46 protein-coding genes (2 of these 46 running past the window's edge) are annotated in these 57,671 nt (G+C 66.3%); 33 read left to right on the top strand and 13 right to left on the bottom strand.

Translation table 11 applies throughout. From position 1 onward, the window contains the following. The 9 genes from IE243_RS04985 to IE243_RS04945 all read left to right on the top strand — a co-directional run. Positions 1-1,421, top strand: partial view of an SPOR domain-containing protein gene (locus IE243_RS04985; protein WP_191318238.1) — the 3' portion only. The gene continues 97 nt to the left of window position 1, outside the view; the window shows 1,421 of its 1,518 coding nt (coding positions 98-1,518); its start codon lies beyond the left edge, outside the window; the stop codon is at positions 1,419-1,421. A gap of 154 nt (positions 1,422-1,575) precedes the next feature. Continuing rightward, positions 1,576-2,589, top strand: coding sequence for a beta-N-acetylhexosaminidase (gene nagZ / locus IE243_RS04980; protein ID WP_191318237.1), 1,014 nt, complete (start codon positions 1,576-1,578; stop codon positions 2,587-2,589). 211 nt (positions 2,590-2,800) lie between these two features. After that, a complete protein-coding gene (locus IE243_RS04975; protein WP_191318236.1) occupies positions 2,801-3,043 on the top strand; it encodes a twin-arginine translocase TatA/TatE family subunit in 243 nt (80 codons plus the stop codon). 371 nt (positions 3,044-3,414) lie between these two features. After that, entirely contained in the window at positions 3,415-4,305 is an 891-nt protein-coding gene (tatB, locus tag IE243_RS04970) for a Sec-independent protein translocase protein TatB (RefSeq protein ID WP_191318235.1), read from the top strand. After that, positions 4,302-5,129, top strand: coding sequence for a twin-arginine translocase subunit TatC (gene tatC, locus IE243_RS04965; RefSeq protein WP_191318234.1), 828 nt, complete (start codon positions 4,302-4,304; stop codon positions 5,127-5,129). The genes tatB and tatC overlap by 4 nt, the downstream gene beginning before the upstream one ends. 258 nt (positions 5,130-5,387) lie before the next feature. After that, positions 5,388-6,794 (top strand): serine--tRNA ligase, encoded by a 1,407-nt coding sequence (gene serS / locus IE243_RS04960; protein ID WP_191318233.1) that lies wholly within the window; start codon positions 5,388-5,390, stop codon positions 6,792-6,794. 161 nt (positions 6,795-6,955) lie between these two features. Then, entirely contained in the window at positions 6,956-7,717 is a 762-nt protein-coding gene (surE, locus tag IE243_RS04955; protein ID WP_191318232.1) for a 5'/3'-nucleotidase SurE, read from the top strand. Positions 7,718-8,091: 374 nt separating this feature from the next. Next, the gene (locus IE243_RS04950; RefSeq protein ID WP_191318231.1) at positions 8,092-8,766 is read left to right on the top strand and encodes a protein-L-isoaspartate O-methyltransferase family protein; all 675 of its coding nucleotides are present in this window, start codon (positions 8,092-8,094) and stop codon (positions 8,764-8,766) included. A 167-nt stretch (positions 8,767-8,933) separates the two neighbouring features. Next, positions 8,934-10,418, top strand: coding sequence for a LysM peptidoglycan-binding domain-containing M23 family metallopeptidase (locus IE243_RS04945; RefSeq protein WP_191318230.1), 1,485 nt, complete (start codon positions 8,934-8,936; stop codon positions 10,416-10,418). A gap of 247 nt (positions 10,419-10,665) precedes the next feature. On the opposite strand, the gene IE243_RS04940 is transcribed toward IE243_RS04945, so the two are convergent. From IE243_RS04940 to IE243_RS04930, 3 genes are all read right to left on the bottom strand, one after another. Next, positions 10,666-11,682: a zinc-dependent alcohol dehydrogenase family protein gene (locus IE243_RS04940; protein ID WP_191318322.1), complete on the bottom strand. Its 1,017-nt coding sequence runs from the start codon at positions 11,680-11,682 to the stop codon at positions 10,666-10,668. A 94-nt stretch (positions 11,683-11,776) separates the two neighbouring features. After that, the gene (locus IE243_RS04935; protein ID WP_191318229.1) at positions 11,777-12,409 is read right to left on the bottom strand and encodes a DJ-1/PfpI family protein; all 633 of its coding nucleotides are present in this window, start codon (positions 12,407-12,409) and stop codon (positions 11,777-11,779) included. Between the two features lie 24 nt (positions 12,410-12,433). Beyond that, entirely contained in the window at positions 12,434-13,375 is a 942-nt protein-coding gene (locus IE243_RS04930) for an ATP-binding protein (RefSeq protein ID WP_191318228.1), read from the bottom strand. 527 nt (positions 13,376-13,902) lie between these two features. On the opposite strand from IE243_RS04930, the gene IE243_RS04925 reads away from it, so the two are divergent. The 14 genes from IE243_RS04925 to lpxB all read left to right on the top strand — a co-directional run bounded on the left by IE243_RS04925 (position 13,903) and on the right by lpxB (position 29,519). Then, the gene (locus IE243_RS04925; protein WP_191318227.1) at positions 13,903-14,919 is read left to right on the top strand and encodes a 30S ribosomal protein S2; all 1,017 of its coding nucleotides are present in this window, start codon (positions 13,903-13,905) and stop codon (positions 14,917-14,919) included. 260 nt (positions 14,920-15,179) lie between these two features. Then, complete coding sequence (gene tsf / locus IE243_RS04920) at positions 15,180-16,103, top strand: translation elongation factor Ts (RefSeq protein ID WP_191318226.1); 924 nt, start codon at positions 15,180-15,182, stop codon at positions 16,101-16,103. Between the two features lie 314 nt (positions 16,104-16,417). Then, a complete protein-coding gene (gene pyrH / locus IE243_RS04915; RefSeq protein WP_191318225.1) occupies positions 16,418-17,128 on the top strand; it encodes a UMP kinase in 711 nt (236 codons plus the stop codon). Positions 17,129-17,307: 179 nt separating this feature from the next. Beyond that, complete coding sequence (gene frr / locus IE243_RS04910) at positions 17,308-17,871, top strand: ribosome recycling factor (protein ID WP_191318224.1); 564 nt, start codon at positions 17,308-17,310, stop codon at positions 17,869-17,871. 197 nt (positions 17,872-18,068) lie between these two features. After that, positions 18,069-18,845: an isoprenyl transferase gene (locus IE243_RS04905; RefSeq protein ID WP_244642755.1), complete on the top strand. Its 777-nt coding sequence runs from the start codon at positions 18,069-18,071 to the stop codon at positions 18,843-18,845. Beyond that, entirely contained in the window at positions 18,842-19,675 is an 834-nt protein-coding gene (locus IE243_RS04900) for a phosphatidate cytidylyltransferase (RefSeq protein ID WP_191318222.1), read from the top strand. The genes IE243_RS04905 and IE243_RS04900 overlap by 4 nt, the downstream gene beginning before the upstream one ends. Positions 19,676-19,691: 16 nt before the next feature. Further along, a complete protein-coding gene (gene dxr / locus IE243_RS04895) occupies positions 19,692-20,909 on the top strand; it encodes a 1-deoxy-D-xylulose-5-phosphate reductoisomerase (RefSeq protein ID WP_191318221.1) in 1,218 nt (405 codons plus the stop codon). A 218-nt stretch (positions 20,910-21,127) separates the two neighbouring features. After that, positions 21,128-22,285: an RIP metalloprotease RseP gene (gene rseP / locus IE243_RS04890; RefSeq protein ID WP_191318220.1), complete on the top strand. Its 1,158-nt coding sequence runs from the start codon at positions 21,128-21,130 to the stop codon at positions 22,283-22,285. 184 nt (positions 22,286-22,469) lie between these two features. Further along, positions 22,470-24,830 carry an outer membrane protein assembly factor BamA gene (gene bamA, locus IE243_RS04885; protein ID WP_373301562.1) on the top strand — a complete coding sequence of 787 codons (2,361 nt, stop codon included), beginning with the start codon at positions 22,470-22,472 and terminating at the stop codon, positions 24,828-24,830. 100 nt (positions 24,831-24,930) lie between these two features. Continuing rightward, complete coding sequence (gene lpxD / locus IE243_RS04880; protein ID WP_191318218.1) at positions 24,931-25,971, top strand: UDP-3-O-(3-hydroxymyristoyl)glucosamine N-acyltransferase; 1,041 nt, start codon at positions 24,931-24,933, stop codon at positions 25,969-25,971. Between the two features lie 59 nt (positions 25,972-26,030). Next, a complete protein-coding gene (gene fabZ, locus IE243_RS04875; RefSeq protein WP_191318217.1) occupies positions 26,031-26,495 on the top strand; it encodes a 3-hydroxyacyl-ACP dehydratase FabZ in 465 nt (154 codons plus the stop codon). A gap of 2 nt (positions 26,496-26,497) precedes the next feature. Then, positions 26,498-27,298 carry an acyl-ACP--UDP-N-acetylglucosamine O-acyltransferase gene (gene lpxA / locus IE243_RS04870; RefSeq protein ID WP_191318216.1) on the top strand — a complete coding sequence of 267 codons (801 nt, stop codon included), beginning with the start codon at positions 26,498-26,500 and terminating at the stop codon, positions 27,296-27,298. A 3-nt stretch (positions 27,299-27,301) separates the two neighbouring features. Then, positions 27,302-28,132, top strand: a complete 831-nt coding sequence (locus IE243_RS04865; protein WP_191318215.1) for an LpxI family protein — start codon at positions 27,302-27,304, stop codon at positions 28,130-28,132. Between the two features lie 214 nt (positions 28,133-28,346). Further along, the gene (gene lpxB, locus IE243_RS04860; RefSeq protein ID WP_280514575.1) at positions 28,347-29,519 is read left to right on the top strand and encodes a lipid-A-disaccharide synthase; all 1,173 of its coding nucleotides are present in this window, start codon (positions 28,347-28,349) and stop codon (positions 29,517-29,519) included. A gap of 215 nt (positions 29,520-29,734) precedes the next feature. Here the strand turns inward: lpxB and gltA are convergent, their stop codons facing one another. Both gltA and gltX read right to left on the bottom strand, forming a co-directional pair. Further along, a complete protein-coding gene (gltA, locus tag IE243_RS04855) occupies positions 29,735-31,024 on the bottom strand; it encodes a citrate synthase (RefSeq protein WP_191318214.1) in 1,290 nt (429 codons plus the stop codon). A 527-nt stretch (positions 31,025-31,551) separates the two neighbouring features. Next, entirely contained in the window at positions 31,552-32,973 is a 1,422-nt protein-coding gene (gltX, locus tag IE243_RS04850; RefSeq protein WP_191318213.1) for a glutamate--tRNA ligase, read from the bottom strand. Between the two features lie 404 nt (positions 32,974-33,377). On the opposite strand from gltX, the gene IE243_RS04845 reads away from it, so the two are divergent. After that, on the top strand, positions 33,378-36,128 hold the full coding sequence (locus IE243_RS04845) for a ComEC/Rec2 family competence protein (protein ID WP_191318212.1): 2,751 nt from the start codon (positions 33,378-33,380) through the stop codon (positions 36,126-36,128). Between the two features lie 128 nt (positions 36,129-36,256). On the opposite strand, the gene lexA is transcribed toward IE243_RS04845, so the two are convergent. Then, entirely contained in the window at positions 36,257-36,994 is a 738-nt protein-coding gene (lexA, locus tag IE243_RS04840) for a transcriptional repressor LexA (protein ID WP_191318211.1), read from the bottom strand. Between the two features lie 334 nt (positions 36,995-37,328). Here lexA and IE243_RS04835 point away from each other — a divergent pair, with 334 nt between their 5' ends. Further along, on the top strand, positions 37,329-39,155 hold the full coding sequence (locus tag IE243_RS04835) for a flavin-containing monooxygenase (protein ID WP_191318210.1): 1,827 nt from the start codon (positions 37,329-37,331) through the stop codon (positions 39,153-39,155). 509 nt (positions 39,156-39,664) lie between these two features. Then, a complete protein-coding gene (locus IE243_RS04830) occupies positions 39,665-40,072 on the top strand; it encodes a VirK family protein (protein WP_191318209.1) in 408 nt (135 codons plus the stop codon). A gap of 111 nt (positions 40,073-40,183) precedes the next feature. Here IE243_RS04830 and trpC read toward each other — a convergent pair whose 3' ends face one another. The 5 genes from trpC to IE243_RS04805 form a co-directional block, all read right to left on the bottom strand. Continuing rightward, a complete protein-coding gene (gene trpC, locus IE243_RS04825) occupies positions 40,184-40,978 on the bottom strand; it encodes an indole-3-glycerol phosphate synthase TrpC (protein WP_191318208.1) in 795 nt (264 codons plus the stop codon). Then, on the bottom strand, positions 40,975-42,000 hold the full coding sequence (trpD, locus tag IE243_RS04820) for an anthranilate phosphoribosyltransferase (RefSeq protein ID WP_191318207.1): 1,026 nt from the start codon (positions 41,998-42,000) through the stop codon (positions 40,975-40,977). Before trpD ends, trpC begins: the two co-directional genes overlap by 4 nt. An 8-nt stretch (positions 42,001-42,008) precedes the next feature. After that, the gene (locus IE243_RS04815; RefSeq protein ID WP_191318206.1) at positions 42,009-42,614 is read right to left on the bottom strand and encodes an anthranilate synthase component II; all 606 of its coding nucleotides are present in this window, start codon (positions 42,612-42,614) and stop codon (positions 42,009-42,011) included. A 233-nt stretch (positions 42,615-42,847) separates the two neighbouring features. Then, complete coding sequence (gene trpE, locus IE243_RS04810) at positions 42,848-44,365, bottom strand: anthranilate synthase component I (RefSeq protein ID WP_191318205.1); 1,518 nt, start codon at positions 44,363-44,365, stop codon at positions 42,848-42,850. An 8-nt stretch (positions 44,366-44,373) separates the two neighbouring features. Further along, entirely contained in the window at positions 44,374-46,284 is a 1,911-nt protein-coding gene (locus IE243_RS04805; protein ID WP_191318204.1) for a peptidylprolyl isomerase, read from the bottom strand. A 394-nt stretch (positions 46,285-46,678) separates the two neighbouring features. Between IE243_RS04805 and tpiA the strand changes: the two genes are divergently transcribed. From tpiA to IE243_RS04780, 5 genes are all read left to right on the top strand, one after another. Further along, positions 46,679-47,458, top strand: a complete 780-nt coding sequence (gene tpiA, locus IE243_RS04800; protein WP_244642752.1) for a triose-phosphate isomerase — start codon at positions 46,679-46,681, stop codon at positions 47,456-47,458. 329 nt (positions 47,459-47,787) lie between these two features. Further along, the gene (gene secG / locus IE243_RS04795; RefSeq protein WP_191318203.1) at positions 47,788-48,192 is read left to right on the top strand and encodes a preprotein translocase subunit SecG; all 405 of its coding nucleotides are present in this window, start codon (positions 47,788-47,790) and stop codon (positions 48,190-48,192) included. Between the two features lie 272 nt (positions 48,193-48,464). Continuing rightward, a complete protein-coding gene (pyrG, locus tag IE243_RS04790; protein WP_191318202.1) occupies positions 48,465-50,093 on the top strand; it encodes a CTP synthase in 1,629 nt (542 codons plus the stop codon). A gap of 300 nt (positions 50,094-50,393) precedes the next feature. After that, positions 50,394-51,266 carry a 3-deoxy-8-phosphooctulonate synthase gene (gene kdsA, locus IE243_RS04785; RefSeq protein WP_191318201.1) on the top strand — a complete coding sequence of 291 codons (873 nt, stop codon included), beginning with the start codon at positions 50,394-50,396 and terminating at the stop codon, positions 51,264-51,266. A gap of 616 nt (positions 51,267-51,882) precedes the next feature. Further along, positions 51,883-53,061, top strand: coding sequence for an MFS transporter (locus IE243_RS04780; protein WP_191318200.1), 1,179 nt, complete (start codon positions 51,883-51,885; stop codon positions 53,059-53,061). Positions 53,062-53,342: 281 nt separating this feature from the next. Here the strand turns inward: IE243_RS04780 and IE243_RS04775 are convergent, their stop codons facing one another. Both IE243_RS04775 and queF read right to left on the bottom strand, forming a co-directional pair. Continuing rightward, positions 53,343-54,539 carry an ABC transporter substrate-binding protein gene (locus IE243_RS04775; protein WP_191318199.1) on the bottom strand — a complete coding sequence of 399 codons (1,197 nt, stop codon included), beginning with the start codon at positions 54,537-54,539 and terminating at the stop codon, positions 53,343-53,345. A gap of 272 nt (positions 54,540-54,811) precedes the next feature. After that, a complete protein-coding gene (gene queF / locus IE243_RS04770; RefSeq protein ID WP_191318198.1) occupies positions 54,812-55,279 on the bottom strand; it encodes a preQ(1) synthase in 468 nt (155 codons plus the stop codon). A gap of 216 nt (positions 55,280-55,495) precedes the next feature. On the opposite strand from queF, the gene eno reads away from it, so the two are divergent. Continuing rightward, entirely contained in the window at positions 55,496-56,782 is a 1,287-nt protein-coding gene (eno, locus tag IE243_RS04765) for a phosphopyruvate hydratase (protein WP_191318197.1), read from the top strand. Between the two features lie 474 nt (positions 56,783-57,256). Further along, positions 57,257-57,671, top strand: partial view of an alpha/beta fold hydrolase gene (locus tag IE243_RS04760; RefSeq protein WP_210319795.1) — the start only. The gene runs 893 nt beyond the window's last position; 415 of the gene's 1,308 nt are visible here — the first part of the coding sequence; the start codon lies at positions 57,257-57,259; its stop codon lies off the right edge, out of view.

Genomic DNA, 57,671 nt, shown 5'->3' with positions numbered 1-57,671 from the left:
CTGAAGACGCCCGCCTTGCCGAACTGGCCCGCATTGTCGGGCAAAATGACCGTTTTCGCGACCTGCTCCGCGCCCCGGGAGGCGGCGAGCGCGTCGCCCAGTCGCAGGCCGCCTGGCAGGAGCCGGCGCCGATGCAGGCGGAAGATCCGGCCCACCTACGGGCATGGATGAATTCCCCTGCGTCCGGGGATGCAACTGGTCATGATGCCGGCGCGGCTGACCAGCAATGGGACGCCTATGACCAGCGTCAGCAGCCTGGCCGCCATCAACAGGGCGCCGCCTGGCAAGAAGGCGCTGCCTGGGATGATGCTGGCCAGGTTCAGCATGGCCACGCTTCCGCGCATGCCGGGCAGAATTGGGATGGCGGCGCTGACGCCGCGGCATGGCCCGCCCAGCCGGAGCACGATCGCTACGGCGCGGGTCGCCACGAGTTTGCGCCGGCGCTGGATCCGCTTGAAGCGATCGAGGGCTCCCGCCTGCGCCGCCGCAGGCCATCGCGCTCGCCGCTGTACGCCGCTGTGGGCGTTGTCGCGTTGTGCGTGGCCGCGTCGGCTGGCTACTTCGGGTTGCGCGGCGGCGGCTCCGGCGGTGGCGGAGAGGCTCCGCTCATTCACGCTGACGCTTCGGCGGTGAAGGTGAAGCCTCCGGCGGATAATGTTGCGCCGGCGCCGACCAAGGAAATCTACGAGCAGATCGCCAGGGCTCCGGGCGAGACGAAGGTTGTCGCCAGCAACGAGCAGCCGGTGGATGTGGAGCAGACCCTGCGCCAGCAGCGCGCCGCTGCTGTCGCCGCCGGCAAGCTGCCTTCCGAGGTCGCCGACAATGCGGGCACGTTTGGCGCGCCGGGCGTTGCGCCGCTGCCCACCCATGCCGCCAACCGCGATCCGCGTTCTGGTCTGGGTGAGCCGCGTCGGGTGCGTACGGTCTCGATCGGCCCTGACGGCAAGGTGCGGGACGCCGGCCAGCAGCCGGCCGCGGCTCCCCAGTCGGTTCGCGAGACGGCCCAGGCCCCGACGCCCGCCGCTCGGCCCACGCCGCCAGCCAGGCCAACGCAGCAGGCCGCTGTCAAGCAGGAACACCGCGTGCAGCCGACCATGGTCGACAACACGCCGACCGGTTCGGTTGGCGCTGCCGCATCCGCGCCGAAGCCGGTGGCCGCCGCCGCCGCTCCGGCAGGCAAGGGCGGTTTTGCGGTGCAGCTTGGCGCGCCGGGATCCGAGCAGGAGGCGAAGGCTATGGCCGCCAGTCTCAAGCGCAAGTATGGCGTTCTGGCCAGTCACGGCACCGCCGTCGTCAAGGCGCAATCCAATGGTCGCACGGTTTATCGCCTGCGGGTGCCGGGCCTGAGCCGCGAGAGCGCCACCAGCCTGTGCCAGCAGCTCAAGTCGGTTGGCGGCAGCTGCTTTGTCGCGCAGGGATAATCTGGCGGAAATTCCCGCCAGCGGCTGATGCTCACGGGGCTCCCATTCGGGGGCCCTGCGTGCGTCCGGGCCAGGATTTCGCCGGTTGAGCCGGCTTTCATTCTTCGTAGATTCGCACTTTCTCATCTTGGGGAAAGCGCCTGGGGAGCAGCACATGACCGCACGGGCCCTGATCGTTGGCCTTTCCGGCCCCGAACTGACGGATGACGAGCGCCGGTTTTTTCGCGAGATCGATCCGTGGGGCTTCATCCTGTTTCGGCGCAATGTCGTTGACCGCGCCCAGGTCGCCCGTCTGACGTCGGAGTTGCGCGCCGCCATCGGCCGCTGCGCTCCGGTGTTGATCGACCAGGAGGGGGGGCGGGTGCAGCGTCTGGCCCCGCCGGTGTGGCCGGCCTATCCGCCGGGCCGCGCCTATGGCCGGCTTGAATCGCCTTTCGCCCGGCGTGAAGCCGCCTGGCTGGGCGCGCGGTTGATCGCCCACGACCTGCGCGAGGTCGGCGTCGACGTCGACTGCCTGCCGGTGCTGGACGTGCCGTCGCCTGGCGCGCACGACGTCATCGGCGACCGCGCCTATGGCGATGAGCCGGCGACGGTGGCCAGCCTTGGCCGCGCCGCCGCGGAAGGGTTGCTCTCCGGCGGCGTGTTGCCCGTGGTCAAGCATATCCCCGGGCATGGCCGCGCGGGCGCCGACAGCCACCATGATCTGCCCGTGGTGGATGCGCCGCTCGCGGAACTGGACGCCCGTGATTTCGCGCCGTTCCGCGTGCTGGCTGACATGCCGCTGGCCATGACCGCCCATGTGGTGTTCACGGCGCTGGACGCGACGCGCCCGGCCACCACCTCGCCGGAGGTTATCAGCCGGATCATTCGCGGGGCGATCGGCTTCGATGGCCTGCTGATGAGCGACGACCTGTCGATGAAGGCGCTTCAGGGCGATTTCGCCGCCAGGGCCCGGGATTCGATCGCCGCCGGCTGCGACGTGGTTTTGCACTGCAATGGCGACCGGGCGGAGATGGAACAGATCGCCGCAGCCACGCCCCTGCTCAATGGCGAGGCGGCCCGGCGCGCCGACATGGCTCTTGGCCGCATCCTGAAAACCGTTGAGCCGCTTGATGTTGAGGCGGCGCGCGCCCGTCTTGCCGAACTGCTGGCGCCGGCTCTCGCCTGACGAAAAACCCGGCTGACCGGAAAACAGGCGTGCGGACCAGCTGACGCTGGCCCGCATTTCCTTGTTTTGGCCGCGAGGGCCGCGTAGGTTTGGGCCATATCAGGTCAGCCATGCGGGCGTTGTTGACCGGCGAAGGGCCGGATTCCGGCGTTGGCTGATGGCTTACATGCCGGGCGATCCATGTCGCCGACAGGCCGTTGGGAGAATTTCGATGGGTGGCGCAAGCATCTGGCACTGGGTTGTTGTCGGAGTGATCGTGCTTCTGCTTTTTGGGCGCGGCAAGATTTCCGATCTGATGGGCGACGTGGCCAAGGGCATCAAATCCTTCAAGAAGGGCATGCAGGACGACGAGGACGCTCCGCGCGCTCCGGCTGAGCCGCCGCGCCCGCTGGAGAACCAGAAGACGGCTGAACCGCAGGCCGGCGTCCGCAGCGAGGCCGGTCAGAAGCTCTGACGGCGCGGCGCTTTCCGTCGCGGCGTAGCCATGCGCCTGGCTGCCCGTGACCGGAACCGCGCCGACAGACCGTGGACGACCGCGCGGAGCCGGGGGCAACATCGCGTCGACACGGGGATGCTCATGCCCAGGGCCTTTGGCGCCGGTCTGGATCACCGGAATGATCCCGACCGGCCTGGAGCCCTTTCCGGTGAAGCGGCTATCGCTTCGCCGGAAAAGGCCCCGTTCAGGGAGATGGAGCAAAAGTCCGGTTCATCATGAACGGGTTTTCGCTCCGGAGGCCGTCTCTCACGACAATATCGGAGCATGTTGCGTTTGCACGAAGCCGGTTTCGTGCAAACGCAACATGCTCCAGGGCCAGAGAGCACGTCATGTTCGATATCGGTTGGAGTGAATTGCTGCTGATCGGCGGCGTTGCGCTCGTGGTGATCGGGCCGAAAGATCTGCCCCGCGCCCTGCGGACCCTTGGGCAGACCACCACCAAAGTGAAGCGCATGGCGGCGGACTTCCAGCGCCAGTTCAACGACGCCATGCGCGAGGCCGACATGGAGGAGTTCCGCAAGGGCGTCTCCGACGTGGTCGACACCGCGCGCGACCTGAAAAACAACTTCAACCCCATCGACCGGCTGCGTAATGAGATCAAGGGCGCCATCGACGACACCGGCGCGCAGAAGCCGTTGTCGACGACCGATGCGCCGAGCGCCGGCGATTACCTGACCAGCCTGCCTGAGCCTCCGGCCACCGAGCCGGCAGGTATAGCCATCGCCGCCGAAGCAGCGTCGGCGAAGGCCGTGGCGCAGCAGGGGACAAAGCCGGTCGACGCCGCGCAGGCGTCTGACGCGCCGCCCGCGCGCAAGAAGCGCGTCGCCAGGGCGAAAGCCCCGGAAATCCTGGAAGGCGTTGCGGAAGAGGGCGCGGCGGAAGCCGGCTCTGCCGCAAAGCCAGCCCGCGCCCGCCGCCAGCCTGGATCCCGCGTCGCGAAAACCCAGGCGTTGCCAGCGGATACGCACCCTGTTCCGGCTGCTCCGGAGGCTGCGGCCGCCGCCCCGAAGCGGACGCGCGCCCGCAAGGCTGCGACGACCGATGCGGCGCTGCCGGCCCCCGCGCCGCAAAAACGTGCGTCACGCAAGAAAGCGGTTCCAGACGCCGACAGCGCCGGCGTTGTTGCGCCGGCGTCCGGCGCCGATGTCTCCCCGGCGGCCGCGCCAGTTGCTGAAGCCATTACGCCCGCCATCAAGCCCGCCAGTGACGGAACATCATGAGCGACGACGATATTGAGGCCTCCCGCGCCCCTCTGATCGACCACCTGATCGAACTGAGGGCGCGCCTCATCCGTTCGCTGATCGCGTTCGTGGTGATGTTCTTCCTGTGCTTCGCCCTGGCGCGTTACATCTATAACGTGCTGGTGTGGCCCTATGTCTTCGCGGCCGGGCCGGGGGCGGACGTGCGCCTGATCTACACGGCGCCGCTGGAATATCTGTTCACCCAGATCCGCATCGCCGTGTTCGGAGCCGCATTCCTGTCGTTTCCGGTGGTAGCGGGGCAGATTTACAAATTTGTCGCCCCGGGGCTGTACAAGAACGAGCGCCAGGCTTTCCTGCCATATCTGGTCGCCACGCCGCTGTTTTTTCTGCTCGGCGCGGCGGTGGTCTACTTCATCGCCATGCCCGTGGTGATGAAATTCTCCATTGGCCAGCAGCAGCTTGGCGGCGCTGGCGAAGCGACGATCCAGCTGCTTCCCAAGGTCAGCGAATATCTGTCGCTGATCATGACGCTGATTTTCGCCTTTGGCATCTGCTTCCAGCTTCCCGTCATCCTGACCCTGCTGGCGCGCGCGGGCCTTGTGACCGCGGATTTCCTCAAGGAAAAACGGCGTTACGCCATTGTGCTGGTGTTCGTCGTGGCGGCGGTGCTGACCCCGCCGGACGTCATCAGCCAGCTCTCCCTCGCGATCCCGACGCTGCTGCTTTATGAGGCGTCGATTTTCGCCGTGAAGATTGTCGAGCGCAAACGCGCCGAGGCCGAAGCCAAACGGGCGGAGGAGGAGGCGGAGGAAGATTTGCCGACAGCCGGAGACGGCATCTGACAGACGCCTGAAACAATCCGCCGCCCTGGCCTGAAATGGTCAGGGCGGTTTCATTTTGGGGGGCAGCCGGGGTTGACCCGACGCGCCAGGGGCCGCAAACACCCCCTGCGAATGCCCGGCGCGGCGCCGTTCCAGTGGCGCGCCGCTTTCATTTCCGCGTTCGTTGCGCCGCGCGCGCAGCCCCGTTTGAACCAATGCGTTTCTCGCGCGAGGCGATCGCCGCCTTGCCAGGGAGCGCTGCAACCAGCGTGTGATCCCATGCACGACATCCGCCTCATTCGCGACGATCCGCAAGCCTTCGACCGGGCGCTCTCCCGCCGTGGACTGGCGCCGCTGTCGTCCCGGCTGCTGGAGCTGGATGACGCGCGTCGCGCCGCCATTCAGGAAGCCCAGACCGCCCAGGAGCGCCGCAACGCCCTGTCGAAGGAGGTGGGCGAGGCCATGCGCGCGAAGGACGTCGACCGGGCCAACGCCCTGAAGGCCGAGGTGGCGCGGCTGAAGGAAACAGCGCCGGAGCTGGAGCAACGCGAAAAGTCCGCCCAGGCCGCGCTCGACCAGGAGCTGGCGGCGATTCCCAACGCGCCGCTCGCCGAAGTTCCCGATGGCGCCGATGAGGCTGACAATGTCGTCAAGAGCGTCTTTGGCGAGCGCCCCGAGGCCCGCGCCGACCGCTTGCAGGGCGTCACGGCGCCGAAACAGCACTTCGAGCTTGGCGAAGCGCTCGGCCTGATGGATTTCGAAACGGCGGCGAAGCTCTCTGGCTCGCGGTTCGTTGTGCTGAAGGGGCAGCTTGCCCGGCTGGAGCGGGCGCTTGGCCAGTTCATGCTTGATGTGCATGTCGGCGAGCACGGCTATGAGGAAGTCAATCCGCCAGTGCTGGTGCGCGACGACGCCATGTTTGGCACGGCGCAGTTGCCGAAGTTCCGCGAGGACCAGTTCCGCGTGGTCGCCGGCGGTCTGACCCGGGCGGAATTCGAGGCCAGCGCCCGTCGCCATGCGGAGGCGGGCGTCGCCGATCCGGCGGGCCAGGCTTTCGCCGACTGGCAGGACAATGGCCATTGGCTGATCCCCACCGCCGAGGTGCCGCTCACCAATCTGGTGCGCGAGAGCATCGTGGCGGAGGAGGAGCTGCCGAAGCGTTTCACCGCGCTCACCCACTGTTTCCGCGCCGAAGCGGGCGCCGCCGGTCGCGATACGCGCGGCATGCTGCGCCAGCACCAGTTCAGCAAGGTCGAGATGGTGTCCGTCACCACGCCGGAGGCGTCGCTGGCCGAGCATGAGCGCATGCTGGCCTGCGCCGAGGCGGTGCTGCAGAAGCTCGATTTGCACTATCGCGTCGTCACCCTGTGCACCGGCGACATGGGCTTCGCCTCGGCCCGCACCTTCGATCTGGAAGTGTGGTTGCCGGGACAGCAGGCCTATCGCGAGGTGTCGTCGGTGTCGGTGTGCAACGATTTTCAGGCGCGGCGCATGAACGCCCGCTGCCGGGCGAAAGACAGCCGGCAAACCAGATTCGTTCACACCCTCAACGGCTCCGGCACCGCCGTCGGCCGCGCCATGATCGCCGTGATGGAGACCTACCAGAACGCCGATGGCTCCATCACCGTGCCGGCGGCGCTGGTTCCCTACATGGGCGGCGTCACGCGGATTGGGGCCAAAGCCTGATATGGACCCGATATCCGGTTCGGCCGGACCGGATATCGGCGCCTTTTTTGAGTTGATGCGTTTTTCGCATGCGACCGACGTCCATGCCGCCGAAAAACGCAGTACGGACAGTCCCGCGCCACGCGGGGCCCATCCTGTCTCGCAGTCCGGGGAGATTGCTCGTGCGCATCCTGATCACCAACGATGATGGCGTGAACGCCGAGGGCCTTGGCGTGCTGGAGAAGATCGCCCGGGCGATCTCGGACGATGTCTGGGTGATCGCGCCCGAATCCGACCAGAGCGGCGTTGGCCACTCCCTGTCGCTCAGCGATCCCCTGCGCCTGCGCCAGATTGACGGGAAGCGCTATGCAGTGCGCGGCACGCCGACCGATTGCGTGCTGATGGGCGTGCGGCAGGTCATGAAGGACTGCCGGCCGGACCTGGTGCTCTCCGGCGTCAACAAGGGCCATAACGTCGCCGAGGACGTGATCTATTCCGGCACCATCGCCGCCGCCATGGAAGGCGCCATGCTGGGCATCCAGTCGATCGCCCTGTCCCAGTCGTTCCCGCCTGGCCTGCGCGAAGCCGCGCCGTGGGATTGCGCCGCGACCCATGGCGAGGCTGTTGTTCGCAAGGTGCTGGAACTTGGCATGGATCCGGACACCCTGGTCAACCTCAACTTCCCGCCCTGTCCGGCGGGCGAGGTGGAGGGCATCGCCGTCACCGCCCAGGGCCGGCGCGATCCTGGCATGCTGGACATCGAGGAGCGCGCCGACGGCCGTCTCATCCCGTATTACTGGCTCACCTTTCGCCGCACGCCGTCGACGCCGCGCAACGGCACCGATCTGAAAGCCCTGTTCGAGCGGAAGATTTCGGTCACCCCGCTGCGCATCAATATGACCGATGAGCCGCTGATGACCCGTTACGCGCGGGGCTTCGCCTGAGGCGAGAATCATGCGTTTGCCTGCCGGGTTCGGGGCAGCTGGCCGGGGCACGGCGTGTCCTGCAACAACATGCGTCGCCCCGACTGATCATTGCTGGTCGCGGATGCCCTGGCGCCCTGGCAAGGGATGTGAAACAGCCGGCGTTCGGGCGAAGTGCGGAAGCGTAGCTTGCGCTTCGTCCGGAATGGCGCGCGCAGCGCCATAAAAAATCCGCCACATCAGGCGAAATGCCACCAGATGCCGATCAGTGGCGCCGGATCCCAGGCGCGGACAACCCGTCGCCAGACGGGGATAATTTCTTAATTAAATCCGCGCTGTAATGCCATGCAGGAGCGGCCGGGGCGTTGTGTCCCGGATGGCGGCGGAGGTGCAGGGTGGCGGCGCTGGCGCAGTTGCAGACACGTGAGAATCCGGTGCGCGAGGAGACGGCGGCCTTCCTGCTGAACCTGCGTTCGCGGGGGATTCGCGACATCGCCATCCTGCGCGCCATGGAGCTGGCGCCGCGCGACATGTTCGCGCCGCGCCGCTTCGCCGATCTGGCCCGCTCGGACGTGGCGCTGCCGCTGCCGTGCGGCCAGACCATGACCTCGCCCATGCAACTGGCGCTGATGCTGCGGGAGCTGGCGGTCAGTCGCGAGCACCGCGTGCTCGAAATTGGCTCTGGCTCCGGCTATCTCACCGCGGTTCTCGCGCATCTGGCCGGGGAGGTGGTGAGCCTGGAGCGGATGCGCACCCTCGCCATCGCCGCCGCCAGCCGCATCAGCCGGCTGGAGCTTGATCATGTGACGGTGGAGGTGGGCGATGGCCTGGTTGCCGACGCAGCCGCCTGGGGCCGGTTTGACCGCATCATCCTGAATGGTTCGCTCGCCCACGCGCCGCCAGGTCTGATTGATGCGCTCAACGATGGCGGGCGGCTTGTGGGCGCCATGATCACGCCGCAGGGGCCGCGTCTGGTCCGGGTCGAGCGCCACGGCGACGCATTGCCGGAAACCCTTTGCGGTCCTCTGCGCCTGCCGCCATTGCAGGCGGGCGTCGCGCAGGCGCTTTAACAAATTTCCGGCGTAGCGCGCGCCGCGCCGGACGCGACGATCCGCAACTGTTCCTGTGTGAATTTCCCGCTATCTGCGCCAAAAAGGTTCCACAGGCGACCAATGGAAACCGTTGCTTAACCTGAATCCGCTTTAACTGCGTGTGTTGCGTAGCCGGTGGATTTCAAATGCCTCATTCGATTCCGACGAACCGTTCTGGAGCGCTGGCCCGGATAGCTGGCGTCAGCCTCCTGTCACTGCTGGCCGCGGCTTGCGCCGCCGATACCCAGCGTTTCGCCGGCCTTGGCGGAACGGACAACATGTCCACCGGCAGCCTGCCGCCTTCCGATGTGCCTGGTGGTTCATCGCCGTCCTACGGCGGTGGATCCTACGGTTCGGCTGGCGGCGGCTCCATGGGCGGGTCATCCGCAGTGCAGACGTCGTCGCTGCCGCCGCCCTCGGGCGCTTCCAGCCAGTCTTCCGGTCATTCCTCCGGGTTTGCCGGCGTTCGTCCTGACGCCATGTCCGGCAGCGCCAATGGCTGGACGGCCTCCGGCGGCGCCACGGTTTCCGTGGGGCAGGGCGATACCGTCCAGACCATCGCCGATCGCTATGGCGTGCCGCCGGCAGCCATTCGCGCCGCCAACAACATTGGCGGCGGCGGTCTGACGCCGGGCTCCAGCGTTGTCATCCCGGTTTACAATCCCGGCGCCAGCTCCGTTGCGTCAGCCTCTTCCGCCGCCCGTGGCGCCGCCCAGCCGGTGGTCCGGCCCGTGGAGCACGCCGCTACGTCCGCGACCCGCGCCGCCAGTCATGTGGCGGCCGCGCCAGGCAAGGCAATGCAGACGGCGCAGGGCGCGCAGCGCAATGTGCAGACGCACGCGACAGCGGCCAACGATCGCACCGCCCAGGTGATCGCAGCTTCCCGCGCCGCCGTGCAGCAGCCCGTCAAGCCCGGCCAGCCGCCGCGGAGCCTGCAACAGCAGGCGCAGACCGTCGCAGCCCAGCCGGGCCAGGCGGCGCAGAAGGTAGCCGTTCAGGCTCCGGCCGCCGCGAAAGCCCAGACGGCCGCCCAGGCCCAGGCCGCAGCAAAGGCCCAGGCTCAGGCCGCCGCCCAGGCGAAAGCCGCGCAGGCCAAAACCGCCGCACAGGTGAAGCCGACTGCGGAGGCGCCCGCGAAAGCAGTCGCCCAGGCCCAGCCCAAGGCTCCGGCTGTCGAACAGAAGGCGCCTGAGCGTCAGCAGGTCGCTGTTGCGGCGCCAGAGGCTCCCGCCGCGAAGGAAGAGGCCGCCCAGGCGTCCGGCGGATCGTTCCGCTGGCCGGCGCGTGGCCGCATCATTCAGGGCTACAACGGTCGCAACGGCAGTGAGGGCATCAATATCGCCCTGCCGGAAGGCACGCCCGTCAAGGCAGCGGAAGGCGGCGTCGTCGCTTACGCTGGCAGCGAGCTGAAAGGTTATGGCAATCTGGTGCTGATCCGCCACGAGAATGGCTGGGTCTCCGCCTACGCCAACAATGGCGAACTGACGGTGAAGCGCGGCGACAAGGTCAGTCGCGGCCAGACGGTGGCGAAATCCGGCCAGTCCGGGAATGTCTCCACGCCCCAGTTGCACTTTGAATTGCGCAAGGGCTCCACGCCGGTGGACCCGATGCCCCATCTCGCCGGAGGTTGAGACCCCACCGGAGAAACAGAAAACGCCCCGGATCCCTCCCCGGGGCGTTTTCTGCTTTTTAAGTTGAAAAATTGAGCCTCGCGCCAGAGCGCAAGGACGCTGGCGCATCGGCGATCCGCACAGCCCAAATTGCCGCGACGCACGCCCCTGGCGCCGCCAGGGCTTCTTCTGCAAAACCGCTTCACCAGACCCAGCAAGACCAGACCCGGCAAGACCCGAGCCTGCAAGTCAGGCGCAACGGCGGGCGTTAACCGATGGCGATCGCCACCTTGCCGAAATGGGCGCCGCTCGACATATGACGGAAGGCCTCGGGCGCTTCATCGAAGCTGAACGTGCGATCCAGCATTGGCTTCAACTGGTTCTGCATGATGGCGCCGCACATGGACTTCAGATCGTCAATGGAGCCCACGGTGACGCCCTGAAGGCGCTGCTGCTGCATCACCATCAGCGGCAGGCGCGGCTCCTGCCTTGCTTCGCCCGCCAGCACGCCGATGAAGCCGATCATGCCGCCAATGCGGAGCGACCGGATCGACTCGTTGAGGGTGCCGACGCCGCCCACTTCCACGACGATGTCCACGCCGCGTCCGCCGGTCAGCACGCGGGCCAGCTTCCCCCATTCCGGCGTTTCGCGATAATTGATGGTTTCATCGGCGCCGAGCGTCTTCAGCCGTTCGATCTTGGCGTCGCTGGACGAGGTGGCGATGACGCGGGCGCCGGCCAGTTTGGCGAATTGCAGCGCGAACAGTGAAACGCCGCCGGTGCCCTGGGTCAGCACGGTGTCGCCGGGCTTTACCTGGCCGCATTTCACCACGGCGCTCCAGGCCGTGAGCGCGGCGCAGGGCAGGCAGGCTGCTTCGGCGTCGCTGAGGTGCGCTGGCGACGCCACCACCGCATGCGCCGGGAACACCCGATACTCACACAATACGCCGTCAACCGAGCCGCCCAGCGCCGCCGCCATCTTCTCGGCGCTGGCCTCGCCGCCGTGCCAGTTCTCGAAGAACGAGCCGATGACCCGGTCGCCTTCCTTCCACCCGCGCACGCCGGGGCCGACCCCGGCGATGACGCCGGCGCCGTCGGACACCGGGATCAGCGGAAACTTCTGCCGCGAGCCATAGCCGCCGCGCACCGTGATGAGGTCGCGGTAGTTCAGCGAGACGGCGTTGATGCGCACCAGCACCTCGCCGCGTCCGGGCGTTGGCCGGTCGATCTCCACCTTGCGCAGGCCGTCGAGGCCGGAGGCGTCCTGAAGCTGCCAGGCTTTCATCATTCACTCCCATAAACAGTTGGCGGCGTTCTGCGCCGGTCAATCGTTTGTTTGATCGTTTGGCGCGACGCTTCCCGTCGGGAAAGCGCCGGGCTCAGTTGCGAAGCCGCTCCTCAATCAGCTTCCGTCGCGCCGGCGTCAACGCCGTCGCGGGATCGCCGGTTCCGAACGGCGGCTGCGGCGCATAATGCATGCTGAGTTCGATGGCTTCGCCCAGTTCACGCCCCACGAGCAGGCCGCAGAGCGCGAGGCCCATGTCGATGCCGGCGGTGACGCCGCCGGACGTCAGATATTTGCCGTCCACATGCACGCGATCCGTGGCGGGCGTGGCGCCCAGCGCGGTCAGCGCGTCATGGGCCCGCCAGTGCGTCGCCGCTGTCCGGTTGCGAAGCACCCCGGCCGATGCGAGCAGCAGGGCGCCGGTGCACACGGAACAGGTGTAGCGGCTGGTCTGGTCGATGCGGCGCAACCAGTCCATTACGGCGCCGTCGCCCAGCATGGCGCGCAAGGCGGAGGCCATGCCGCCGGGGACGATCAGCACGTCGGCAGCGTCCACATCGGCCAGCGCCGCCGCCGCCTGGATGACGATGCCGCCGCCGCAGGTGGCCGGGCCGCCATCCGGCGACGCCGTGACGATGTCGGCTTCGGGCAACCGCGACAGGGAATCATACGGCCCCACGGCGTCCAGCGCCGTCATGCCATCATAAACAAGCAGGGCAATCCGCATGGTTCCCTCCGTTCAGGCGGTGGCTCAGGTCTCCAGCGTCCGGCCGAGCCGTCCGGCAAGGTCCTGGATGTACTGCCAGGCCGTACGGCCGGAACGATAGCCTCGCGTCGTCGCCCATTCCAGCGCGTCGCGGCGCAAGTCGGCCGGATCGATGGCAAGGCCGTAGTGCCTGACATAGCCATCGACCATGGCGAGGTATTCGTCCTGGCTGCACTTGTGGAAGCCAAGCCACAGGCCAAAACGGTCGGAGAGCGAGACCTTCTCTTCCACCGCCTCGCCGGGATTGATGGCGGTTGAGCGCTCGTTCTCCATCATGTCGCGCGGCAACAGGTGCCGGCGGTTGGAGGTGGCGTAGAACAGCACGTTGCGCGGCCGTCCCTCGATGCCGCCGTCGAGCGCCGCCTTCAGCGATTTGTAGGAGGTGTCGTCGGAATCGAACGAAAGGTCATCGCAGAACACGATGAAACGGTATGGCGTCTCACGGAGGATGTTCATCAGCACCGGGAGGCTGGCGATGTCCTCGCGATGAATCTCGATCAGTTTCAGCCGGTCGTCGCCGATCCTTGGGCGGCCGTCGCCATTGTTGATGGCGGCGTGCACTGCCTTGACCAGCGAGGATTTGCCCATGCCGCGCGCGCCCCACAGCAAGGCGTTGTTGGCGGGCAGGCCGCCGGCGAAGCGCGTGGTGTTGTCCTGAAGCTGGTCGCGCGCCCGGTCGACGCCCTGCAGCAGCACCATGTCAACCCGGTTGACGTGCGGAACCGGGGCCAGGCGCGGCGGCGCGGCGTGCCAGACAAACGCGTCGGCGCTGTCATAATCGGCGACCGGGGGCGGTTCCGGCCAGGCGCGCTCCAGCGCCGCGGCGATGCGGTTGAGCGCTTCCGGCGCGCCAGCCTGGGCGAGCGCGGCGGCGAATGCCCCCCAGGAAGTTTGTGACGGATGCTGTTCGTCGTGACCTTCAGTCATGTCGGATGTCCGGATGCTCTGCGTCGTAACGGAATGTTGGCCGGGAAGGGCCCAGGAGCCCCGCAGCAGGCGATTCACTGCGAACGCTCTGGCCAGGGCGGGACGGCGCCCGCCCGCCGGCCTGGCGACGGTCTGTGGAGATTGCCCTGAGCATCGCCGCGGCGATTCTCTCCGGGCCCGATTCAGATGGCAGTTTTCGCCCGCGCCGTCCGTCTTGTCGACCGGCCGCACCGCGTGGCAGCCAGCTGCCTGCGGCATATTTGCGGGGTGTCACGCTGGCGATGCGCCCGGCCCACGGCGCTGTGTTCCACCGCCATGGCGGAAAGTGCGGCGGCCGTCGCATTTTTCGGCAGTTTCTGCGCCGGCGCGTCCTCCTGACACTTGCCTAATTGGCGCCCGGCGCCTATAAGCCGCGCCATCCCACACGTGGAGTTCTTGCCCATGACCCTAATGGGCTGTCCGGTGATCGCGGCTTTTCAGGCTTGCGGTCTTCTCGGCTCCACGGAGGTATAACCGGAGAATATATCATGGCGCTTCCTGAATTCACCATGCGTCAGCTGCTCGAAGCTGGCGCTCACTTCGGCCACCAGGCCCACCGTTGGAACCCGAAGATGAGCGAGTACATCTTCGGCGTGCGCAACAACATTCACATCATCGACCTGGCCCAGTCGGTGCCGATGCTGCACCGCGCCCTGCAGGCGGTTTCCGACACCGTCGCTGCTGGCGGTCGCGTGCTGTTCGTGGGCACCAAGCGCCAGGCTGCCGATTCCATCGCTGAATCGGCCCGTAATTCGGCCCAGTACTTCGTGAACTCCCGCTGGCTCGGCGGCATGCTCACCAACTGGAAGACCATCGCCGGCTCCATCCAGCGTCTGCGCAAGCTCGACGAAATGCTTTCCGGCGGCGCCGCCCAGGCGCTGACCAAGAAAGAGCGTCTGATGCTGTCGCGCGAGCAGGAGAAGCTCGAGAAGGCGCTGGGCGGCATCAAGGACATGGGCGGCACGCCCGACCTGCTGTTCATCATTGACACCAACAAGGAGCAGCTGGCGATCAAGGAAGCCCGTCGTCTGGGCATTCCGGTCGTCGCCATCGTCGACACCAACTGCGATCCGGATGGCATCACCTATCCGGTTCCGGGTAACGACGACGCCGGCCGCGCCATTCAGCTGTACTGCGACCTGGTCGCCCGCGCCGCCATCGACGGCATTTCCCGCGGCGCCAGCGACATGGGCTTCGACCAGGGCGCTGATGAAGCTCCGGCCGCTGAGGATCTTGGCGTTGCCGAGGCTCCTGAAGCTTTCGCTGACGAGGTCTTCGAGGTGCTGGCCGCTCCGCGCGGCGCGCCGGACGATCTCACCAAGCTGCACGGCGTTGGCCCTGAGCTGGAAGCCAAGCTGAACGAAGGCGGCGTCTTCCACTACTGGCAGATCGGCGCCCTGAAGGACGCTGATGTCGCCCGTCTCGACACCGAGCTGAAGCTCAATGGTCGCATCCAGCGCGATAACTGGGTTTCCCAGGCGCGCGCGCTCGTCGAAGCCGCCTGATCGCGGTCTGGTTGACGTCTCTGGAGCGATCCGTCCGGGCGGTCTGATGGCCGTCTGGCGGGAGCTTTGAAACTGATCGGCCCGGCGTTTCATCGACGCCGGGTTCTGCCTGTCTTGGGTTTGGGCTTTGCTTCTGGCAAGGTTGCGATGGCGCCCAGGTTTTTGATTTCACGCATTTTCTTTGGCGCGACTGCGTCGGCCGCGCTTGAAAATGCTCCGGGCCGGACGCATGTTCCGGGCCATATTTTCAGGGGACGACCATGTCGAACATTACAGCCGCAATGGTGAAAGAGCTTCGTGAGAAGACCGGCGCGGGCATGATGGACTGCAAGTCGGCGCTCAACGAGACCGGCGGCGACATCGAGGCCGCGGTTGACTGGCTGCGCAAGAAGGGTCTGTCCAAGGCCGCTAAGAAGGCCGGCCGCGTCGCCGCCGAAGGTCTGGTCGCCGTTGAGTCGTCGGGCAAGACCGCCGCGATTGTCGAGGTGAACTCCGAGACCGACTTCGTCGCCCGCAACGACAGCTTCCAGGCGTTCGCCCGTGAAGCCGCCAAGATCGCCCTCAATGGCGACGGCACGCTGGCCAACCTCGAAGCCGCCCATTTTCCGGGTGAGAGCGTCACCATCAAGGATCGCCTGCAGGACCTGATCGCCACCATCGGCGAGAACATGAACCTGCGCCGCGTCGACCGTCTGCATGTGAACAGCGGCTTCATCGCCACTTACGTCCACAACGCCGCCGGCGAGGGCCTTGGCAAGATCGGCGTGCTGGTCGCGCTGGAGTCGACCGGCGACGTCTCGCTGCTTGAGACTCTCGGTCGTCAGATCGCCATGCACGTCGCCGCCACCAGCCCGGCTGGCCTCGACGCCGCGTCGATCCCGGCGGAGGTGCTGGAGCGCGAGAAGGCGATCCTGCGCGACAAGAACGCCGGCAAGCCCGAGAACGTGCTCGAGAAGATCGTCGAGAGCGGCATGAAGAGCTACTTCAAGGAGAACACCCTTGTTGAGCAGCCGTTCATCCACGATCCCTCGAAGACCATCAACCAGGTCCTGAAGGAGGCTGAAGGCAAGGTTGGCGCGCCGGTCGCCCTGAAGGGCTTCGTGCGTTACGGTCTGGGCGACGGCATCGAGAAGGAAGAAGCTCCGGACTTCGCTGCTGAAGTCGCCGCCGCCGCCAAGGGCTGATTTTCGTCCGGCGGACGCCGCCCTGGTTCGACTGAAATCGACGCGGCGACAATGATCTGGATGGCTATGTTGATCTGATGGATCAGCTGGCTTCCAACGCAGGTTCGGTTGCAGGCCGATCGCGACAATTGCGATCGGGCCGCCGTGACCGTCCGGTTTTACCAACCCCGGCCCGTTTGGCCGGGGTTGGCGCATCAGAGCCTTTTTTGCGAGGCGTAGCCGCTTCGCCAGATCGTGACGGCGTTGTCCCGCCCGCCCTTTGCCGGGCTGGCGGGAGAACGTCGGGCCACCAGTCCAGAAATTTGGGGGATCGCATGCAGGTTAAACGCGCGCTGCTCAAGCTGTCCGGTGAGGCGCTCGCCGGTCCGAACGGGTCGGGGCTGCATGGCGAGACCCTTACGGCGGTCGCCGCCGACATCGCCGAAGCCAACCGCCTGGGCTTCGAGATCGCCATTGTCGTCGGCGGGGGCAATTTTTTCCGGGGCGTCCAGGGCCTCTCGCGCGGTCTCACCCGCAACGCGGGCGATTCGATCGGCATGCTGGGCACGGTGATGAACGCCCTGGCGCTGGAGCACGCCATCGAGGCGGCCGGCATTCCCGCCCGCGCCATGTCCGCCATCGCCATGCCGGCGCTGTGCGAGAGCTACGCCCGCCGGCGCGCCATTGACCATTTGGGCAATGGCAAGGTGGTGGTGTTGGGCGGCGGCACCGGCAACCCGTGGTTCACGACGGATACCGGCGCGGCGCTGCGCGCCGCCGAGCTGGAATGCGATGTGCTGCTGAAGGGCACAAACGTAGACGGCGTCTACGATTCCGACCCGCGCGCCAATCCGCAGGCCATCCGCTTCGACCGGCTGACCCATGCGGAGGCCATCGCCCGCGACCTGAAGGTGATGGACACGGCGGCCTTTGCCCTGGCGCGCGACAGCGGGCTCAGCATCCTGGTGTTTTCGCTGCACAAGCCGGGCGCCATTTGCGCCGCGTTGCGCGGCGAGGGCGCCTTCACGCTGGTCGCGCCGCAATAAGGCGCTGGGGCGGTTTTTCGTTTGCGGTTTTCGTTTCCTGCCGCGCGATGCTCGCGTGCGGCGCGTAAAGCCGCTATGAAGCTGCCATCTGTCCGGGGTGGGGACGGCGTCGCCGCCTCTTCCGCCTGGCGCGCCACGGGCGACGCCACTGAACCAAACCGATTGCCAGGGCGAGACATATGACGACCGCGAATTTCGATCTTGAAGACATCAAGCGCCGCATGACCGGCGCCATCAATGCGCTGCGCCATGACCTGGCGAGCCTGCGCACCGGCCGCGCGTCCTCAAACCTGCTCGATCCGATCTCGGTTGACGCTTACGGCGCCGCGACACCGATCAGCCAGGTGGCGACGATTTCGGTGCCGGAGCCGCGCCTGCTCAGCGTCCAGGTCTGGGATCGCGGTATGGTCAGCGCGGTTGAAAAGGCGATCCGCGAGTCGGACCTTGGGCTCAATCCCAACACCGAAGGCCAGGTCATCCGCCTGCGCATTCCGGAGATGAACGAGCAGCGTCGCAAGGAGATGGTCAAGGTCGCGCACAAATATGGCGAGGAGGCCAAGGTGGCCATCCGTCATGTGCGCCGCGACGGCATGGACCTGCTGAAGAAGCTGGAAAAGGCTGGCGATATCAGCGAGGACGACCAGACCCGCTTTGGCGACCAGGTGCAGAAGGCCACCGACCAGGCCGTGACCGAGGCCGACCAGACCGTCGCGACCAAGGAAAAGGAAATCATGCAGGTCTGACGGGGGTTTTCCAGGGGGAATGCCCGCTCCCCGGCGTAACGATAGCGCGCCGGCGTCGGATGCGCCTGCCTGTCACAGGCGGGATATGGTAAAGCAGGCGGGAGCCCGTCCCGCCGGAGGCATGGGTCGGCCAGATGCTGGTCACTCCGGCCATGTCTGGTCGGCTCGGGGGACGCATGGGCGTTGCAGGTGACAATTTGACGACGCCCCCGTCCGGAGACGTGGATGCCGGCACGACGCCTGCGGTGCGCCATGTCGCCATCATCATGGATGGCAATGGCCGCTGGGCGACCCGCCGTGGTCTGCCGCGCGCCGAAGGCCACCGGCGCGGCGTCGAGGCGCTGCGGCGCACGGTCCGCGCGGCCGTCGATCTCGGCCTCGAATATCTGACGGTATATTCGTTTTCCTCGGAGAACTGGCGCAGGCCAGCCGCAGAGGTTGGCGCGCTCATGGGGCTGCTGCGCCTGTTCTTTCGCCGCGATCTCGCTGATCTTGAGAGCATCAACGTTCGCATCCGCTTTATTGGCGAGCGGGAGGGGTTGAAGGGCGACGTTTGCGCGATCCTTGAGGAAGCCGAGAAGCGCACCGCGCACAACACCGGGCTCAACCTCGTGGTTGCGTTCAACTATGGCGGGCGGCAGGAAATCACCGCTGTGGCGCGACGTATTGCTGAACTGGCGGTCGCTGGCCAACTGAAGCCTGGGGACGTTTGCGAGGGACTGGTCAGCCGCATGCTCGATACCGGCGGCATGCCTGATCCTGACCTGGTTATCCGCACGTCAGGCGAGATCCGCACGTCCAACTTCCTGCCTTGGCAGACGGCCTATTCAGAATATGTGTTCACGCCCGTGCTGTGGCCTGATTTCGACGGGGAGGCGTTGAGCGCCGCCATCGCCGAGTTCGCCCGGCGCGACAGGCGCTTTGGCGGCGTTGGCGAGGCCGGCGTCCAGGCTGGGGGAGGCAAAGAGGCTTGAGCGGCGGATTCCTGTCAGGCGGCGCCGGCGGAGGGCGTTCCGAACTTGGGCTGCGCACCGCGTCGGCCATCGTTCTGGGCGCTGTGGCGCTCGGCTCCGCCTGGAGCGGCGGCTGGCCGCTGGCCATCGTCTGGTCGCTGGCCGGCGCTGTCGCCGCCCGCGAGTGGTGCGCCATGGCCCAGCCCATCCCCGCGCCAGCGCGCGGCCCCGCCGGACTGGCCGCCGCCGTCGCTGTTGGTCTGACCGGTCTCGCAGCCTTCGCTGGCTGGCCGGAAGCGGCGGTGCTCGCTGGCGCCGCTGCCAGCGCCGGGCTCGGCTACGCCATCACCCGCTCGGGCGCGGGCGCCTTGCAGACGCTGCTCGCCTTTGCCGTCGGCGCCGTGCTGGCGGTCACGCCGGTCGCCGCGCGGCATCTGCCGATGATCGGTCCCGGCGTTCTGCTCTGGATGTTCGCGGTGGTCTGGACCACCGACATCGCAGCCTATTTTACTGGCAAAACATTCGGTGGGCCGAAGTTGTGGCCCCGGGTCAGCCCCGGCAAGACCTGGTCCGGGTTCGCAGGCGGAACCCTGTTCGGAGCCCTGGCCGGGGTGGCGCTGCTCACCCTTGGATTCGGCTGGAGCCTGTCGTGGAATCTGGTCGCCGTGTCGGCGCTGGCCTCGGTGCTCGGGCAGGGCGGCGATCTGGCTGAATCGGCCCTGAAACGTCATGCCGGCGTCAAGGATTCTGGCGCGCTGATACCCGGCCACGGCGGCGTTCTGGACCGTCTCGACGGCTTCTGGGCAGTGACCGCGCTGGTCGCGGCCGGCATGCTGCTTGGGATTCTCTGATCATGGACGGCAAGCGATGAGCGTGCATCTCCACACCGCGCCCGAGCGCTCGCCGGAGTCGGCTACGGGCGTTCGCCGCGTGACGGTTCTGGGGGCCACCGGGTCCGTTGGTCGCTCGACTGCCGCCGTGCTGGAGGAGCATCGCGACCGTTTCCGCGTCGCCGCCCTCGTGGCGGGCTCCGACATCGATGGCGTTGCCGGCCTCGCCCGTCAGCTTGCCCCGGAATTCGTCGCCATGGCCAACCCGTCGCTGGGCGCGGCGTTGCGTGATGCGCTGGAAGGGACCGGCGTGGCCAGCGGAGCTGGCGAGGCGGCGGTGGCCGACGCCATCGCCCTTTCCTGCGACGTGGTGGTCGGGGCCATTTCCGGCGCTGCCGGCCTGCGCCCGACGCACGCGGCGATGCAGCCGGGACGGGTGATGGCGCTCGCCAACAAGGAGTGCCTTGTCTGCGCTGGCGAAGCCTTCATGCGCGACGCGGCGGCGCGTCGGGTGGCGGTTCTGCCAGTCGATTCCGAGCACAATGCGCTTTTTCAGGCTTTGGGCGCGGAGACTGTCGACAGGGTGGAGCGCATGACGCTCACCGCTTCCGGCGGTCCCTTCCGCGACTGGTCCGCCGACGCCATGGCCGACATCACCCCCGCCCAGGCGCTGGCCCACCCCACCTGGGCCATGGGGCCCAAGATCAGCATTGATTCCGCCACGCTGATGAACAAGGGGCTGGAGCTGATCGAGGCCATGCACCTGTTCGGCCTGCCGCCGGAGCGGCTTGACGTGCTGGTGCATCCCCAGTCGGTCATCCACGGGATGGTTGCCTTCACGGATGGATCGGTGACCGCTGGCATGGCCTCGCCGGATATGCGCATTCCCATAGGTCATTGCCTCGGGCTGCCGGAACGTCTCAAGCTGTCGACGCCACGTCTGGATCTGGCGAACATCGGCTCCCTGACATTCGGCGCGCCGGATCTCGCGCGATTCCCGGCGTTGCGGCTGGCCCAGGAGGCGATGGCCGCCGGCGGCGGCGCCGCCGCCGTGCTCAACGCCGCCAATGAGGTGGCTGTCGCCGCCTTTCTCGCCGGGCGCATCGGCTTCTGCGCCATCCCGACGCTTATCGCGGGCGTTTGCGAAACCATGGCTGGCGCGGCGGCGCCGTCCAGCATCGACGACGCCCTTGAGATCGACGCGGAAGCCCGCGCCAGGGCTACGGCGGCGTTGCGGGCGGGGTGCGCCGGCTGACGGCGGGCGGCGGCCTGTTTCGGGCGCTGGCGCCCGAATACAGCCAGGATTCAGTTTGATATATGCACAGGGGCGCCATAGCGTTTTCCTCGCGGGGCGTCGCGTCGCTTCCCTTGGGTAAAGCAAGGTGAAATCAACGAGATGGATGACATTCCTCAAGTGATTTGACCGGATTTCTCCCCAGGCAGGCGGCAATATTTGCGGAGAGTGAAAGCGCGATGGATATCAGCGGGCTGACAGGTCTGTTCGGGTCATTTCTTGGCTCGGTCATCCCTTTCATTTTTGTGCTCTCGATTGTGGTGTTCGTGCATGAGTACGGGCACTACATCGTCGGTCGCTGGTGCGGCGTCGGGGTGAAGGCCTTCTCGATCGGATTCGGCCGCGAGCTGTTCGGCTGGACCGATCGACACGGAACGCGCTGGAAAGTCTCGGCCATTCCGCTTGGCGGCTATGTGAAGTTTGAGGGCGACGCCGGCGCCGCCAGCACGCCGGATCACGCGGGGCTTGCGGGCATGAGCGCGGCGGAGCGGGCGCGCAGTTTCCACCACGCCAGCCTGCCGCGCCGCGCCGCCATCGTCGCCGCCGGGCCGGTGGCCAACTTCATCCTCGCCATCGCTATTTTCAGTCTCACCATCTTCGCCTATGGCCGGATGGAGCTGATCCCGCGCGTCGAAGCGGTGCAGGAGAACAGCGTCGCCGCCCAGGCGGGGTTCCACGCCGGCGATCTGGTGAAGGCGATCGACGGCGAGGCGATCTCCAATTTCGCCGACATGCAGCGCATTATTTCCGGCAGCGCTGGGGAAAAACTGGAATTCACTGTGGATCGCGGCGGTTCGGTGATTCACATTGAGGCCACGCCATCCGTGCGCGAGCTGTCGACGCCGTTCGGCAAGCAGCGCATCGGCATGCTGGGCGTGCAGGGCTCGCGCAATCCGGCGGACGCCCAGGTTCGCCACTATGGCCCGCTGGATTCCCTGAAAATGGGGACGCTGGAAACCTGGCGCGTGGTGGATCGCACCTTCGCCTATCTGGGCAAGCTCATCGTCGGCAAGGAATCCGTGGACCAGCTTTCCGGTCCGATCCGCATCGCCCAGGTGTCTGGCCACGTGGCGCAGATGGGACTGACGCCGCTGCTCAACCTGGCCGCTTTCCTGTCCGTGTCGATCGGGTTGCTTAACCTCTTTCCCATTCCGATGCTCGACGGGGGACACCTGCTGTTTTATGCAGTGGAGGCCGTGCGGGGGCGACCCATGAGCGAGCGTCTCCAGGAGTATGGATTTCGCATTGGTCTTGCCCTCGTGCTGATGCTGATGCTGTTCGTGACATGGAACGATCTTATGCATCTGGGCAGTCTGTTTGGTCTGCGGGCATCGTGACTTCGTAACCACGGTTGGGAAAAAACCTTTTGTTAACCCTCTCTTCGATTGCATGCGGACGTAAACCCGTTAGAAGCATTTTGAGAGGCAGCGTAGAACGCATGGATAGCGCCCCCTTGAAGGGGTCCATAAGAATCAGGGCGGCCAGTTTATGAATGTGACTGCAACGATCCGCAGTGTGGGTATGACAGGCGTGAGCCGTCTTGCTCTTGCGACCGGGCTTCTGCTGGCGACTGGCGTCGTTGGCGTGCAGGCCCAGACGGCAGCGGAGGGCTATGGGCAGCACCGCAGCGCCTCCCGCGCCAGTGAGCGTCAGATCGTCAATCGCGTGGTCTTCGAGGGTAACAAGAAGATCCAGAAGGATGTCCTTCTTGGCGAGTTGTCGACCAAGGCGCGTGATCCCTACAGCCCGGCGACGGTCCAGAGCGACGAGGCGCTGCTGCGTGAGATCTACAAGCGCGGCGGTCGTGGGTTCGCCACCGTTTCCAGCCGTGTTGTTCCGCTCGACAATGGTCGTGTTGACGTCGTCTTCACCATCAAGGAAGGCGACAAGACCGGCGTCAAGGAAATCAATTTCGTCGGCAACCACGCCTATTCGTCCACGCGTCTGCGCAACCTGATGCAGACGACGGAAATGAATCTGCTGTCGTGGCTGAAGACCTCCGACGTTTATGATCCGGACAAGATCGCCCAGGACGAGGACGCTATCCGTCGCTTCTATCTGAAGCATGGTTACGCCGATTTCCGCATCGTGCAGAGCGACGCGGCGTTCGACGACGCCAAGGGCGGCTGGGTCGTCACCATTGGCGTGGAAGAGGGGCAGCCCTATCGCGTCGCCGACGTGAATGTGGAATCCCGCATTCCGGGCGTTTCCGCTGAGGACGTGCGCAAGCGCATGAAGACCTCCGCTGGCGACGTCTATGACGCCGACGCCATCGAGAAGGGCATGGAGTCGATGACCACGGACGTGATGCGTCGTGGTTATCCCTTCGCTCAGGTCCGTCCGGCTGGCGTTCGCGACAGCCAGAACAACACCATCGGCCTGACCTACGTGGTCGAGGAAGGTCCGCGCGTTTATGTTGAGCGCATCAACATCCGCGGCAATGCCCGTACGCGTGACTATGTCATTCGCCGCGAGCTCGATCTGGAGGAAGGCGACGCCTACAACAAGGTGCTCGTCGATCGCGCCGAGCGCCGCCTGAACAACCTTGGCTACTTCAAGAAGGTGCGCGTCACCAACGAACCGGGCAGCCAGCCTGACCGCGTGGTGCTGAACATCGACGTTGAAGATCAGGCCACGGGTCAGTTCTCGGTGTCGGGCGGTTACTCGACCCAGGACGGCATCATCGGTGAAGTGGCCGTTTCCGAATCCAACTTCATGGGTCGCGGCCAGTACGTGCGCCTCGCCGGCCAGCTCGGCCAGCGCGCCAACGGCGTGCAGCTCTCGTTCACCGAGCCGTACTTCCTCGGTCAGCGCCTCGCCGCCGGCTTCGACATCTTCACGAAGTATGTCGACAACACCAAGTACGGTAACTACGAGACGCGGACGTCGGGCGGCACCATCCGTTTCGGTCTGCCGATCACGGAAGAGTTCTCGATGCAGCTGCGTTACTCGCTGTATCAGACCAACCTGAAGGTGCCGAACACCTACAAGAAGCCGTACAACGACTGTAGCGTTCCGCTGCCAGGCTACACCACGGTGTTCTCGCCGAGCGATCCGGGCCGCGGCCTGTATCTGTACGACGGCGGGCCTGGCGCCCTGTCGTACTATCCGAACTGCGCTTACGACGGCGAAGCCTCGATCGCGGTGAAGGAATCGCGCGGCAACACCATCACGTCGCTGGTTGGCGCCACGCTGACCTACAGCACGCTGGACAACGTCAAGGATCCGCACAGCGGTATCTTCGCCGAGGTTCGTCCTGAGGTGGCTGGTCTCGGCGGTGACTCGAAGTTCATTCGCGCCACCGGTGAGGCCCGTTACTACCGCGAGCTGTTCGACGACGTGGTCGGCATCCTGAAGATCCAGGGCGGTCACATCAGCCCGATCGGCGGCAAGGACCTGCGCCTGACCGACCAGTTCTTCATGGGCCCGACGCTGGTGCGCGGCTTCGCTCCGTCCGGCATTGGCCCGCGTGACCTGAATGGCGATCCGGCCACGAACGGCATCGGCGGCACCACCTACTTCGGCGCCAGCGTTGAAGTTCAGTTCCCGATCCCGCTGGTTCCGCGTGAGATTGGCCTGAAGGGCGCCCTGTTTGCCGACGCCGGCACGCTCTATGGCTACAAGGGCAAGCGCTACTTCGACCTGAACAACAACGGCGTGATCGAGGGCTGGGGCGCCATGGGCTGCAGCACCGCGGGCCTGCCGGTTCAGCCGGAATGCGTGAACGTCTACGACTCCAAGTCGATCCGTTCGTCGGTCGGCGCCAGCATCCTGTGGCAGTCGCCGCTCGGTCCCATCCGCTTCGACTACGCTTATGCGCTTTCGAAGGCGACCGGCGACCGCACCCAGGCGTTCCGCTTCTCTGGTGGCGGCAGCTTCTGATCTATCGCTGGCGGGCGATCATGCGGCCGCTTGTGTCTGAATCCTTCGCGGCGGGGCGTCTTCTGGACGTCCCGCCGTTTTCACTGTATGGCCCCGGATAATGACTGACCCGGTATTCTTCAGGCCCGTGCGCGGCATCGCCCTGCAGGAGGTCGCAGCACTGGCTGGCGTGCCTCTTCCAGAAGGCGTCGACCCGTCGCGGATAATTCTCGGCGTCGCGCCGCTGGAAAGCGCCGGACCGGACGAGTTGTCCTATATGGACAACGCCAGATACGTGGCGCAGCTGGGCGCCACGCGCGCCGGCGTGGTGCTGGTGGCGGACCGGTACGCCCCGAGGGTGGGGGCCGGGTCGGTCGCCATTGTCTGCAAGGACCCGCACCGCGCTTACGCTCGCGTTCTGGCGGAGCTGTTTCCCGACGCCATGCGGCCCGGTTCATTTTTCGGCGCTTCCGGCGTGGCGCCGGGCGCCATCGTGCATCCGGACGCGCGCATCGAGCAGGGGGCGGTCATTGACCCCGGCGCGGTGATTGGCGCTGGCGCCGAAGTGGGGCGCGGCACGGTGATTGGCGCGACGTCAGTGGTGGGTCCGGGCGTGCGCATCGGCCGTGACTGTTCCATCGCTCCAGGCGTGGTGCTGCAGCACGCGTTGCTGGGCAACCGGGTGATCATTCACCCGGGCGCGCGCGTTGGCCAGGACGGTTTTGGCTTCGCCATGGGGGGCTCGCACCTGAAGTTGCCGCAAATCGGACGCGTGATCATACAGGATGACGTGGAGATCGGCGCCAACACCACGGTTGACCGCGGCGCCACGCGCGACACCATGATCGGCGAGGGCACGAAGATCGACAATCTTGTGCAGATTGCCCACAACGTGGTGATCGGTCGTCATTGCGTCATCGTCTCCCAGGTGGGCATAGCTGGCAGCTCCACCATTGAGGATTATGTGGTTATCGGCGGTCAGGTCGGCGTGATCGGTCATGTTCGCGTCGGGGCCGGCTCCCAGATCGCCGCGACGTCGAATGTCAATTCGGACGTGCCGCCGGGCTCCATCTGGGGCGGAACGCCAGCGCGTCCGGTCAAGGAATGGTTCCGTGAAATCGCGGCGCTGAAAAAGCTTGCGTCGCGCGACAGGAACAAGTGAACAATCTTGAAGGTCAGATCGGTCCACGGTCGTGACGGGCATCAGCAAGGAGCATTTTGATGGAAGGGGCGCCGCAGAAGCTGGAGTCGGCGGATATTGTGCAGATCATGAGCTATCTGCCCCATCGGTATCCATTCTTGCTCGTTGACCGCATCATTGAGATTGATCGCGATGAATCCTGTATCGGCATCAAGAACGTCACGTTCAACGAGCCGCAGTTTCAGGGGCATTTTCCGACCCGTCCGCTGTTTCCAGGCGTCCTGTTGATCGAGGGCATGGCGCAGACCGCCGGCGCGATCTGCGTCGCCAGCAAAATTGCTGAGTCCAAAGCGCCGAAGCAGGTGTTTTTCATGACCATCGACAAGTGCAAGTTCCGCAAGCCGGTGGAGCCGGGGGACGTTGTCGAGTTTCACATGCGCAAGCTCAATAACCGCCGCAACATGTGGTGGTATCGCGGCGAGGCCAAGGTCAACGGCGTTCTGGTCGCGGAGGCTGAGGTCTCGGCCATGCTGGTGCTCGAGTGACCATGGGCGGCCGCATCCATCAACTTGCTGTCGTTGATCCGGCGGCGAAGCTCGGCGACGGCGTCAGCATTGGCCCGTTTTGCACGGTTGGCCCCGATGTCACGCTTGGCGACGGCGTTGAGCTGGTCAGCCATGTGGCGGTCGCCGGCCACACCACCATTGGCGCCCGCACGAAGATCTACCCGTTCGCGTCGATCGGACACGCGCCGCAGGATCTCAAATACGCCGGCGAGCCGTCGACGCTGAGCGTCGGCGCGGAATGCATGATCCGTGAAGGGGTTACCATCAACCCCGGAACGGCGGGCGGCGGAATGGCGACGGTGGTCGGCGACCGTTGCGCCCTGCTGGCGAATTCCCACATCGGCCATGACTGTCACGTCGGCAGCAATGTCATCATGTCCAACAATGTGATGCTGGCCGGCCATGTCACGGTGGGAGATCACGTCATCCTGGGGGGCGGCTCGGCTGTCATCCAGTTCACCCGCGTTGGGGCGCATGCGTTCGTTGGCGGCATGTCGGGGCTTGAGAATGATCTCATCCCTTACGGCATGGTCATCGGCAATCGCGCCCATCTGGCTGGCCTCAATCTGGTCGGGCTGAAGCGGCGCGGTTTCGCGCGTGAGGATATTCACGCCCTGCGCCGGGCCTATCGTCTGCTGTTCGCTGCGGAAGGCACGCTGCTGGAGCGTGTGGCCGATGCTGAGAGCGAACTGGGCGGCCATCCGCTGGTCACCGAGGTGCTGGCGTTTATCCGTGAGGGCGGAGACCGGGCGATCTGTACTCCGCGACAGGCCGAGAGCTGATCAATGGAGGCGCCGGTCGCCATTCTGGCCGGCGGCGGGTCACTGCCGCTGGCGTTGGCGCAAGCCCTGCGTCAGCGTGGCCGTCCGGTTCAGATCCTTGCGCTGCGCGGCTTTGCCGATCGGGCGACGCGCCGCGCCGCAGGCGCCGTGCGCGACCTGCTCGACGCCCAGGGCGTGCTTGACGTCCTGCATTCCTGGCGACCTTGCTCGGTGAGCCTGGCCGGCTATGTACATCGCCCGGGGCCGCTCGCCCTGCTGGGGGCCTATTCTGCTTTCCGTAATCGTGAGCTGATCGCCCGTCTCGCCGCCTCCGGGGATGACGGGCTTCTGCGCGGCGTGGTCAATCTTCTGGAAGATCAGGGGTTTCCGGTCGCAGGCGTCCATGATCTCGCGCCGGAATTGCTGGCGCCCGAAGGCGTGCTGGGCGAGACGCCGGCGGCGGCGGCCGCCGCCGTGGACATTGGCTTCGCCGTGCTCGCCAGTCTCTCGCCATATGATGTTGGGCAGGCCGTTGTCGTTGCTGGCGCGCGGGTCTGTGCTGTCGAAGGACCAGAAGGCACCGACGCCATGATTGCCCGCGTGCGCAAGTTGTGGGGAAGCGGCCGTCTGCCACGCTCGGATCAGGCGCCGGTTCTGGTGAAGAACGCCAAGGCGGGGCAGGATCTGCGCATTGACATGCCAGTGATCGGCCCGCGCACGGTGCGGTGCGCTGCGGCGGCGGGATTCGCCGGCATCGCAGTCGGCGCCGGCAAGACGATGATTATCAATCAGGCGGCGACGGTCGCGGAAGCCAACCGGCGGAAGGTCTTTCTGATCGGCGCATCGGCCGTCTAGAGCATTTTCATCGAGGTGGACTCCGCTTCGCGTGAAGAGGTCATGTCAATTCGGGATGGTCGCGCGCGAATCCGGTCCAGCACGAACTGATTCTGCCCTGGAGCGACGCCGGTGAAATCGGGTTCACGGCGGCGTTCTGTCGCTTTGCCATGATGCGGTTGCACGCGGTTGGCCCGCGCGTCTGCTCCGGGACGCGCATCCCTGGGAGGACAAGGTGAAAGCAGCAGGTCCCCTGAAGGTCTGGATGGTTTGTGGCGAGGAATCCGGCGATCAGCTTGGGGCCGGGCTTGCCGCCGCGTTGAAGCAGCGGCTGGGTTCCGATGGCGTCAGTTTCGGCGGAGTCGGTGGCGAGCGTCTCGCGCACGAAGGCCTCCAGAGCCTGTTTCCCCTGTCTGACATCGCCGTCATGGGCTTCATCGCGCCGATCATGCGGCTGCCCACATTGATCCGGCGGGTCTACCAGACCGTCAAAGCCATTGTCGCGGCGCAGCCTGACGTGCTGGTCATTATCGATAGTCCGGATTTCACCCATGCGGTGGCGAAGCGGGTGCGCAAACGCCTGCCGACGCTGCCGATTGTGGACTATGTCAGCCCCAGCGTCTGGGCCTGGCGCCCGGGCCGGGCGCGCAAGATGGCGGCTTACGTTGATCATTTGCTGGCGTTGCTGCCGTTTGAACCGGAAGCACACCGGCAACTGGGCGGGCCGCCGTGCACATATGTCGGCCATCGGCTGATTGAGAAACTGCCGCTGCTGCGGGGAGAGCGGAAAATCGGTCACCCGCTGGCCTCGCCGCCGGCGTTGCTGGTGCTGCCGGGTAGCCGACGCAGTGAAATCTCCCGCCTGCTGACCGTATTCGGCGAAACCCTCGGCCAGTTGCACGATCGGGGCCTGCGTTTCGATCTGGTGCTGCCGGCGGTCCGTCACCTGGAAGATGAGATCCGCCAGGGCGTCGCCGCATGGAAAACACCGCCGCGCATCGTTCTGGGCGAGGAAGCGAAACTCCAGACTTTCCAGCAGGCTGACGCGGCGCTGGCCGCCTCGGGCACCGTGACCCTGGAGCTGGCGCTGGCCGGCGTCCCCATGGTGGTGGCCTACCGCGTGTCGAATATCGAAAGCGCCATACTTCGCCGGCTCATTACCGCGCCGTCGGCGGTGCTCGCCAATCTCATCCTTGGCAGGAACGCCATTCCGGAATTTATCCAGCAGGATTGCACGGTGGAGAATTTGTCCGCCGCCCTGGCGCCGCTGCTGTCGGAAACACCGGAGCGGCGCGAGCAGATCGCCGCCTTGACTGATGTTGAGGCGCGTATGCTGACTGGCGACGAAACGCCATCGGAGCGGGCGGCGCGCATCGTTATTGATATGGCCGGACAGGGGCGGGGCTGACCCGCGCAGGTCCGAGCAACCCGCTTCGCATCACACCGGATCTGTTCTGGCGCGGCCGGAAGTCCGCGCGCTCCCGCGCTTCATCCCCAGCCTGAAGCTGCGCTCCCTTCGCGTGTTGGCATGCATGTCCGCAAGGCGCGGCGGCTCTTCCTTGCTGAACGCCAATAAAAAACCCCGGCGCATCGCCGGGGTTGATGTCTTCCAGCGCGGAAAAATCAGCGCTGGTTGATGTTGACGTAATCGCGACGCGGCGCGCCGGTGTAGAGCTGGCGTGGGCGGCCGATCTTCTGCGCCGGATCCTCAATCATTTCCTTCCACTGGGCGATCCAGCCCGTGGTGCGGGCGAGGGCGAACAGCACCGTGAACATGGCGGTGGGGAAGCCCATGGCCTTCAGGGTGATGCCCGAATAGAAGTCGATGTTCGGATACAGCTTCTTCTCGATGAAGTATTCGTCCGAAAGGGCGATGCGCTCCAGCTCCATGGCGACTTCGAGCAGCGGATCGTCCTTGATCCCGAGCTCGTTGAGCACCTCATGGGTGGTCTTCTGCATGATCTTGGCGCGCGGGTCGTAGTTTTTGTAGACGCGGTGGCCAAAGCCCATCAGGCGGAACGGATCGTTCTTGTCCTTGGCGCGGGCGATGAACTCCGGAATCCGGTCAACGGTGCCAATTTCCTCAAGCATCTTGAGGGCGGCTTCGTTGGCGCCGCCGTGCGCGGGTCCCCACAGGCAGGCGATGCCAGCGGCGATGCAGGCGAACGGATTGGCGCCCGACGAACCGGCGAGGCGCACGGTCGAGGTCGAGGCGTTCTGCTCGTGATCGGCGTGCAGGATGAAGATGCGGTCAAGGGCGCGCGACAGCACCGGATTGACCTTGTACTCCTCGCACGGCACGGCGAAGCACATCTGCAGGAAGTTCGACGTGTAGTCGAGATCGTTCTGCGGATAAACGAACGGCTGGCCGACATGATACTTGTAAGCCAGGGCGGCGAGGGTCGGAACCTTCGCGATCATGCGCATGGAAGCGATCATGCGCTGCTTCGGATCATTGATGTCGGTGGAGTCGTGGTAGAACGCCGACAGGGCGCCGACCGAAGCCACCATGATCGACATGGGGTGGGCGTCGCGGCGGAAACCATGGAAGAAGCGCAGCAGCTGCTCGTGCACCATGGTGTGGCGGGTGACGCGATAATCGAAATCCGACTTCTCCTGGGCGGTCGGCAGTTTGCCTTCCAGCAGCAGGTAGCAGGTCTCAAGAAAATCGCCGTGCTCGGCCAGCTGTTCGATCGGATAGCCGCGATACAGCAGGATGCCTTCGTCGCCGTCGATGTAGGTGATCTGCGACTCGCAGGACGCGGTCGAGGTGAAACCGGGGTCGAACGTGAACATCCCGGTGTCTTTGTACAGGGGCGCGATATCAACGACGCTTGGCCCGATGGTGCCCTGTTTGATCTTCAGGTCCACCGAGTTTCCATCGACGCTTAGTGCTGCCGTTTTTGCGGTCATTGAATCACCCCTGGCATGGTCTGACCGGGCGGCGCTAACGAACTTCGGACAGTTCGTTGGCCGCGCCGCACGGTGCTGGGTTATCTTGCTGCGCAAAGCCTGAAGGGCTGGAGGCAGCTAGTGCTTCGGTAAACGATTTGCCGGGGGCCTTCAAGCGTAACTGCGCTTCCGGCTCTCCAGCATGGCTGGTCTGCGCATGAAGCGGGCGCCGGGAACGGGCCGCCGTGGGCCGGGGCAGGGAGGGCTTGTGGCGATATCGCCTCAACACAGCAGGCGTTGGCGCCGCCGGGCCTGTCGGACTGGCGTTTTCTGCCTGTGCGAGCGTCATTTTACCTGAAACAAAACAATGAGGTGGGCGACCCATCCACCATGGCGTTTGCGGCGTGTCCGCGCCGGCCCCCGGGCTGGCTCTGAAGGCCATGCGGCGCCGCTGAACAGCCAATGCGCGGACGGCCACGTTTCCGTGGCCGTCCGTCGTTTGTTTTTCCTGGGGAACGGAGCCGCTCGGGCCGGCGCGACCGCTCCGTTCAGGCGGCCTGATCGCGGATACGGGCGAGGGATTCCTCGCGCCCGAGTACGGTCATGACGTCAAACAGGCCGGGAGAGGTGGTTTTCCCGGTCAGCGCGGCCCGCAGCGGCTGGGCCACCTGGCCGAGCTTGACGCCCTCGGCTTCCGCGACATCGCGCACGGCCGCCTCAAGGGCCGCGCCCGCCCAGTCCTGCAACGGTTCAATGTGGGACAGCACGCTGACCAGCCGGCGCCGGGCCGCGTCGTCGAGCAGCGCCGCCGCTTTCGGCTCAAGCGGCAGCGGGCGCGCCGCATACAGGTATGCTGCGCTGTCGAGCAACTCCACCAGGGTTTTGGCGCGCTCCTTGAGGCCAGGCATGGCGGCCAGCAATTTGGCGCGCTGCTCCGGCGTGAAGCTGTCCCCGAGGCCGCGGGCCGGGCCCAGCTCCGGCAGGATCGCTTCAATGGCCTCCACCAGCCGCTCGTCGCTGGCGTTGCGCATATAAATGCCGTTGAGGTTTTCCAGCTTGGCGAAATCAAAACGCGCCGCCGAGCGGCCGATCTGGCCGAGACCAAAGGCGGCGATCATCTCGTCGGTGGAAAACACCTCCTGGTCGCCGTGGCTCCAGCCGAGGCGCACCAGATAGTTGCGCAACGCTTCCGGCAGATAGCCCATGCTGCGGTAGGCCTCGACGCCAAGAGCGCCATGGCGCTTGGAGAGCTTGGCGCCGTCCGGCCCATGAATCAGCGGAATGTGCGCCATCACCGGCGTCTTCCAGCCCAGCGCGTCATAGATCTGCTTCTGGCGCGCCGCGTTGGTCAGGTGATCGTCGCCGCGAATGATGTGGGTGACGCCCATGTCGTGATCGTCCACCACGACCGCCAGCATATAGGTCGGGTTGCCGTCGGAGCGCAGCAGCACCAGGTCGTCGAGATCCTTGTTCTGCCAGACGACGCGACCCTGCACCTCGTCCTCGATGACCGTTTCGCCGGTCTGCGGCGCCTTGAGACGCACCACCGGTTTCACGCCGGCGGGCGCCTCGGCCGCGTCGCGATCGCGCCAGCGGCCGTCGTAGCGCATGGGCCGGCCCGCCTTGCGGGCCAGCTCGCGCATCTCCGTCAACTCCTCGGGCGTGGCGTAGCAATAATAAGCGTCGCCGCTGGCGAGCAACTGGTCGACTGCTTCGCGATGACGCGCGGCGCGGCCGTGCTGGTAAACCACGTCGTCGTCCCAGTTCAGGCCCAGCCAGCCAAGGCCGTCGATAATGGCGGCGATGGCGGCGTCCGTGGAGCGCTCGCGATCGGTGTCCTCGATGCGCAGCAGCATCTTGCCGCCGTACTTGCGCGCGTAGAGCCAGTTGAACAGAGCGGTGCGGGCGCCCCCAATATGCAGATAGCCAGTGGGAGACGGAGCGAATCGCGTGATGATCTGATCGGTCATGAGCTCAACAGCGTGTGAAATGCGGAAAGCGACGCCCGGTTGGGGGCGCCATGGTCTGGATGGATGTGGTTGCGCCGGTCCAGCAAAAGCGCGTCCTGCTTTTGCATGAGGATTTGCGTAAAATCAAAGTCCTGGCGCGTTGTGTTTGACGTCATGCCCGCCAGACGGCGCCCCATCGGATTGTTCGTCCATAAAGCTGCGGGCGCGAGCCCACAGCCGGGATAACGCCTGAACCCGCGCCGGGTCGGCCGTTTGCACGGAGCCGTCGCCGGATCGCTGTCAACGCGCCATGCCCTCGTGTAGCATGTCGTCGCCGCCAGTCGAAGCCAGACGCAGGCCATGACTGGACGTTGATTGTTGCAGTTGTATGGCGGGCGCAACCCGCCCTGACGCTGGAACGGCGCATGAAGCCAGTGGCGAGAGCGCAGGGTGGGGCGGCGGACGCCCCGCGCCGGTCTGGTGCGCCTGCGTTCGCGTGGGACGGGCCGGCGCTTGCCGCCGAGGTCCCCCATGCGGCGTCCGCCGAGGTTGGCGCGGATTCCCGCTTTTCTGACACGGCTGATCCAGGAACTGATCCAGCACGGGAAGATCTGGCCCGCCCGGGGCTCTGGTCGCTCCCGACCTATTCTGGCCTGGCCCGCCGTCTGGCGGCCGGCTTTGCGCGCGAGGCTCGGCTGCTGCGCCGGGCTCCGGCCGAGACCCCGCGCGTCTGGGCGGTGATGGCCATCGCCCAGACGCGTGGCTGGCTGGGCGCGGACATCGACCAGCGGCGCCATTGGCTCTGGCTGCCGGTGCTCTTCGGCTGCGGCGTCATCTGGTATTTCAACCGGTTGACGCCGGGCGACGCTGGCCCTTCGCTGGTCGCTGCCTGCGCCCTGCTGCTTGCGGCGATGACGCGCCGTCAGCCAGCCGCGCGCATGGCGCTGATCGCGCTTGCCATGATCCCCGCTGGCTACGCCGCCAGCGCCCTGCGGCTTGCCGCGCTCGATGCGCCCGTATTGCAGCGACCAGCCATTGGCGAACTGACCGGATACATCGTGGCGGTGGACCAGCGCGGAGCCGGTTCGAGGCTGCTCGTGGCTCCCGTCAGCTTCGCGAACCTGCCCCCGCAACAGTTGCCGCGCCTGGTGAGGCTGTCTTTGCGGCAGGCCGAGCCCTTGCGCGCCGGCGTCATGGTGCGGACAAAGGCGCGTTTGCTGCCCCCACCGGAGGCGGCGCGCCCGGGCGGTTATGACTTCGCCCGCGACGCCTGGTTCCGGCAGATCGGGGGCTCCGGCTCAGCTCTCGGCCGGGTCGCTGTCCTGAATGAGATGCAGGCCGCGTGGGGTGATGCAGCGCCGGCGCAACCTGGGGCTCCGGCGCAGGGGCGGGACAAACACGATCAGGATAGCATGCGGGAGACATCGGCGCCGCCCACTGCGTCGCCGTGGGCATGGCGTCTCGCCGCCTGGATCGACAATCGCCGCATGACGCTGACCGATCGCATCGCCGGCGCCTGGGGCGGCCAGGCCGGCGCGGTCGCCGCGGCCCTCGTCACCGGCAAACGCGGTCAGATCGCGGACGAAACCAACGTCTGGCTGCGGGCCGCCGGCATTTACCACATCATCTCCATTTCCGGACTGCACATGGTGCTGGCCGCCGGCATGTTCTTCTGGACGGCGCGCGCGGCGCTGGCCCTGTCGCCGTGGTGCGCGCTGCATCTGCCGGTGCGCAAGATCGCCGCCATCCTCGCCATGGCCGGGGCGACCGCCTATTGCATTTTCTCGGGAGCGGATGTCGCGACCGAACGGTCATTGATCATGATCCTCGCCATGCTGGGCGCCATCCTGGTCGACCGGCCCGCGCTCTCGATGCACAATCTGGCCGTGGCGGCGATGGTTGTGCTGGTGCGCGAACCGGAAAGCCTGCTGGGCCCGGGATTTCAGATGTCGTTCGCCGCCGTGGCGGGGCTGATTGTGCTGGCGGATCGTGGCGTCGTCACGCCTGGCCAACCGCGGCGGCGGCGTCCGCAACCGGGCCTGATCCGGCGGATGGCCGCGCCGCTGGTCGCGGTGGGGTTGACGACGCTTGTCTGCGAACTCGCCACCGGACCATTCAGCGTCTGGCACTTCCAGTCCGTGTATCCGCTGGGGCTGATCGGCAACGCCATGGCCCTGCCATTTCTGTCGCTGGTGGTGATGCCGGCCGCTGTCGTGGGCGTCGCCTTGACGCCGCTTGGCCTCGACTGGCCAGTCTGGTGGGTGATGGGGGCGGCGACCGAGCCGGTGCTGTACGTCGCCATGCGCATCGCCGCGACGCCCCACGCCGTCGCCGGCGTCGCCGCGCCAGGCCCGGGGGCGCTGCTGTGTCTCAGCGCGGCCATCGTCTGGTTCGTCATCTGGCGGACGCCCTTGCGCTGGGCGGCTCTTGCGCCAGCGCTTGCCGGGCTTGTTCTGCTCCAGGCCGCTCCGACCCCCGATGTGCTGGCTGACCGGCAGGGACGTGGGGCGCTGGTGGTGCGGGGCGCGGGACGCGATGCTGAAGGGCGCCTGCGCGTCACGCTGTTGGGCGCACCGTCGTCATTCACTGTTGAACAATGGTTGCGCGCCGTTGGCGACCAGCGGACGGCGGCCGATCCTTCCCTGCGCTCCGGAGCGCGCTGCGATCCGCTCGGTTGCATCGTGACGCGCGATGATGGCGGCGCGGTCGCATGGAGCCGGGAACGGCGCAGCCTGTTCGAGGATTGCGCGCGCGCCGACGTCGTCGTCTCGCCACATCGCGCGCCATCGGGATGCGGCGCGGCTGTGATGCTGGACCGTCAGACACTGGCGCAACTGGGCGCCGCCAGCATCTATCTGCAGGAAGGCGCGGCCACCGTGAGGCGTGTGCGGAAGACCGGAGAAAACTGGCCGTGGACGCCAGCAAAACCATCCCGATACGAACCGCCCGCACGCCGGACCTTCCAGCCCACCAAAGAGGCAGAGCGACAGGAGGGCGCGGACCTGTCCGGCGTAGCCGATCTGCCTGGCGTCGCAACCTCCGGGCCAGCGTCAGGCCGGGCGCCAGCATTTCGCAAAGCGGAGCCCGATGAGGAGGCGCCTGACGAAGCTGACGCCGCACAACCGGACCAGGGGAGCCCCCCGCACGGAAAGCGGAGCGAAGCCGCCGTCCCGTAAGCGGCGGCCGCGAAATCCCGGCTGCCAGCCAAAGGATTCAGGGGCGCGCGACGTGGCGTCCGCGCGCTGGCGACCGTTCGAAAGCATCCCCAGGTAATGGCGGCGTTCAGACGCCGGGACGCTGCGCATCAGTAACGACGCACCAGGCTGACGAGTTTGCCCTGGATTTTCACCCGACCCGCCGGCAGCACCCGGTTTTCAAACTGTGGATTGGCAGCTTCCAGCTCGACGCTGGGGCCGCGCTTGCGCAGACGTTTCAGGGTTGCTTCCTCATCGTCGATCAGCGCGACGATGATGTCGCCGTTGTCGGCGGAGTCCTGACGGCGGATCACCACGGTGTCGCCCTCAAGAATGCCGGCGTCCACCATCGAATCGCCGCGTACTTCCAGGGCGTAGTGCTCGCCCGTTCCCAGCAGCCCAACCGGGAGAGGAATGCTCTCGCCCTGATGCTGTATGGCGCTGATCGGCACGCCAGCGGCAATGCGGCCGATCAGCGGCACGGCGACCACGCCCGGGATCTGCCCCTCCGCCATGGCCGGGGCGTTCCCGTCGCACTCCGTGCGTTTTGTCGCCGTCGCGGAACCCTTGCCGCCCGCCACCACGCGCGGCCGGAAGCCGGACTGGGCGGGCCTTGCTTCAGTAGCCCGCTGGATGTCCGGCATCCGCAACACTTCAACAGCACGCGCCCGGTTGGGCAGCCGGCGAATAAAGCCGCGCTCCTCAAGCGCCATGATCAGACGATGGATGCCCGATTTCGATTTGAGATCCAGCGCCTCCTTCATTTCGTCAAACGACGGCGGAACGCCGGTTTCCTGAAGGCGTTGATGGATAAAACGCAAAAGCTCGTGCTGTTTGGCCGTCAACATTGTCTTTCACCCCCGATGACAGACCAGCCGGCCGCCCGTCGCAACGCCGGACGATCACGGCAAAACTGTCAGGCCGATTCTGCAGCGAAACAAATCATGAACAGTATGGCATGTTCCCGCTGTGTTCCGCAACATGTGATCCGGCCCCGGATATGTTGACCGGCAGACTTCACGCGGCCGGCTGTGGCGAAGCAGGCCGGCAAGGGGTGTCATGCGCTGCGCGCAGGCAGGAGCACGTGGCCGCCGCAGTTGACACAAACACTGGTACTGATCAGTATCTTTATCAAGAATAAGGATATTTCACAAAATATGGCGACTGCGCCGGGAGTGAAACATGTCTGCTACGGGCGATAACGCCGCGCATATCGAGGTCGATGCGCTGAAGGCGCGTTACCGGGAGGAGCGGGACCGGCGCCTGCGCGCCGACGGCAACCAGCAATACGCGGCCATGACCGGCGAGTTCGCGCATTATCTGGACGATCCGTATGTAGAGCCGGGCTTCACCCGCGAGCCGGTGCGCGAAACTGTCGACGCCGTGGTGATCGGCGGCGGTTTTGGCGGTCTGCTGTCTGGCGCGCGCTTGCGCGAGGCGGGGATCGAATCATTCCGCATCATTGAGAAGGGCGGCGACTTCGGCGGCACCTGGTACTGGAACCGTTATCCGGGCGCAGCCTGCGATACGGAAAGCTACATCTACCTGCCGTTGCTGGAAGAAACCGGCTACACGCCGCAGCGCAAATATGCCCGCGCGCCGGAAATTCTCGCCCAGGCCCACCGCGTCGCCCGCCATTTCAATCTGTATCCCCACGCCCTGTTCCAGACGGTGGCGACCGAGATGCGGTGGGAGGAGGCCGCAGCCCGCTGGCGCCTGCGCACCGATCGCGGCGACGAGATTTCCGCCCGGTTCGTTATCCTCGTCGGCGGTCCGCTGGACCGGCCGAAGCTGCCTGGCATTCCAGGGGTCGAGACTTTCAAAGGCCACAGCTTCCACACCAGCCGCTGGGACTACGCCTACACTGGCGGTGATTCCCACGGCAATCTCACCGGCCTTGCCGACAAGCGCGTCGGCATCATCGGCACCGGGGCCACGGCGGTGCAGTGCGTGCCGCATCTTGGCGAATGGTCAAAGGAACTGTTCGTCTTCCAGCGCACGCCGTCGTCCATTGACGTGCGTGATGACAGGCCCACCGACATGGATTGGGCGGGTTCGCTCCAGCCCGGCTGGCAACGGGCGCGGATGGACAATTTCACCGCCGTCGTCTCGGGCGGCGACTTCGAGGAGGATCTGGTCAACGACGGCTGGACAGATCTCATCGGCAACATCCTGCTGGCGGCGCGGCGCAAGCAGAAGCAGGGCGAGGTCGTTGAAGATCCGGAAAAGCTGATCGAACTGGCCGACTTCCAGAAGATGGAGCGGGTGCGCGCCCGCGTTGATTCCATCGTCCAGGACGCCGCGATCGCCGCGGCGCTGAAGCCCTGGTATAGCCAGTTTTGCAAGCGGCCGTGCTTCCACGACGGCTATTTGCCGACCTTCAATCGCCCCAACGTTCATCTCATCGACACGGAGGGACGCGGCGTTGAGCGCATCACCGAAACCGGCGTCGTCGTCGACGGCAAATCATATGAACTGGATTGCCTGATCTACGCCACCGGCTTCGAGGTCGGCACCGACATCACCCGCCGGTTCGGTCTGGAGGTTTACGGCCGCGATGGCCTGACCCTCACGGAGAAATGGAAGGACGGCGCCGAAACTTTCCATGGCCTGTTCTCGCGCGGCTTCCCCAACTGCTTCATCGTCACGCCGATCCAGTCCGGCCAGAGCCCGAACTTCCAGCACATGCTGGACGAGCAGACCCGTCATATCGGCTGGCTGCTGCGGCAGATGCGCGAGCGCGGCGCGGTCACCGTGGAGGCGACAGAGGCAGCGGAAAAGGCGTGGGTCGACGCCTGCGTCAAGATCGCCCGCGCCCGCGTGCCTTATCTGGAGGAGTGCACGCCGGGCTACTACAATAACGAGGGCAACGTGAACAACATGCGTGTGCTGAAAAACAACCAGTACTGGCGTGGCCCGACCGTGTTCCTGCGCATGTGGGACGCCTGGCGCCAGAAGGGCGACATGGACGGGCTGGAACTTGGCTACAGCGCCCAGGCGGCGGAGTAAGGGCTTTTCAGCGCAAGCGTGTTTTCCCACGCCGCGCGTCACGGCCATTCATGGCGGGCGGCGTCAGAAGGTCCGGTCGGGCATCAGCCGGTTCACATGAGCGGCGATGCCCCGGCGCGGTTCTGATCCCATGCCATGAGCGCGTCTCCGCTATCGGTTGAGCGTGTCTGGCGCGCCAGTTTTGCCGCAGACACATGACTCGCGTCCGTTCGTTGGTGGATGCGGGAAGGGGTCTGGCCGATACGTTGTGGCCCTTGGCGAACGCTCCGGAAATGGCCGGTAAACGCGCCGTGGCGGCGTCCCATGTCAGATCAACGTGGATATTGACCATCGTCACATGCTTGGGCGCAGCGCGGCGGAGTTTTGCATTCGGCCGTGACGGATCGATTTTTGCCTGCAACCCGTTTCTCAAGTTTTAAACTCGACGAATATATGTAAGTATATGGAATTATAGATATTTATTACATAAAGTGATGGTTGTCGTGAATAAGTGCATTCAGAAATTCTTGTTGGCCGCAGCTCTTGCGGCGGGTCTTCCACACATGGCCTGGGCTGGCTGGAGCTATGATGTGCTTTCGCGCCGCCTCGCCAGCGGCGAAACGCCCACGGTGGTGATGCGGCTGGCGAAATGCACGGGCGGGGAAAAGTTTGGGCAGGCCGGTTTCGCCGTTGTCCGGTTCCAGGCCTGGAATGTCATCGACAGATGGATCGCCACCTCTGACAATCATCTGTTCCTGTCGTCAAAAACCGGCGCGATGACGTTGCAGTACGTCCGTCTGCGCCTGACGCCGGATGGAGGCGCCAGGGTCTATCTTCGCCAGCTTGACCCGACAACGTTCCGGCCGCTTGAGGATGCGACCGAGCTTGCCTGCGGGACGGACAGCGAGGCGCTAACCTTCGTGTCTCCGGGCAACTGACGGCTCCCGCGCGGCGTTCCGGGTTGGGGCGCTCCGGGCTCCGCCGCGGGGCGGCCCGCGGCGGCGCATCGTCAGGCGCGAGACGCCGCAGGCGCCAGCTGGGACCCGGATTCAGGCCGGCTGAAGCAGGGCCCGGGTTGCGGCGGTGACGTCTTCCTGGCGCATCAGGCTTTCGCCAACCAGATAGGCGTTGACCTTGCAGGCGGCGAGGCGGGCGATGTCCTGCGGATTGAAGATGCCGCTTTCGCCGACCAGCACGCGATCCGCCGGCACGCGCGGGGCCAGGCGTTCGGTCACCGACAGCGACACCTCGAAGGTGCGCAGGTCGCGGTTGTTGACGCCAATCAGTCGCGACGGCAATTTCAGGGCGCGCTCCAGTTCGTCGCCGTCATGCACCTCCACCAGCGTATCCATGCCGAGGCGGGTAGCTGTCCGCGTCAGCTCAAGGGCAGTCGCGTCGTCAACCGAAGCCATGATGACCAGGATGCAGTCCGCGCCCCAGGCCCGGGCTTCGAAAACCTGGTATGGATCGTAGAGGAAGTCCTTGCGTAACGCGGGCAGGGCGCAGGCGGCGCGGGCCGCCTTCAGAAAGTCCGGGCTGCCCTGAAACGACGGCGTATCGGTCAACACCGACAGGCAGGCGGCGCCGCCGGCCTCATAAGCGCGGGCCAGCGCCGGTGGGTCAAAATCGGCGCGGATCAGCCCTTTCGACGGACTGGCTTTCTTGATCTCGGCGATGAGCGCCGGCTGGCCGGCGGCGATCTTCCGCTCCAGCGCGGCCAGAAAGCCGCGCGGCGCCGGAGCGGCGGCGGCCTGCCGCTCGATCTCCGCCTGGGGGATCGCGGCCCTGGCGGCGGCGATTTCCTCCAGCTTGTACGCGCCGATGCGCTCCAGAACGTTGCTCATGCCGTTGCTCCCGCGTGGCTCGCCCGGGCCAGCTTTTCCAGCGTCTTGCGCGCCGCGCCGCTGTCGATCGCCTGCGCCGCCATGGCGACGCCGGCGGCCAGATCATAGGCCTTTCCGGCGACGACCAGCGCCGCGCCGGCGTTCATCAGCACGATGTCGCGGTAGGCGCCCGCCTCGCCCTGGAGCAGGCGCATGGCGGCGGAGGCGTTATGCTCCGGATCGCCGCCCTTCAGGTCGTCGAGGCTGGCCCGCTTCAGGCCGACATCCTCTGGCTGCACGGTGAATGTGCGCACGGCGCCATCTTCCAGCGCCACCACCTGGGTAGGGCCAGTGGTGGTGATCTCGTCCAGCCCGTCGGAGCCGTGCACCGCCCATACCCGTTCGGCGCCGAGCGTCTGCAACACGCGCACCATCGGCTCCAGCCACATGGCCGAGAACGAGCCGAGCAGCTGCCGCTTCACGGAAGCCGGATTCGAGAGCGGACCCAGAATATTGAAGATGGTCCGCGCGCCCAGCTCAGTGCGCACCGGCGCCACATGGCGCATCGAGGAATGGTGATTGGGCGCGAACATGAAGCCGATGCCGGCGTCCTGGATGCAGCGGGTGATGTCGGCCGGGCTGAGATCCAGATTGACGCCGAGCGCCATCAGCACGTCGGCTGAACCGGATTTGGACGATGCGGCGCGGTTGCCGTGCTTGGCCACCGGAACGCCGCAGGCGGCGACGACGAAGGCGCTGAGGGTCGAGACGTTCCAGGTGCCGACATTGTCGCCGCCGGTGCCGACGATGTCGATGGCGTCTGCGGGCGCTTCGACCGCCGCCATGCGGCTGCGCATGGCGCTGACGGCGCCGACGATCTCGTCCAGGCTCTCGCCGCGCACGCGCAAGGCCATCAGGAAAGCGCCAGCCTGGGAGGGCGTCACCTCTCCGGAAAGCAGGTTCTCGAAGGCGGCCCGGGCTTCGTCGCGGGTCAGGGCCGCGCCGGTCGCAACCTTGGCGATGAAGGGTTTGAAAGCGTCCATGGCGTCCGTCAATGTCCAGCGGTTGCCGCGGCGTTCCACGCGGCGGCCAGGTTGAAGAAGTTTCGCATCATGGTCGCGCCATGCTCGGAGAGGATGCTTTCCGGGTGGAACTGCACCCCGTGCACCGGCAGGCTGACATGCGAAAGGGCCATGATCTGGCCATCGTCGGTCTCGGCGGTGATCGCCAGCTCGGTGGGGCAGGTTTCCCGGTCGACGATCAGCGAATGATAGCGCGTGGCGTTGAACGGGCCGTCGATCCCTTCAAAGATCGTCTGCCCCGTGTGGCGCACCACGGAAACCTTGCCGTGCATCGGCAGTGGCGCGCGCACCACCTGGCCGCCATAGGCCTGGCCAATGGATTGCAGGCCGAGGCAAACGCCGAACACCGGGATGCGGTCGCCGAGATCGCGGATCACGTCAAGGCAAACGCCAGCTTCGTTGGGCGTGCATGGCCCCGGCGACAGCACAATGGCGTCCGGCGCCATGGCGGCGATGTCAGCCGTGGTGAGCGTGTCGTTGCGATGCACGTCCACCTGCGGGCCCAGCGCGCCGATCAGGTGCACCAGGTTCCAGGTGAATGAGTCGTAATTGTCGACAAGAACCACGCGCGTCATGGCAGGGCCTTTATCATTCAGGGCATTTCCGGGGAAAGGCTCTTCGCCGTTCCGTGAAAATGCGTCAGCCCCAAAGGGCTTTGGCAATGGGCAGGGCGAATCCGTTGGTCAGCAGCTTCGCCAGCGCCACGACGCTGTCGTCCGCCGCAACGCAGGATTTGCCCGGGCGGCCGTGCGCTCCGCCCCAATGCTCACGGACTGCGCCTGTGGTTTCATTGGCTGCGCCCGGGAGTTCATTGGCTGCGCCCGGCTTGCCCGGCCACGCGGATCGCCTCTTCGGCGGCGCGGAACAGGGCCTTCGATTTGTTGACGCATTCCATCAGCTCCGACTTCGGATCGGAATCATAGACCACGCCGGCGCCGGCCTGCACCGCCATTTTACCGTCCTTGACGATGGCGGTGCGCAACACGATGCAGGTGTCCATGTCGCCATTGGCGCTGAAATAGCCGATGCAGCCGCCGAACGGCCCGCGCCGCTCCAGCTCCAGTTCGTCGATGATCTCCATGGCGCGCACCTTGGGCGCGCCCGAGAGCGTGCCGGCCGGGAAGCCGGCGACCAGCGCGTCCAGCGCGTCGAAGCGCGGGTCCTGCTCGCCCTCCACATTGGAGACGATGTGCTGCACGTGGCTGTAGTGCTCCAGCACGAAGCTCTCCGTCACCTTCACCGTGCCGGTCTTCGACACCCGGCCGACGTCATTGCGGCCGAGGTCGAGCAGCATCAGATGCTCGGAGCGCTCCTTGGGATCGGCCAGCAACTCCTCGCCGAGGCGCCGGTCTTCCTCCGGCGTCGCGCCGCGCGGGCGGGTGCCGGCGAGGGGCCGGATGGTGACCTTGCCCTCGCGCGACCGCACCAGGATTTCCGGGCTGGAGCAAACCAGCTGGAAACCGCCGAAATCGAGGAAGCTGAGATAAGGCGAGGGATTGATGCGGCGCAGCGCCCGGTACAGCGACAGCGGCGGCAGGGTGAACGGCGCCTCGAAGCGCTGGCCCAGCACCACCTGGAAGATGTCGCCGGCCCGCACGTAGTCGCGGGCCTTCTCCACCATGGCGATGAAGGCGTCCGGCGGCGTGTTGGACACGGCCTCCGGCTCCGGCATCTCCGTCACGTCGGTCTGGTCGGCAACCGGCAGCGGCGCGCTCAACGCCGCAACGGCTGCTTCCAGCCGCTCCTGGGCGCCGGCGAGGGCGGCGCTGGCGGAGACGCCCGCCTGCGGACGCACCGGCGTCACCAGGATCAGTTCATCCTTCAGCGAGTCGAACACCGCCATCACCGTGGGGCGCACCATGATCGCTTCCGGAACGCCGAGGGCGTCCGGATTAATGTTCGGCAGGCGCTCCATCTGGCGCACCATGTCGTAACCCAGATAGCCGAATACGCCGGCGGCCATCGGCGGCAAGCCCGCCGGCAGGTCGATGGCGCTCTCGTTGACCAGGGCGCGCAAGCTGTCCAGCGGTCCCGCGGCTTCGTCGACGAAGGCCTCCGGATCGCGCGCCGCCTGGCGGTTGATCTGGGCCTTGCCGTTAACGCAGCGCCAGATGAGGTCCGGCGCGACGGCGATCATCGAATAGCGTCCGCGCACCGACAGGTCCTGCACGGTTTCCAGCAGGAAGCTCGGGCCGGCGGCCTGCGACAGGCGGATATAGGCGCCGAGCGGCGTCTCCAGGTCCGCCAGGAAGCGGACGGCGAGGGTGAAGGGCCGGCCTGCGGCGTACAGCGCGGCGGCGGCTTCAGGCGTGGGTTCGAATTGCATCGTTCAGCTTACTGCTGGGCGGAACCGATCGCATTGCGAAGGTTCTGCTGATTAATGCTGACCCCAAAACGGTTCTGCAGAATGCGCACGTAGCTGCTCAGCAGATCGTCGGTGAGAGCGAGATTCATCTGCTCCGCCAGTTGGGGATTGATGGCGCTGGCCGAGAAGGGCGGCAGGGTGGCCGAGGTCACCTGGAAGATGATCCGCTGGCCAGGCTTGCTCGCCGACCCCGCCTTGCCGGCCGGAACGGAGAAGATCTGCCGCACCGCGTCGACGTCCAGATCACCGGCGGCCTGGCCGCGGCGCAGGTCGCTGGCGGTCCTGACCGGCAGGCCTGAAGCCGCCTGCAGCGTCGCGCCTTCGTTGACCTTCCTGACGATCTCGTCGGCGCGCGCCGTGAGCTTCGCGTTCACCTGGTCCTCACGCCAGAGCTTCTCCACGCTGGCCCGGGCCTCCTCGAGCGTGCGGTCCCGCGCCGCTTCGACATTGGTGACCTCGTACCAGACGTAGCCGCCATCGACGCCCAGCGCTTCGTTGTCGGCGCCGACGTCGGTGTTGAAGGCGTCGCGCAGCAGTTCCTGGGCGCCGGGCAGGGCGAGCAGAACGCTTGACGGCGTCCCCTGCCTGTCCTTGCCCTGATTGTCGACGCCATCCACCTTGACCACGGTCAGGCCGGCGTCGCGGGCGATCTCGGCGAGGGGGCGGGCGTTGATGCGCTGGTCCTCGATCCTGTCGTGCAGCGCCGAGATCTCTTTCCTGGCCCTTGCGGCGGCCAGTTCGGTCCGGATGGAGCCGGCGACCTCGGCCAGCGGCTTGATCGTCGCCGGCGTCACCGACGCGGCCCGCACCACCACGACGCCGAATTTGCCCTTCACCGGATCGCTGACGGCGCCGGAAGCCAGGGCGAAGGCCGCGTCGCGCACGGCGGGATCGATCATCTGGGCGCGGGTCACCTCGCCGAGATCCAGATCCTTCTCCGGCACGCCGCGCTCCTTCGCGACGGCCTCGAACGGCTTGCCGGCCCTGATCGACTCCACGGCGGCCTTCGCCGTTGCTTCGTCGGGGAAGGACATCTGCTGCAGGCGACGGCGCTCCGGCGAGCCCCAGGCGCTCTCCTTCGTTTCCTCGTAGTGCGCCTTGATCTCGGCGTCGGTAATGGCGGCGGCGAGGTTTTTCGCCTTGACGAGGCCGGCCGGCGTCAGCGCCACGGCGTTGAACGTGCGGAACTCCGGCGCGCGGAACGAGGCCTTGCGGCTTTCGAAGAAGCTTTTCAGCGCCTCGTCCGACGGCGCGGCGATCTCGCCAACCGAAGCGGCGGGAAGCGCGACCCAGGACGCGGCGCGACGCTCGGCGTTGACGCGGAAGACCGCCTGATTCATCGCGGCGGGGGTCCGGATGCCGCCAGCCAGGCCTTCGGGGATCTGCCGGCGCACCAGCGTATTGCGCTGCTCAGCAAGGTAAGCGGCTTCCGAGAAGCCGTTGTTGCGCAGCGCCTCGGCGAAACGGGCGCGGTCGAACTGGCCGTTGACGCCGCGGAAGTTTGGATCGGCGGCGATCGTTTCGACGACAAAGGCGTCAGTGACACCCAGATTCATGTCGCGGGCTTCCTGATCCATGGCCGCTTCGGTCACCAGGCGGCCGAGCACGATGGCGTCCAGCCCCATCTCGCGGCCCTGCGCCGGGGTGATCACCGTGCGGTACTGCTGGGAAAGGCGCTGCAACTCGTTCTGCCAGGCGGTGCGCAACTGTTCCATGGTGATCTCGGTCTTGCCGACCATCGCCACGGTGTTGCGCGAGCCGCCGCGCACCATGTCGCCAATGCCCCAGATGGCGAAGGAAACGATCAGCAGTCCGAAAAGAACAAAGAGAACGACCTTGCCAAGCAGGCCCTTGCTCGCGTTGCGCATTCCCTGAAGCATGTGATCAATCGACCTTCCTGGAGCGTCCCGGCGGGAGCGGGCCGCACGGGCCTGCCTGCCGGGGTGAATGATGGGCCGGCCGCCCGGCTGCGCTGGCCCGGCCGCCTGAACGGGCTGCTTGGCAAGTCAATGCTGACTTGTATTGAACACGCTGACATAGAGCACGGTCGGGCCTGCGTCCATGGTCCGCGCGCGTGAGACAGGGCCCTGGAGGGCCAGATATCGCAATATATAGCCGCGTGGCTCTCCATCGGCGCTCCATTGCGGGGTTGCGGCGGCTCTGCTAGAGCCGGCCACAGGAACTGGAGCCCCGGGTTGGGCGTGGCGGCGGCCGCGCCAGATTCGCGGGGCGGCGGCTGCGCTTCCGGACTGGCGTCCGGCGCGCGGAGCGCCAATGACGCAAACGGGGAGCACGATGGCCGGTCACAAGCGCCGTCCGCTGATCGCGGGCAACTGGAAGATGAATGGTCTGAAGATCGCCGGCGCCCGCACGCTCGGCCAGGTGATCGAGGGCTATGACGCCGCCCTGCGCGCCAGGGCTGACCTGCTCGTCTGCCCGCCGGCGCCGTTGCTGTACGCCTTCGCCGCCGCATCGATCGGCAGCGGCGTCGCCATCGGCGCCCAGACCTGCCATCCGGCGGTTTCCGGGGCCTGCACTGGCGAAATCTCTGCGGAGATGCTGGCAGACGCCGGCGCGAGCGCTGTCATCGTCGGCCATTCCGAGCGTCGCGCCTATAATGGCGAAACCGACGCCGACGTGCGCGCCCGCGCCGAAGCCGCCCGCCGCGCTGGTCTGACCCCGATCGTCTGTGTTGGCGAGACCCGCGAGGAGCGGGACGCTGGCCGGGCGCTGGACGTGGTTGGCGCGCAACTGGCCGGTTCGGTCCCCGACGGCGAGGGAGCCCTGATCGTCGCCTATGAGCCAGTGTGGGCCATCGGCACCGGCCTGACCCCGACTGTCGCCGACGTGGCTGAAGTGCACGCCTTCATGCGCGCTGAACTGCGCAAGCGCTTTGGCGCGGCGTTCGCCGATGACGTTCGCCTCCTGTACGGCGGCTCGGTGAAGCCCTCCAACGCCGCCGAGTTGATGGCGGTTGAGGACGTGGACGGCGCCCTGGTGGGCGGCGCCAGCCTTGTCGCGGCGGATTTCCTGGCGATCGCCGCCGGTTGCTGATTCCGGCGTAAAGGCATCTTTGCCGGCAGGATGGGCGCCGCCGCACAGGCGCGGCGTGCGTCCCGCCAGCGCGGGAGATTTGGCTCCGGGAAGCCGATTCGACTGTCCTGCTCTCCTGTTGGCGGCGCGAATCTGGCGGCAGATGCGTTTGCGTCGCGCTGTTTTCCGCCAGGCGGGACCGGCTGCGCCGCGCTCTTCGCGTTTTGCCGCACGCTTTGCTCTTGGGAGCGGGGCGTGCTAAACGCGCAAGTCGCTTTGGGGGCTGGCTCCCGAAACCGCTTTCCAGTTCACATCGAGATGGGCCGGGCGCCGGCCATTGGGCATAGTTCATGCAAACGGTTCTCATCGTCGTTCATCTGCTCATCGTGCTGGCGCTGGTTGGCGTTGTGCTGCTCCAGCGTTCTGAAGGCGGCGGGCTGGGCATGGGCGGCGGCAGCGGCGTTTCCGGCTTCATGACCGGCCGCGGTCAGGCCAACGCCCTGACGCGCGCCACGGCGATTCTCGCCGCGCTGTTTTTCGCCACCAGCCTGGCGCTGACCGTGCTGGCCAGCATGTCGCGCGGCGGCGGCTCGATCATCGATCGCAACCTGCCGTCCCGGACGGCGCCGGCGACGCCGGGCGCCCCGGCCGCGCCTGCCGGCGGCGGTGTTCTCGACCAGCTAAAGCAGATGCAGAACCAGGCTCCGGCCGCGCCTGCGGCGCCGGCTGCCCCTCAGGTTCCCACGCAGCAGTAAGTCAGGTGGCGCGGCCGGCCTCCGGACGGCTGCTTGCGACCACGGGCGTCACGCCACACATGAGCGTTTTCCGGGTTCAGCCATGAAGCCGTGAAAACGCTCTGATCGTTTGATTTGATGCAATTCCGCGCGCAAGGTGGCGTCCACGTTTGCGAGGGTTGCTCCAGCATGGACCCGCCGCGTCAGCGGCGGGGCATTTTTTTGTGATGACTGAACAAAATTTATCCGGAGCTCTCGCCAACCGCCCCGATTCAGCGTATCCAGCGGGTCCCATGACGCGGTACGTATTCATCACCGGCGGCGTGGTCTCCTCCCTGGGCAAGGGCCTCGCATCAGCCGCTCTCGGAGCCCTCCTGCAGGCGCGCGGCTACAAGGTCCGCCTGCGCAAGCTCGACCCCTATCTCAACGTCGATCCGGGCACCATGAGCCCGTATCAGCACGGCGAGGTGTTCGTCACCGACGACGGCGCCGAGACCGATCTCGACCTGGGGCACTACGAGCGCTTCACGGGCATGCCGTGCAGCCGCAACGACAACATCACCACCGGCCGTATTTACTCGGACATCATCGCCCGTGAGCGGCGCGGCGACTATCTGGGCGCGACCGTGCAGGTGATTCCGCACGTGACCAACGCCATCAAGGAATTCGTGCTCAGCGGCAACGATGGCTACGACTTCGTGCTGATGGAGATTGGCGGCACCGTCGGCGACATCGAAAGTCTGCCGTTCCTGGAGGCCATCCGCCAGCTCGGCCAGGAACTGGAGCGCGATCAGGCCATCTACATGCACCTGACGCTGCTGCCGTACATCCCGTCCGCTGGCGAACTGAAAACCAAGCCGACGCAGCATTCGGTGGCCGAGCTGCGCTCCATCGGCGTCCAGCCCAACCTGCTGTTGTGCCGCACTGACCGGCCGATTCCCCGCGAAGAGCGCCGCAAGCTGTCGCTGTTCTGCAATGTGCGCGAGACGGCGGTGATCGAGGCGCGCGACGTCTCCTCCATCTATGACGTGCCGCTGTCCTATCACGCAGAGGGGCTGGACGGCGAAGTGCTGGCCGCGTTCGGCATCAAGGACGCGCCTGAGCCGGATCTCAGCCGCTGGCAGGAAATCTCCGACCGGGTGAAAAGTCCGGAAGGCGAGGTGACCATCGCCATTGTCGGCAAGTACACCGGCATGAAGGACGCCTACAAATCGCTGATCGAGGCCCTGACGCATGGCGGCATCGCCAACCGGGTGAAGGTCAATATCGACTGGATCGAGAGCGAGGTGTTCGAGCGCGAGGACCCGGCGCCGTTCCTGGAGCATGTGCACGGCATCCTGGTGCCCGGCGGCTTTGGCCAGCGCGGCGCCGAGGGCAAGATTCGCGCCGCCCGCTTCGCCCGCGAGCGCAAGGTGCCGTATCTCGGCATCTGCTTCGGCATGCAGATGGCGGTGATCGAGGCCTGCCGCGCCCTTGCCGGCGTTGACGCGGCCAGCTCCACCGAGTTTGGTCCCACGGACGAGCCGGTGGTCGGCCTGCTGACCGAGTGGCTGAGCGGCAATGAGCTGGTGCGGCGCACCGCCGAGGGCGACCTGGGCGGCACCATGCGTCTCGGCGCTTACCGTTCGGTGCTGTCGCCGGATACGAAGATCGCCCGGATCTATGGCCAGACCGAGATTTCCGAGCGTCATCGCCACCGCTACGAAGTCAACATGGACTACCGTGAGCGCCTTGAGGCCGCTGGCATGCGCTTCTCCGGCGTATCGCCGGACGGCGTGCTGCCGGAAACGATCGAGCATATGGATCATCCATGGTTCATCGGCGTGCAGTACCATCCCGAGTACAAGTCGCGTCCGCTGGAGCCGCACCCATTGTTCGGCAGCTTCGTTGAGGCGGCGATCGCGCAGAGCCGGCTGGTCTGAGGCCCGCGGTCCTGGATCAGCGCCTCTGGACCAACGCCTCCGAGGCACGGCGGCCGCGGTTCGGCGCGGGTAATCGCGCAGGCTCGGGCTATTGAGAATTGAAAAGAGCAACGCCCCGGCTTACGGGGCGTTGCCGTTCATGGCGGGTTCTTGCGGCCGCTGGTGCGCTTTCCGGCAGGAGGGAAGCGCCAGGTCGATCAGAATTTGCACACAGCAGGGAAGCCTGGAGCGCTTTCCGGTCCAGTTGGATCACAAAACGCTCCAGGTCCGCCCCATACCGGACAGAAGGACAGGCGAGCGATGACCAGCCAGGCCCCAGTCACAGCCAATCCCGTCGTCACCGTGGGCGCGGGCGCCCGCAAGCCGGTGCGTTTCGGCAACGATCTGCCGCTCGCCCTGATCGCCGGCCCCTGCCAGATGGAAAGCCGCGACCACGCCATGGAAGTGGCGTCGGAATTGGTCGCCATCACCGACCGCCTGGGCATTGGCCTGGTCTTCAAGACCTCATTCGACAAGGCCAACCGGACCTCCGCTTCCGCCGCGCGCGGCATGGGGCTGGACGCGGCGCTGCCGGTATTCGCCGAGATCCGCGAAAAGCTGGGCGTGCCAGTGCTGACCGACGTGCACGACGCCGGCCAGTGCGCGCCGGTGGCCGAGGTCGTCGACGTGCTGCAGATTCCGGCCTTCCTGTGCCGGCAGACCGATCTGCTGCTGGCCGCCGCTGCTACCGGGCGCGTCGTCAACGTCAAGAAAGGCCAGTTTCTCGCCCCCTGGGACATGAAGAACGTGGTCGCCAAGCTGACCAGCGCTGGCAACCCCGACGTGCTGGTCACCGAGCGCGGCGCCAGCTTCGGCTACAACACCCTGGTTTCCGATATGCGCGCCCTGCCAATCATGGCGGAGACCACTGGCGCGCCAGTGATCTTCGACGCCACCCATTCGGTGCAACAGCCCGGTGGGCAGGGAACCTCATCCGGGGGCGAGCGGCGCTTCGTGCCGGTGCTCGCCCGCGCCGCCGTGGCGGTGGGCGTGGCTGGCGTGTTCATCGAAACCCATCCCGATCCGGATCGCGCTCCGTCGGACGGCCCCAACATGGCGCCCCTGTCGCAGATGGAGCCTCTGGTGCGCGAACTGATGGCGTTCGACGCCATCGCCAAACGGCGCGGCGGTTGATCCGGCGCCAATAGCGTTTTCCGGCAAGACGGTGGTCGCCTTGCGCCAGGCAATGCGCGCCGACGCATGACATCAGCGGCTGCGCAAAACCCCGTTCCGGCGCGAACCGGTCTCGCGCCCCGGCGCCGGCCCGCGCCTGCGCATCATGCCCACCCATGTTGCGGGCGCCCACGCCCCGGCCAGTTCGCCCCACCATGTCGGTCAGACGAGCGCCCGGGCATTGCTGACGCGCCATCGTCGTGGACGGCCGGAACAGGCCGGCCATGACGGGACGTATGGTTGCGCGGCGGCAGGGCTTTGATCGGACAGAGCGCCCCTCTTCGGCGCCAGCGCCGGCGCCCATTTGCTCCAGGCTCTGACATTGCATGAGGCCAGGCTCTTTGCCGGGCGCCAGATCCTTGCCGAAGCGTCAAGCCCTTCGCGTGGTGCAATGCGGTCCCGCCGGCGGGGAATTGGTCTCCAGCTCACCCAGCCAGTAAACATCGGGACAGCGCACGGACGCTCGGGCGGCCTTGCGCCAGCCCGCGCCCGCAAGGCGCGGCGGAACAATGACGCGCGCTGAAAAACGCGCGGACAAGAAGAACAGGGCGCCGCCAGGCGTCAGGGAAGGAAAACCATGCGTCAGCCCGTGGCTGAGCCTTCGCTTGCCCGGCTTCAGGTCTGGCTGGCTGTCTCCTGTTTCACCGCCAGCCTGTTCGTGCGCGCCGTTGATCCGCTGGTGCCGGTGATCGCCCGCGATCTCAACGTGCCGGCGGGGCAGGTGGCGCTGCTCGGCAGCGCTTTCGCCTTTCCCTTTGGTCTGATGCAGCTGGTGTGGGGGCCGGTGGGCGACCGCTTCGGTCGCAGCGGCGTCATCCGCATCTGCATGGTCATCATTTCGCTTGGTGGCGTCGCCAGCGCCCTGTGGCCGGCATGGGACTGGCAGTTCGCCATGCGCGTGGTCTGCGGCGTCGCCTCCGCCGGCATCTTCCCGGCGACCATCGCGCTGATTGGCGACCGGGTGGCGCTCGAACAACGCCAGGCGGTGCTCGCCCGCATGCTCGGCGCCACCATCAGCGGTGGCCTCGCGGGAGCCATCGGCGCCGGTTTCCTTGTTGAATGGCTCAGCTGGCGCGGCGTTTTTCTGCTGTACGGCGTGGTTTGCGCCATCACCACCGTTGCGGTCATGCGGGTATTGCCGCGCGGCGCCCGTTCAGCCACGGCGCCCGCCCATGGCGTGCTGCACGGTTTTCGCGAGGTGCTGCGCAATCGCCGCGCCTGGGTGTGCTTCAGCGCCGTGTTTTGCGAGGGTGTGTTCATCTTCGGCCTCATGCCGTTTGTCGCGGTGCTGCTGGCGGCGCGCGGCGAGAACAGCCCGGCCATCGCCGGCCTGGTGATCGCCGCCTTTCCGCTCGGCGGCATTATCTACAGCGCCTCCGCCGGCCGGTTGATGGATCTGCTGGGTAGCCAGGGCCTGATGGGCATGGGGGGCGTAGCCGCAGCCGCCGCCCTGCTGGCGACTGCGGCAGGCCTGCCCTGGCAGGGCGACTTCGCCGCCTTCATGGTGCTCGGCTTTGGCTTCTACAGCCTGCACAACTCCCTGCAGGTGCAGGCGACTGAACTGGCCCCGGCTTTTCGCGGCTCCGCCGTCGCCCTGCATGGCTCCAGTTTCATGACCGGCCAGGCGGTCGGTCCGATCTGGTGGGGGGCGGCGCTGCACCTCGCCGGGCCGGCGCTGGCCCTGGGCTTCGGCGCCGGGGTGATCGCGATTGTCGGATTGCTCTGCGGCTACCTGTTAAAAATAACCGATAAGTAATTGGTGTTGATATAATAATTTAATTGAGGCGCCTGCGGCTTTCGGGCCCCCGGTCAGGCGCTGCGGCGGCGCGCCCGCCGGAAAACGTCGCGCCGTGACGTCTGTATGCTCCCACATCATGTTCCCGACATCGCCCCGGCCTTGCAGTCGGGATCGTCAGCGACACGCCACGGAAAGATTATGATTTCGAAATGATTTCAATATCTTGTTGTTGAGTTTTCACAAACAAAATGACGCCCGGGATGGCCCCGGACGTCACGGAATGCACACGGAGCAAACGGTCACTCCGCCGAGATGATCTCGCCAAACGGGTGAAACGTCTTGCCGTCGAACTTGGTCAGCTGCATGCGGGTGATCGGCGAGAACCGCTCCGGGTTGTTCTGGATCTTGATGCCCGGCAGCAGGGTTCCAACCTCCATGTTGAGGGTGGTCGCCATCTTCATGATGTTCTTGCGGCTCAGATCGGAGCCAGCCCGCTTCAGCACGTCTTCCAGCACCTTGGCCGTGGTGTAGCCATAAACATAATTGGTGTCGGCGCGATCAGCGGAAGGCATGGCGCGATCCATGAAGGCGTGGAAATCCTTCATGCCCGGATCGTCCTTCCACTGCGGGTCGAGCGGATCCTTCACATAAGCCGTGGCGATGATGCCCACGCCGTTTTCCGGGCCGGCTGGCTTCATCACCGCCGCCACCGAGGCCGAGATCGAGGAGACGAAGTGGGTCGGTTTCCAGCCCATTTGCGCCACCTTGCGGATGGCCTGGGCGGTGTACTTGGGCACGGAGACGTTGACGAACACGTCGGCGCCCGACGCCTTCAGCTCCACCAGCTGCGAGTCGATGACCGGATCGGTCGGCTGGTAGCTCACCACCTTGATGAGTTGCTTGTCGGCGTTGGCGCCAAGGCCCTTGCGCAGGCCATGCAGATAATCCTTGCCGAAATCGTCAGCCTGGTGGAGCAAGGCGACCTTGCTGTTCGGCAGGTTCTTGGCGATGTAGCGGCCGATCACCACGCCTTCGCTGAAGTAGGATGGCTGGAAGCCCGTGGTCCACGGAAACTGCTTGGGATTGTCCCAGCCGCTGTTGCCGGAGGCGACGAACAGTTGCGGCACGCCCTTGCTGTTCAGGTATTTCTGCACGGCGAGGCCGGTGGCGGTTCCCAGCGGGTTGAAGATGAACGAGACGCCGTCCTGCTCAACCAGCTTACGGGTCTGCTCCACGGTTTTCGGCGGGGCATAGCCGTCGTCCAGGGAAATCAGCTCGACCTTGCGGCCGTTGATCCCGCCCTTGTCATTGAGTTCCTTGAGATAGGCCTGGTGCGTCTTGGCGATCACCGAATAGGCGGAGGCGCCGCCGCTGAAGGCGGTCGTCTGGCCAATCTTGATGTTGTCTTTTGTCACGCCGGGCATGTCGGCGCTCTGGGCCAACGCGACGCCGCCAAGCAGCAATGACGCGGCGACCGTCGATACCAATCTCTTCATTTCATCCCTCCCTGGAGCCCGCCAGAAAGCGTGGCCGTCCGGCCCGGATCGTCTTGCGCGATCGAGGCGCGGCGCGGGAGCGCATTCCCGATGCCCGAAGTGGAGGCGGCCTGCCGGCCGGCTTGCCGTTTCTGGCGGAAGCGGTCGTTCACGGACCGTTGATGCGAGTGTGCGCATTCCCCAAAGCCGGTGGCAAGAGGGTGATATGTTATACGAAAGACAAAACTACAGCCGATGACGTGGTATTGCGCGCCCGGCCGGCGCGCCTGGCTTCAGAAGCGGGCGCGGTAAGGCTGCACGCCCGTATCCGGCAGCCAGACGTTTTTCGGCAGGTCGCCGGTCTGCCAGAACACGTCGATCGGAATGCCGCCGCGCGGGAACCAGTAGCCGCCGATGCGCAGGAACCGCGGCTGCAGCAGGCCGGCCAGCCGCTTGCCGATGGCGACGGTGCAATCCTCGTGGAAGGCGCCGTGATTGCGGAAGGCGTGCAGGTACAGCTTGAGCGACTTCGATTCGACCAGCCACTGGTCCGGGGCGTAGTCGATCACCAGGATGGCGAAATCCGGCTGGCCGGTGACCGGGCAGATCGAGGTGAACTCCGGCGCCGTGAAGCGGGCGATATAGTCCGTATCCGGGTGCGGGTTCGGCACGCGGTCGAGCACCGCCGTCGCCGGGTCGGCGGGCGCGGCGCTCTGCTGGCCCAAATGACTGAGATGCTGGGTGAGATCGGCGTTGCTCATGGCGCCCCTATACTCCTTTTGCACGGCGCAGGGAACGGCCGCGTGAGCGCCTGAAGTCGGCGCGTGGGCGCGGTAATTTCCGCGCATGGCTATTGAAAGCCCATGTTGATGCCGTAAAAGGCCCTCAGGAACCGTCGCCAGAGCGAACCCTTTTCATGCGCGCGTCACAGGCGTTTCGTATGCCCGCGCTTTCCCGAACGTATGGAGCTTCATTCCATGACCGCCATTGTCGATATCGTCGCCCGCGAGATCCTCGACAGCCGGGGCAACCCGACCGTTGAAGTCGATGTGGTGCTGGAGGACGGCTCCACGGGCCGCGCGGCGGTTCCTTCCGGCGCTTCGACCGGCGCCCACGAAGCGGTGGAGCTGCGCGACGGCGACAAGTCCCGCTATGGCGGCAAGGGCGTGCAGAAGGCTGTCGAGGCGGTCAACACCGAGATCTACGACACCCTGGCCGGCCAGGACGCCGAGGACCAGGTGGCGATCGACGAGATCATGATCGAACTCGACGGCACGCCGAACAAGGCCCGCCTCGGCGCCAACGCCATCCTCGGCGTGTCGCTGGCGGTGGCGAAGGCAGCCGCTGAGGCGTCCGGCCTGCCGCTCTACCGCTATGTCGGCGGCCCGACCGCCCGCGTCCTGCCTGTGCCGATGATGAACATCGTCAATGGCGGCGCCCACGCCGACAACCCGATCGACTTCCAGGAATTCATGGTGATGCCGGTCGGCGCGCCGAGCCTCGCCGACGCCGTGCGCGCCGGCGCCGAGGTGTTCCACCGCCTGAAGGCCAACCTGAAGGCCGCTGGCCAGAACACCAATGTGGGCGACGAGGGCGGCTTCGCGCCGAACCTGCCGTCCGCGGAAGCTGCGCTCGACTTCGTCATGAAGGCCATCGAGGACGCCGGCTACAAGGCTGGCGACGACATGATGATCGCCCTCGATTGCGCCTCCACCGAGTTCTTCAAGGGCGGCAACTACGTCTATGAAGGCGAAGGCGTCACCCGCTCGCCGGAAGAGCAGGCGAAGTACCTGGCCAAGCTGGTCGGCGACTACCCGATCAGCTCGATCGAGGACGGCATGGCCGAGGACGACTGGGCGGGCTGGAAGCTGCTGACCGATCTGGTCGGCTCCCGTTGCCAGCTCGTCGGCGACGATCTGTTCGTCACCAATGTCGCGCGCCTGTCGGATGGCGTCCGTCAGGGCGTTGGCAACTCCATCCTGGTCAAGGTCAACCAGATCGGTTCGCTGACCGAGACCCTGGCCGCCGTCGATATGGCGCACCGCGCCGGCTACACCGCCGTGATGTCGCACCGTTCGGGCGAGACCGAGGATTCGACCATCGCCGACCTCGCCGTCGCCACCAACTGCGGCCAGATCAAGACCGGTTCGCTGGCCCGTTCCGACCGCACGGCCAAGTACAACCAGCTGATCCGCATCGAGGAGCAGCTCGGCGGCCAGGCCATCTACGCTGGCCGCAACGCCCTGAAGGCGCTGCGCGGCTAAGCGTTTCCAGCGAAGTGGGCGCCGCTTCGCGCCAGGAAAGCGCGTCAGGATAAAACGTTGGAGCGAGATTCCGTTTCAGTCTGAACGGATTTTGCTCTGGCGGGCGCGCGGCGACGTCGGCGGGCTTGGGAGCGCAGGCCCAGGCGCCTGGAACAGGAGACCGCTCAGTCCGGTCGTCTTTCCCGGCCGCTCGTCCTGGCTCACCCCGTTTGGCTCGCCCCATAAAGATCAGATCCGGCCCGACGGCGACGTCTGGCCGGATTTTTTGTGCGCGCCGCTTGATTTGTCGGGCGCGCTGCTTGCCTGGCCGGCGCTGCGTCGCGCCGCCGGTGCGGCTTTACGCGCGGACGACGCTGGGGCAGTCTCGCTACACCGGAATGACAACTGGCGTATGGCTTCGTGCGAGCGGACGATTCGTAAACGCTGCGAGTGCTGATGGTCGCGGCGACCGCATGGCGGGGCGAGGAGGGCGATATGGCGGCCACGGCGATTCCAGCAAAAGTGGGCGCCGCTTTTGCGGCCGGAATGACGCCCGATTCGAAACTCCGCCCGTCCGCGCTACGCCAGCAGGGACCGCAGCGGCGGCGCGCTCACGCCGCGCGGATTTGCCTTGGCCTGGCAAGTCTCAGCCTGGCGGCGCTGCTCGTGATGGCCGCGCCGGCAGCGCATGCGGAGGATGGCGGGCCCACCGCCAACACATCGCAATCCGTTGCTTCCCCGTCCCCCGCGACGCCATCCGGCGCGGGTGATCGCAAGCCGGAGGCGCCGGCAACGGCGCCGCCTGCAACCAGCCCCACAACCAGTCCCGCCGGCGGCGCATCTGCATCGCCTGCCCATCCGTCGCCGGAGGCCGCCGGCGCCAGGGAGGGGGCCGGCGCCACGTCGCCGG

The organism is Camelimonas fluminis (genome assembly GCF_014656355.1).
In the GTDB taxonomy this organism is placed as follows: domain Bacteria; phylum Pseudomonadota; class Alphaproteobacteria; order Rhizobiales; family Beijerinckiaceae; genus Camelimonas; species Camelimonas fluminis.
Note: the sequence above shows the minus strand (reverse complement) of the source record. Positions and strands in the feature narration are given on the sequence as shown.

Bases quoted from the DNA above. Each gene is read 5' to 3' on its own strand.
- nagZ (WP_191318237.1), top strand. From the start codon at position 1,576: ATGACCGCACGGGCCCTGATCGTTGGCCTTTCCGGCCCCGAACTGACG.
- IE243_RS04975 (WP_191318236.1), top strand. From the start codon at position 2,801: ATGGGTGGCGCAAGCATCTGGCACTGGGTTGTTGTCGGAGTGATCGTG.
- tatB (WP_191318235.1), top strand. From the start codon at position 3,415: ATGTTCGATATCGGTTGGAGTGAATTGCTGCTGATCGGCGGCGTTGCG.
- tatC (WP_191318234.1), top strand. From the start codon at position 4,302: ATGAGCGACGACGATATTGAGGCCTCCCGCGCCCCTCTGATCGACCAC.
- serS (WP_191318233.1), top strand. From the start codon at position 5,388: ATGCACGACATCCGCCTCATTCGCGACGATCCGCAAGCCTTCGACCGG.
- IE243_RS04945 (WP_191318230.1), top strand. From the start codon at position 8,934: ATGCCTCATTCGATTCCGACGAACCGTTCTGGAGCGCTGGCCCGGATA.
- IE243_RS04940 (WP_191318322.1), bottom strand. From the start codon at position 11,682: ATGAAAGCCTGGCAGCTTCAGGACGCCTCCGGCCTCGACGGCCTGCGC.
- IE243_RS04935 (WP_191318229.1), bottom strand. From the start codon at position 12,409: ATGCGGATTGCCCTGCTTGTTTATGATGGCATGACGGCGCTGGACGCC.
- IE243_RS04930 (WP_191318228.1), bottom strand. From the start codon at position 13,375: ATGACTGAAGGTCACGACGAACAGCATCCGTCACAAACTTCCTGGGGG.
- IE243_RS04925 (WP_191318227.1), top strand. From the start codon at position 13,903: ATGGCGCTTCCTGAATTCACCATGCGTCAGCTGCTCGAAGCTGGCGCT.
- tsf (WP_191318226.1), top strand. From the start codon at position 15,180: ATGTCGAACATTACAGCCGCAATGGTGAAAGAGCTTCGTGAGAAGACC.
- pyrH (WP_191318225.1), top strand. From the start codon at position 16,418: ATGCAGGTTAAACGCGCGCTGCTCAAGCTGTCCGGTGAGGCGCTCGCC.
- frr (WP_191318224.1), top strand. From the start codon at position 17,308: ATGACGACCGCGAATTTCGATCTTGAAGACATCAAGCGCCGCATGACC.
- dxr (WP_191318221.1), top strand. From the start codon at position 19,692: ATGAGCGTGCATCTCCACACCGCGCCCGAGCGCTCGCCGGAGTCGGCT.
- rseP (WP_191318220.1), top strand. From the start codon at position 21,128: ATGGATATCAGCGGGCTGACAGGTCTGTTCGGGTCATTTCTTGGCTCG.
- bamA (WP_373301562.1), top strand. From the start codon at position 22,470: ATGACAGGCGTGAGCCGTCTTGCTCTTGCGACCGGGCTTCTGCTGGCG.
- lpxD (WP_191318218.1), top strand. From the start codon at position 24,931: ATGACTGACCCGGTATTCTTCAGGCCCGTGCGCGGCATCGCCCTGCAG.
- fabZ (WP_191318217.1), top strand. From the start codon at position 26,031: ATGGAAGGGGCGCCGCAGAAGCTGGAGTCGGCGGATATTGTGCAGATC.
- lpxA (WP_191318216.1), top strand. From the start codon at position 26,498: ATGGGCGGCCGCATCCATCAACTTGCTGTCGTTGATCCGGCGGCGAAG.
- IE243_RS04865 (WP_191318215.1), top strand. From the start codon at position 27,302: ATGGAGGCGCCGGTCGCCATTCTGGCCGGCGGCGGGTCACTGCCGCTG.
- gltA (WP_191318214.1), bottom strand. From the start codon at position 31,024: ATGACCGCAAAAACGGCAGCACTAAGCGTCGATGGAAACTCGGTGGAC.
- gltX (WP_191318213.1), bottom strand. From the start codon at position 32,973: ATGACCGATCAGATCATCACGCGATTCGCTCCGTCTCCCACTGGCTAT.
- IE243_RS04845 (WP_191318212.1), top strand. From the start codon at position 33,378: ATGAAGCCAGTGGCGAGAGCGCAGGGTGGGGCGGCGGACGCCCCGCGC.
- lexA (WP_191318211.1), bottom strand. From the start codon at position 36,994: ATGTTGACGGCCAAACAGCACGAGCTTTTGCGTTTTATCCATCAACGC.
- IE243_RS04835 (WP_191318210.1), top strand. From the start codon at position 37,329: ATGTCTGCTACGGGCGATAACGCCGCGCATATCGAGGTCGATGCGCTG.
- trpC (WP_191318208.1), bottom strand. From the start codon at position 40,978: ATGAGCAACGTTCTGGAGCGCATCGGCGCGTACAAGCTGGAGGAAATC.
- trpD (WP_191318207.1), bottom strand. From the start codon at position 42,000: ATGGACGCTTTCAAACCCTTCATCGCCAAGGTTGCGACCGGCGCGGCC.
- IE243_RS04815 (WP_191318206.1), bottom strand. From the start codon at position 42,614: ATGACGCGCGTGGTTCTTGTCGACAATTACGACTCATTCACCTGGAAC.
- trpE (WP_191318205.1), bottom strand. From the start codon at position 44,365: ATGCAATTCGAACCCACGCCTGAAGCCGCCGCCGCGCTGTACGCCGCA.
- IE243_RS04805 (WP_191318204.1), bottom strand. From the start codon at position 46,284: ATGCTTCAGGGAATGCGCAACGCGAGCAAGGGCCTGCTTGGCAAGGTC.
- tpiA (WP_244642752.1), top strand. From the start codon at position 46,679: ATGACGCAAACGGGGAGCACGATGGCCGGTCACAAGCGCCGTCCGCTG.
- secG (WP_191318203.1), top strand. From the start codon at position 47,788: ATGCAAACGGTTCTCATCGTCGTTCATCTGCTCATCGTGCTGGCGCTG.
- pyrG (WP_191318202.1), top strand. From the start codon at position 48,465: ATGACGCGGTACGTATTCATCACCGGCGGCGTGGTCTCCTCCCTGGGC.
- kdsA (WP_191318201.1), top strand. From the start codon at position 50,394: ATGACCAGCCAGGCCCCAGTCACAGCCAATCCCGTCGTCACCGTGGGC.
- IE243_RS04780 (WP_191318200.1), top strand. From the start codon at position 51,883: ATGCGTCAGCCCGTGGCTGAGCCTTCGCTTGCCCGGCTTCAGGTCTGG.
- IE243_RS04775 (WP_191318199.1), bottom strand. From the start codon at position 54,539: ATGAAGAGATTGGTATCGACGGTCGCCGCGTCATTGCTGCTTGGCGGC.
- queF (WP_191318198.1), bottom strand. From the start codon at position 55,279: ATGAGCAACGCCGATCTCACCCAGCATCTCAGTCATTTGGGCCAGCAG.
- eno (WP_191318197.1), top strand. From the start codon at position 55,496: ATGACCGCCATTGTCGATATCGTCGCCCGCGAGATCCTCGACAGCCGG.